Here is a 57,671-nt window from a genome sequence, read left to right as displayed (position 1 = left end):
ACTCTGTTCAAAGAGCAAGACGTTGAAACTGCAGTGAACTGGCTACATAACGCCAGACAGATCATTGCTATCGGCATGGGTGGCGGTTCGACCATTGCTTCTCAAGAACTGCAACATCGACTGTTTCGTTTAGGCTACCCAGTGGTGTCGTACAACGACGGCTTGATGTCACGTATGGTAGCCGCCACGGCAGATGCCAATGATGTGATGGTGATGATTTCAGCGACAGGTTTTACGCCCGTGATCACTGAAACTGCCGAGTTAGCTAAGCAGTATGACCTTAAGATCATCGCGATTACCCCACAAGACACACCGCTGGCAAAAATTGCGGATATCTTGTTGCCAATCAAACATATGGAAACCGACTTCATCTACAAACCATCGGCTTCTCGCTACGCTATGTTGGCGTTAGTGGATGTGCTTTCGATGGGCATGGCGGTCAATCACAAGAACCGTTCGCGCGATAAACTGCGTCGCTTAAAGGTAGCGCTCGATTCTTATCGAGGCGGTGGCGATAGACAGCCTCTCGGTGATTAACGAATCAAGGATAGAATGAGCTTAAATTCACGCGCGCGGCAGTCCTTTACCAGTTCGTATAAGCTCATTTCCAATCCTGTGATTTCGATACCAGCATCCATTAGTCGACAGATTGCTAGATTCTTGTTGAGTGCCGTTCGCGAGCTAACACAGTCGCCAACTACCTGAACCTTGTACCCAAGTTCCAACAACCCCATTGCGGTTTGATAAACACAAATATGAGCCTCAATACCACACACTAACCAAGTCTCTACATCCTTGGCTTGAACCGCCTCAACAAACTTGGGCTCATCACACGCATTGAAAGTGAATTTAGGTATCGGCTTTACATCATTCAACAAGTCATTAAGTTCGTCGACTGTAGCACCTAGCTTCTCTGCATTCTGTTCCAAACGAATAATTGACAGACCCAAAACCTGCGCTCCTTGAGCTAACTTTCCGCAATTAGCAATCAGCGTATCGCTCTCATCAATAAGGCGTGCGAGCTTGCCTTGTACGTCCACAACCACCAAACCTGTGTTTTGTTTCGTTAGCATGTTTATTCCTTGTTTTAAACAGCCTGACTCACTAAGCAACCTGATGTGTATTTTTTCTACTATGTAACGATTCAGCTTACAAAGCCATACAGTAATACATACAAGACTACGGAATAATACTCACCAACGGTCGAAAGGTCGCAAAATAAAAATGATTGATACTGGCATGACATTTAAGAGTGAGTAACAAAGATGAACAAGATAACGAAATCAGCATTAGCACTGGGTTTAATCAGCGCAGTTTCTCTTCCAGCTTTAGCAGCAGGTACTGACGGCGGTGCGTACATTGGTGGCGGACTTAGTGTCTACCAAGATTCTGACACAGACGGTCACGGTAGCTTAGATTCAGATGGCATGGGCTACAACCTATACGGCGGCTACCAATTCAACCGTATCGTAGGTGTTGAACTTGGCTACACAGATTACGCAAACTACAAAAATAGCGCTGAAAAGCTGTCTCCGACGTCTGTTTCTTTGTCAGCAAATCTTGGTTACACATTCGACAACACAATCCGCCCATTCGTATTGGCTGGTTTAAGCTCTGTTGACCTAAACGCAAATAAGAGTGCTGGTTACGCTGATGACAGCGGTACGGGTTTCCACTTTGGTGTAGGTGTTGAATACACGCCAATCGAACACCTAACGCTACGCTTAATCTCGCAAGCGGATGCAGTAAGCGTAGACGACACGGTCCAATTTAGGAACTCTCAGATATCAGCTGGTGACCACACGCTTGCCTTCAACAGCATTAGCTTCGGTGGTTCATACAACTTCTAATGTGATTGAACCACATAGAATAAGCTGAACATACTAATTCACTTTGCTGTTCCACCTTGTCATGAAGGTCACTCAGTAAAGTGAATTTTTTGTATCTACACACCTTAGCGTCATTTCACTTTAACCAGTTTATCGCTCAGCGCCTTCTATTTGAGCTTTATGCATTGATATTAGAGCTTTCTTGGTAGCGAGACTAAAATAAAGGGATAAGTGACAGAGGAAGACAAGACCTATGAATCTACCACGCTTAAACATGTCGATAAACAAACTCCCTTTCGTTTTGGCAGTGTATTACCTGCTTGTCATTAACTTGCCTATCTCACGCGAACTGTTCAATATTCTTAGTGCCTCACAAGCCGAAAGCATTGGGTTTATCATCTCGATCCCATTTTTCTTTCTCGCCGCATTCAACTTTATCTTTCAAGTATTCAACTGGCCGATATTCGCCAAAGCTTTTTTTATCTTGTTACTACTTACTTCCTCTTTAGTCAGCTACAGCATGTTCAACTACGGCATTTTTGTAGACTATGGAATGATAGAAAACGTCTTCGAAACCAACAGCGGAGAGGCTGCTAGCTACCTAAGCAGCTATTCTATTTTATGGTTTGTTCTGATGGGAGGAGTCCCGTCACTGCTGCTTTTATTTACGGATCTTGAAAGAGAATCGTGGAAAGATTTTGCTATTTGGAAGGCGATTGGATTGCTCTCTTCGCTGATTGTCATAGCGATTATTGCTGGACTGTTTTACAAAGATTATGTGTCGATTGGTCGTAATAACTCTCATCTTAAAAAGATGATCATTCCGACCGAATACGTCGCTTCAACCGCAAAATACATCAACAATACTTACATCAAAGAACCGATTCCTTACCAAGAAATCGGCTTAGATGCGCAGCTAAAACCAGAAGCTAAACAAGCTGAAAAACCAACCTTATTGGTGTTTGTTCTTGGTGAAACAGCACGTGTATATAACTACCAATATTATGGCTATGAGAAAGAAACCAATGCTCATACCAAACCCTATAATCCGATCTTTTTCTCTGATGTTCAGTCATGCGGAACCGCCACTGCGGTTTCTGTGCCGTGTATGTTTTCTAACATGAACCGCAGCAACTACGATCGCGACAAAGCCTACAACCAAGATAACGTGGTCGACATTATGAACCGCGCGGGCATTCACTCTATCTGGCGAGAGCATGATGGGGGAGACAAAGCCGTCGCACATCGAATCAAAGAGATGACTCTCGCCGCCAAAGACAGCGACCCTTTATGTAATAACGATTTATGCTACGACACGGCAATGCTAGAGAACTTTGAGCAAGATACTCAAGTTCTTAAGCAAGATAGCATCATTTTCTATCACATTTCGGGGTCTCACGGGCCTACTTACTTTGAACGTTACCCTGACGAACATAAGAAGTTTACGCCAGACTGCGCTCGTGCAGACATTGAAAACTGCACCAAAGAGCAAGTGGTAAACACCTACGACAACACCATCTTGTACACAGATTTCTTTCTCTCACAGGCTATTCAGAAGCTAGAGAAACTCACCGATAAGTACAATGTCGCGCTGATGTACATTTCCGATCACGGAGAATCATTGGGAGAAAATGGCATCTACTTACACGGCATGCCTTATTCATTGGCACCGAAAGAACAAACCCATGTGCCTATGATCCTATGGATGTCTGATGGTTTCGCCGAGCAGAAAGGGATAAACCAGACCTGCTTAAGAAAGGCAGGCAAAGAACAGAGCTTCTCCCAAGATAACCTGTTCGACTCTTTACTCGGCCTAATGGATGTACAAACCAAAGAATATCGAGAGAACCAAGATATTTTTGCTGCGTGTCGGTAGTGCTTTTACTTATGTAAACCATCGGAAAACTCGAGTTGCCTGAACAAGCTCTCCTCAACTTCCCCTAAAAAGAAAAGACCTCGGTCTTTTCTTTTTTTCGTCGCTAACATGGAGCCAGAGTGCTAATTTATAACGACGAAACAATGAGCTACATTTAATAGACACAATAATGGAAGAGTCCGTCGTGCTCCAAAGACCAACCTGTCTTATTAGACTTTATCTCACTCACATCGCTCATTGAACTTACCAAGATTAAGCTCAGTTCAATACGGCACCTGAATGGCGCCACAATATCAATGTTTACGTCATATCATTAAGGACAAATGAATGGACGCTTTCATAATTTCAAGCTGGCAATTTTCTGAGGGTGTGGCACATGAACACACCACCAGCCCAGCCTCATTCGAGCAATCAACTTGGTATCACTGCCAAAGAGATGCTGACGGTTTGAGAGAATGGCTCCACAGTAATACGGTTCCAAATGCCATCATCGATTCATTACTCACCGATGACACCCGTCCTCGGTTCGAACAGTTTGGCCACGACTGTTTTTTGATGATTCTGCGAGGTATTAATCTAAACGAAGGTGCTAACCCTGACGACATGCTTAGCCTACGCATCTTATGGTACAAAGGCACTTTAATATCGACACGCAAAGTTCCTTCAAAAGCGGTCAGTAATCTGATATCTGATCTCAAACAAAACCAAGGCCCGACATCATTACCTGATGTATTACTGGGCATGATACGTGGAATCAACCACAGTATTTCAACCTTCCTAGTACCCGTCGAACTATTAATTGACGAGTTAGAATCTAACTCCAATATCGACATAAGATCCATTAACGCTCTACATTCAAGGCTACTCAGACTAAGGCGTTATTTGAAGCCACAGAAATACGTTTTTGAAGATTTAATGAGTGACCTACCTGCACCATTGAGTAATCACAACAGTCATATAAAGAACAGCCTTGATACCATCCTGAGAATTAACGAGTCTGTTGAGTTTTACATCGAACAAATTAATGTATTTTTAGCGAGCCTAAGTCAGCAACAAGCTGAAAAAATGAATAGAAATACGTACCTATTTTCTATCATTGCAGGTATTTTCCTCCCTGCTGGGTTTTTCACCGGTTTACTGGGTGTCAATATCGCGGGGATACCCGGAACAGATAACCCAATAGCATTCCCACTATTTTGCGTTGGGCTGCTCGTAGTCATAGCGGCAGAGGTCATTATTTTGAAAAAATTGAGGTTTATTTAATGGTTGAGTTTTTGCAATCCAATATGTGGCTTAGACAAGTAGTTTTAGGTTTACTTCTTATCACTGTGTATTGGGTGATCAAACGCTTAGGTAAGAACTGGATAGAAACATTAGCGGAAAATAAGCGTGTCGAATTGAAGCGAAAGCAGTTCGTGATTAAGTGTTTCAATATTGTTCTGTTTCTACTCTTCATCGCTGTGTTTACTATTGTTCTTAACTTGGGTTTTGGTGATATTTCGCTGTTCTTATCATCCATATTTGCGGTGCTGGGTGTCGCTTTATTCGCGCAATGGTCCATTCTAAGTAACCTCACAGCCAGCGTACTAATATTTTTTGTCTTCCCTTATCGCATTGGCGACAGAGTAAGAGTCGCGGAGAAAGACGAAGACATCAGCGGTGTGATCATCGATATCACCATGTTCCACGTTATTCTTCGACACAGTTCGGGTAACATTATCACCTACCCCAACAACCTGATTTTACAAAAAGGCGTGATAAAGGTTTTGGTTGAGCCTGAAGCAAAAAGTGAAGCTTCAATAAGGTAACAGGCCTAACACCGAATACCTATGCCAAACAAGGTGGCTTAACCATAGATGTGTATGGTGGAGTGAGATCGGAATAACTCATTCTTTATCTATAACGCACATTCTTTCTACAGTGAATACTCTGCCTGTTGTGTCCCATTAGCCGCAAGTTTTATTGAGTTTAGATTTGCTACTAAATATACTGGAGACACCATCAAACGGAGGACAAAAATGAATAATAAAAACAAACATATAGTTTTAGTTCATGGTCTATATATGCCTGCGTTGATCATGCAATATCTGGATAGAAACTTCAAAAAACGCGGCTTTACAACGCACAAGTTTGCCTACAACTCGCTGCGTTTCCCTTCTGCAGCCAAACGTCTCAATCGTTTCGTGAATGCTCGTTTTAATGAGTATGATGAGGTCTATTTTTTCGGTCACTCACTGGGTGGCTTGCTGATTCGTCATTACTTTAAATTCTACCAACCACACTTCGCCGACACCTGCATTATTACAGCAGGCACTCCGCACAATGGGGCAACCATCGCCAAAACACTGTCTAATCATGGGCTTGGATTTATATTTGGTTCAAGCAAAATGATCTTAAGCGATGGCTTGGGTGACTACGATATTGATGTGCCGATTGGCGTAATTACGGGTACCTACGACGCCGGAGTAGGACGGATTGTTCTGGGAAGAAACCCAGGGGATGGTACGGTCACTCTCGAAGACGCCAACCTGAGAGGAGCCACTGATACTTACGCCCTCAAACTCAACCACACAGCGCTGGTCTACTCTAAGGAAGTCGTAACACTGTCGGCTCAGTTCATTGAACACAGAGCTTTTAAGGACGCTTCATAGCTTTTGTGTTAGCTGTTTTCCGTTAACTTTTGTGCGCGTTAGCTCGTGTATCTAGCTCTGGTTCTCTTATTGCTGTTTTCTTACTTCTGGTAGACCGATACAAAGATAGATAAAAACAAAAATACCACTCTGCGATAAGAGTGGTATTCGAAGATCCATTACTGGAAATGAGCGCTTGCTATACTTTCTATACTTGCTACAGACGATTCACTCGGGTTGGTAAGAACACCTCGCCCAACATGCATCGCACCGAACCACCGCCGATGTCTTCGATCGTTTTCACGTTAAATGGTAGTAGCTTACCGTGCGTCGAAAGCTGAGCTAACTGAGCTGGAGAAAACGCATCGTAAGCCGATTGAGACATCGCGATCACCTTGTCGCCATTCACAGTTTCAAGCTGAAGGATGTTGCCACAGAAACGATTCATCTGATCGATTGAGATAGAGATAACTTGCTTGTCTTTGGCAAGAGACTTCACAACAAAGCGGCGCTCAAACTCTGGGATCACTTCATCACAGATCACGCAGAAGTTATCACCAATCGCCATCATCACATTGGTATGGTAAATCGGTTGACCAGACGGTAATGCCGTTTGGAACGAGACCACGCGAGAATAGCCAATGCGCTTCGCGTAATCTTCCAATACTTCGCGGTCACAACGTTGTGAAAGCGCAGCATAAATGGTCTTGTTGATATGGTCGATCACCATCACGCCTGTGCTCTCTAGATAAGAACCTTGAGCAACGTACGACTCCATAGACTCACTGTGATTAACAATGCGACCAGACGCTTCCAACGCTTCAATAAGTGCATTCGGCTTAACTTCATTTTGACGGTTTTCACACGCCATAGGGAAAGTGAATAGGCTTCCATCACTACAAGTACTGAACCAGTTATTAGGGAATACCGCATCCGGAGTTTCAACTCCTAATTCTGGGTAATCAAACTCTACAACTTGCACACCTTCTTTACGTAGCGAAACCACCATAGCCTTAAACTCGGCCATCGTTTCTAACTTTACCTCAGCTTCAGTCAGATCGACTCTGTGCTGAAACTCGTTATCACGGGCTGTTTCTTCGTTAAATTTAAATTCTTTTGGCGGCACCATAACAACGCAATTTGCGTTTTGAACATTAGTAATATGCAGTGATTTTTTGTGTAGGTTTAACATTTTAACCGTCCCTATCTTTTATTTACCTCAGAATTGTAAACAACTTGTTACAACAAAATTCACTGAAAATCACAATGATTTGAATATTTATCCCAAGTAATTACTGCGGATTTTAGATTAGTCGGTAATTTTTACTGCAAGATAACAGCACATCAGAAAGAACCAACTGTATGCATATTCGTTAAAGAATTTTCTGGATAAATATTCTCATTTCATTTTTCAGCTCCACACGAGTTTTGATTACAATTTAATCCATTTAACGTTAGGATTATCACCGTTGCATAACCATCAATTACGTTTGAAATAAGCTTAACTTTTCCTGTCTAATTCAATCTAAAATTAGCTTCATGAAAGACACTCTTTGGAAGTGTTCTGTGTCGCTTAAACCAAGTACTTACATAAGAACTAAACAAAAATCTATCGAATGGCTTAATACTTATAAGAACGCGTTGGCACTTATATAATTTCAAACTAAAACTGAAAAATTCAAATCAAGACTATAAAAACAAAGCTGCACATCACGATGCTCTAGCATCAAAGATGCAGTAGCTTATAAAGGGAAAACTATGTACAAGAAATTTGAAGGCTTTACTGAAGCCTTTCCAAAGGGAGAGCCGATACAACCTCCTACTGGAATACTGGCATTCTGCCGCCATTACACACGAGGTTTTGAAAAGCCGTTGATCTTGCTCGGATTGATGAGCATGACCATCGCGATCATCGAAGTTGCGCTGTTCGGTTACATGGGTCAACTGGTTGACTGGCTATCAACCAGCAACCCGGACACTTTCTTGGCAGACAACGAGTCGACACTGATGGGGCTCGGCGTTCTGCTGTTGGTCGTGATGCCAATCTTGATCAGTGTTTATTCGCTATTGCTTCACCAAACTTTGCTAGGCAACTATCCAATGTCGATTCGTTGGTTAGCTCACCGCTACCTTTTGAAGCAAAGTTTGTCGTTCTATCAAGATGACTTTGCCGGGCGTGTCGCGACCAAAGTGATGCAAACCTCGCTCGCGGTACGTGAAACCGTGACCAAAATGGTCGATGTGTTTGTTTACGTGACGGTTTACTTTACAGCGATGCTGTTCATGCTCGCTGAATCGGATTGGCGCTTAATGGCTCCAATGTTGATTTGGTTGTTCATTTACGTTGGCATTCAACTGCACTTCGTACCAAAGCTGAAAGACGTGTCTTCAGAACAAGCGGATGCTCGCTCGTTGATGACGGGTCGCATTGTGGATAGCTACACCAACATCGCTACGGTCAAACTTTTCTCTCATAGTAAAAGAGAAACCGAGTACGCAGAAGAAGGGATGGAAGGCTTCCTAGACACAGTCCATCGCCAAATGCGCTTGGTTACTGGCTTCAACATCTGCGTTGAATTCGCTAACTACTTGTTGGTGTTCAGCATTGCCGGTATCTCTATCTACCTATGGCTAGATAACGCGATCACCGTAGGTGCAATTGCGATTGCGGTCAGCTTAGCTCTGCGTATTAACGGCATGTCGAAATGGATCATGTGGGAAATAGGTGGTCTGTTTGAAAACCTAGGTACCGTGATTGACGGCATTAAAACACTGTCTAAGCCCATTGCTATCGAAGACAAAAAAGATGCGAAACCTTTGGACGTTCCACAAGGCGGTATCAACTTCGACAACGTGAGCTTTAACTACGGTGAGAATAAGGGTGTGATTAACAACCTAAACCTCAACATCAAACCGGGTGAAAAAGTCGGCTTGGTTGGCCGTTCAGGGGCAGGTAAATCGACCCTAGTTAACTTACTGCTGCGTTTCCACGATGTAGAAAGTGGTCGCATCCTGATTGATGACCAAGAGATCTCGAGCGTTACTCAAGATTCTCTGCGTAGCAACATCGGCATGGTGACTCAAGATACCTCACTGCTGCACCGTTCGATCAAAGACAACATTCTTTACGGGAGTCCTGACGCATCAGATGAAGAAGTGTATGCCGCAACCAAACAGGCACACGCTCATGAGTTTATCGAAACGCTAACCGACCCGTTTGGCAACGTTGGCTACGATGCTCAAGTGGGTGAACGTGGCGTTAAGCTTTCTGGTGGGCAGCGTCAACGTGTCGCTATCTCACGTGTACTTCTGAAGAATGCTCCGCTGTTGGTTCTAGATGAAGCCACATCAGCTCTCGATTCTGAGGTTGAAGCTGCGATACAAGAGAGCTTGATTGAACTAATGGAAGGCAAAACGGTTATCGCGATTGCACACCGTTTATCGACGATTGCAGCAATGGACCGTTTGATCGTACTCGACCAAGGTAATATCGTTGAAGAAGGCACGCACCAAGAGCTGATTCACCAAAATGGTATCTATGCTCAATTGTGGAATCACCAGACTGGTGGCTTTATTGGTGATGATCTTGAACAGACAACGAGCGCTTAATCTATATTCCATTTTAAAAGTGCGGCGTAATTCACACCAAAATGTTAATTGGCGGTAAATTACACATGGCAGAATGTTATGTCGTAATCATATAATGACATTAACAGCAATGACGCTTCGCTTGCGCGTTCTGGAATAAGGCTAGACTTCGGGGGGAGGCTAGCCTTTTTTATGCCTGTTATTCTCTGCCCCTTTCTCATCTGTTTTCATTGGTTCTATAAACTTCATCGATCCTTTTGTTTTTTTCTTGGCGTTTTTTTCTTAAAATGCGCGCAGTATTCTTTTTAGAGATCAACCATGAACAAAAGTGTCTTAACTAACGTTATTGCATTAGCACTGCTTGCTGGCGGCTATGCGACAGCAAACCAATACTTGCTTTACGCAGGTTTATTCGCATTTTCTGGTGCTATCACCAACTGGCTTGCGATTCACATGTTGTTCGAGAAAGTACCCGGCCTATATGGTTCTGGCGTTATTCCTGCGCGCTTTGAAGAGTTCAAGGCAGCCATCAAACAACTGATGATGGAACAGTTCTTTACCGAAAGTAACATCGACCGTTTTCTTAGTAGTGAGATGACAGGAAAGTCACTCAACCTAGAGCCTGTGATCAAGAAGATCGACTTTAACCCTGCATTCGAATCGCTGGTGCATGTTATCGAAAACTCACAATTTGGTGGCATGCTAGCGATGGTTGGCGGCACTGAAGCACTACAGCCAATGAAAGCGCCATTCGTGGAGAAGATGCAAGAGTCTGTGATTGAAATCAGCAAGAGCGATTCGGTAAAAAATGCTATCAAGGATGAACTTGAATCGCCTGCAATGATGGATGAAATTAAAGAGAACATTGAGGCGATCATCGATCAGCGCTTGAATGAACTGACTCCAAAACTGGTTAAAGAGATGGTTCAGACCATGATCAAAAAACACCTTGGTTGGTTGGTCGTTTGGGGTGGGGTATTCGGCGGTGTGATTGGTTTAATCTCTGCCGCAATTACGCTGTAAGGCGGAGAAGTTTATCCGATTGCTCTTTATCTGACGTTCAACAAAAAATGGAAGCTTATTGGCTTCCATTTTTTATATCTAAATAACCTTGGTAAGGCGAAGCCGGTCACTATTTTATGGTGGCCAACAGCTCAGGGTTAACACCAAAGCCCTTCTTGTGTTCTTCAATCACCACTTCGCTGCGTGTTTGAATCACACCTGGCAGGGTGCCCAACTTAGTTGCCATAAATGCTTGATACGCCTTCATGTCTTTTACTCGAACCTTGATCATGGTGTCAAAATCCCCCGACAGCGAATAGCACTCTTCTACTTCAGGCATCGTTTCAACCGCTTGGGCAAATTTATCAAAAATTGAAAAGCTGGTTTGATCGAGGCGAATATGGATAAACACTTGAACATCGAGCCCCAACTTTTCTGAACAAAGCTCAGCATGATAGCCTGTGATGTAGCCCACTTTTTCCAATCGCTTCAACCTATCAGAGCAAGGTGAAGTCGTTAGGTTGACCTGTTTCGCTAGTTCAACGACGGGCAAACGGCCTTTCATATGCAGAATTCTTAGTATCTCTTTATCGATACGATCGAGTTGATGCTGAGACATAATATTCCTTAAACATTCTAGATTGCGCTCAGTATATTCCATACTAAGAGCAATCGAAGAAAACCTTGCTCACACATTTAGAAAACTAAATAGACCATTCCTATTCACGTTAAATATAAAACCGAACAGAGCGATAACACCCCTTATAAATCAAACTCCAGTTATTAACAAATTATTATAGAAATGACCCGATTAACAAATAAGTTGAGCCAGAAACGAAAGAAAGGATATAGACCAAAGTGAATAATAGAATTCTCAAAGAGAAAGGATGACTCTATTATGAAAACGCAAGAACTCGCATATAAACCTTACGGAATCGGTTCATGGACACACGTAACGGTATCAAAAGATGTTGCCCAAGCACTCGCAAGTGAATACTCAAACTATGGCTGGGAAGTTAAGATTGATGGCAATGTCGTCGAGGCAGAACCTTCACTAAAAGCGGCATAAAAAACGAAAAAACCTCCATCAGGGAGGTTTTTAAATCTAAGTTAGTAAGCACTTACTACAATCTAAGCCAGACCAACTTGGGGAACTGCAGTTCCTGTTTCACAACGACAGTTACACGTTCGACAGAAGTGTTGAGTTTCCATGTCGTAGTACAGGTTTCCACTAAATAGCTTTGACGTCCATTGCATCATACGGCCAGAGGTTGTCTCAGGCTCAGATTCACAACGTTTCATTATAGACTTATGTAGTGTTGTTTTTTTACATCCTTTGCAATAGAGATCAGGCATACCTTTGTCCTATAGGTCTTTAGTGGTTACTGATAATTGACACATGATGTCCAATTCAGTGTAATAATTCACCGAGCTAATAACAAAAGTGAGCGCCAAGTTCAAAAAATAGCCATTTTATCGGTTATTTTTTGACATCAAGCGCTATGAAAAGCCTTTATCTTCTATTTATTTCCCTTCTATCATTTGGTTTCGATTTACATTGTAAACCTCATAACAGCCGTGCTTCTTCTGTATCCTACTGGTTTTTTATAAGACAAAGGTAGTGCCCACATAAAAAAATAGAGCCACCGAAGTGACTCTATTACTTTTATTTTTCAATTTCTTTTTACAATTGCTTTTTAGCTAATGTTCTTTGCTAATTCACATATGTTTTACAATGTAAATTAGTCTAGCTCAACTAGGTTCTTCTTGAACTCAGCGTGTTGCTTTTTCACTTCGTCTTCTGGCTCACCAGTCATTAGACTCACAATAACGATAGAAAGCGTCGATAGGATGATTCCCGGTACGATTTCGTAAACATCGAACCAACCGCCCGTGAACTGCTTCCAAAGTACAATCGTAACACCACCAACCACGATACCCGCTAGAGCGCCGTTACGGTTCATACGAGACCAGTATAGGCTTAATACGATTGCAGGACCGAATGCAGCACCAAAACCAGCCCATGCGTAAGATACAAGGCCAAGTACTGAGCTGTCTGGTGTCATCGCCAGAACAAGAGCAACAAGAGAAATTAGAATAACCGCGAAACGGCCGACACGAACAATCTCTTCTGACGTTGCGTCTTTCTTCAAAACTTGCTTATACAGGTCTTCTGCCATTGCAGATGAAGAAACAAGAAGTTGTGAATCCGCAGTACTCATGATTGCCGCTAGAATGGCAGCAAGTAGGATGCCGGCGATTACTGGGTGGAACATCGCGTTCACAAGAAGCATGAAGATCTTCTCGCCATCGTCTAGCTTAGGTGCGCCAGAGTTCGTCACATAGATTAGACCAACAAGACCCACAAGCATTGCACCAATCATAGACAGTGCAGTCCAGATAACGGCAATGCGGCGCGCTGTTGTTAGGTCTTTATTACTACGTGTTGCTTTGAAACGCGCAAGGATGTGTGGTTGACCGAAGTAACCCAAACCCCATGCCGCTAGTGAGATGATCGCAATAGCAGACAGTGGCTCACCCTTCGCATCATTCCATAGCGTTAGCAGCTCTGGGTTGATGTTGTGTAGGTCGCTAGAAAGCTGACCTAGGCCACCGTTCATTGCCGCGATTGGTACAATCAATAGCGCTGCAGACATGAGTAGACCTTGAACCAAGTCAGTCCAAGATACCGCTAGGAAACCACCAAACAGAGTGTACGAAACTACACAGACTGTACCGATAATTACCGCTGTTGTGTAATCAAGGCCGAATACCGTTTCAAACAATTTACCACCTGCTACCAAGCCTGAACTTGTGTAGAAAAGGAAGAATAAAAGGATAAAGAAAGCAGAAATTGTTTGGATCAGCTTAGAATTATCATTGAAACGACGAGATAGGAACTCAGGCAGCGTCAGTGATTCAGTCGTAATGCTGTAAGTACGTAGACGTTTTGCACTGATTAACCAGTTTGCCCAAGTACCAACAAGTAGACCACCAGCAAGCCAAAATGCTTCAAAGCCAGCAGCGTAAGCGTAACCTGGCAGGCCAAGTAGCAACCAACCACTCATGTCTGATGCGCCAGCAGAAAGTGCAGCAGGCCATGGGCCTAACGAACGACCACCTAGGAAGTAGTCTGTTGAGTTAGATGTACGTTTGTAAGCAATAACACCGATCGCTAGCATCATAATTAGATACGCAATGAACGTCGTCGTTATTGCAAAACTGTTTTCTATCATTTGATAGTCCTCATTTTGTAGAAAGCCTTCCATGCCTAATTCAATGCAAGACACTCACCGTAAAGGCAAGCGAGTGCATTGAGTTAGGTATTGAGGCTCCAATGCACTATGAATTAAATCCAAAGATGGAGAAAACCCAACAATGGAAAAAACCAAAAGTGCTTAGAGCCAATTTTACTGAAGGTTAGTGAGCTTCGCTTCCAAGTTCGAGCAAGGTCGCGTTACCGCCCACGGCTGTTATATTTATAGTTCGCGTACGCTCGGTAATGAAGCGCAGCGATAGGTGTGGATCATTAGCAACATTCATTGTCGCCAGATCCGTTTCAGCTACTAAACCGACGATTGCACCGTCACGCTTAGCAAGCTGTAAATTGATAGCTTGTGCCGTTTGCGAGTTACCTACGTAACCCACGCTACGTACATCGCAAGACAACAACTGTTGAGCAGCGTCGTACGAGGCAACTTGCACCAAGTTAGTTGGCAAGTTCGCCGACTTAGCTGCGTCTGCAACTAAGGTATTGAACTGCACATCATCACTGCACAATTGAACGCTGTTACCTGCCAATAGCGCAGCAGTAATCAAAGCCATTGCAGTTTGCAGCGCTGGCACTTTCACTTCGCAATCATCAACAATCACCAAAGCCACACCGCGACCTGCGGCATATAGCTCATTGGTTTCGCCCGTAGGACCTGCCATTAGGTGATGTTCAGAAAGCAGTGCTGAGGCTTGCTCTAGATGATAAGTCGCCACCGTCGCCAAAGGCGCAGATTGACTTTCGATCTCTGATTTAAGCGCAAGTACCTGAGCACTCTTGTAATCAAAATCGGTAAGGTTCCATTGTTCCCACGCTAGCAAAGCATCAGAAAAACCTGTCACTTGATGAACCATGATAATGCTCCTTATGCCTTGTCTTGTGATTGAGAGAAATGAACATCAGTAAAGCGGTATAGGTAGTGAGGACCACCCGCTTTAGGGCCAGTACCTGACAAACCTTGACCACCAAATGGTTGAACACCAACAACGGCGCCCACTTGATCACGGTTAATGTAGCAGTTACCCACACGAACGTGTTTTTCGATCCAACGGTAAGTTGTCTCGTTACGGCTGTGGATACCCATGGTTAAGCCAAAGCCCGTTTGGTTGATTTGGTCTACCACTTGCGCTAGCTCACTCGCTTTGAAGCGAACAATGTGTAGCACTGGGCCAAACTGTTCTTCTTTCAAGCAGTTGATGTCATCAATTTCAAAAGCACTTGGTGGAACAAAATCACCATGTTCACAATCACTACCTAGAGAAAGTTGAGCCACCTTCTTCTGGGTATTGGTCATGTTTTCTAAGTGCGCCATTAGCTTCTGTTTTGCGTTTTGGTCGATAACAGGGCCAACATCGGTTTTATGAAGGTGTGGAATGCCAACACTCAGCTCGTCCATTGCACCGTGAATCAATCCAACCACGCGGTCTGCAATGTCTTCTTGGATGTAAAGCACACGTAGTGCAGAACAACGCTGACCTGCTGAAGCGAATGCTGAACGAATCACATCACGAACTACCTGTTCAGGCAGTGCAGTACTGTCGACGATCATCGCATTCTGGCCGCCTGTTTCCGCAATAAACGGAACTGGCTTAGCATTACGAGTGGCTAATGACACATTGATACGCTGTGCCGTTGGTGTAGAACCAGTAAAGGCAACGCCCGCAATCGCATCATGACTGGTGAGCGCACTGCCGATCTCAGCACCGCGACCCAGTAGTAGCTGAATCGTGCCAGCAGGGAAGCCCGCTTCATTCATCAGTTCAACCGCACGAGCAGCAATCAAGCTTGTTTGCTCGGCAGGCTTAGCCACAACCGTATTACCCGCCACTAGTGCTGCAGTAATTTGGCCAAGGAAGATAGCTAGAGGGAAGTTCCAAGGGCTGATACAAACGAACACACCACGACCTTGTCGAGAAGCGATTCGTGTTTGGCCATCAAAACCTTTTAGTTCGAAACCTTGTAGATTGTCAGCTTGTTTTGCGTAGTAACGACAGAAATCGACTGCTTCACGTACTTCATCAACACTATCGTGAATTGTCTTACCCGCTTCTTGATGACAAATCGCCACCAGCTCAGCGAGGTTGTCTTCCATCAGGTCAGCCAACTTATCAAGTGCAGCCGCTTTGGTTTCAACCGAAGTTGCGTTCCAATCAGCGAATGCTGCGTCTGCGCCAGTGATCGCTGCGGAAACATGATCAAGGTTAGCAAAAGCCACCTGACCCACATGAATACGACGATCATAAGGTGCCGTCACTTGCTCAACGTTCTGATCAGCCTTGATCATGCTTTCGGCAAGAGATTCACCGTTGATCACAGGGCCCGCAGTCCATTGGTTGTTTAAGAAGCTTTTTACTTTCTCTTCAAATTGATGCGCTTCGCTTTCAATATCAATGTTCACACCGTAAGAGTTCTTACGCTCAGGGAATACCGCTGGAGGCAGAGGAATCTTAGTGTTGTGCAATGTATCGAATGCCAGAAGCATATCGACAGGATGTTGAGTCAGCTCTGCCACAGGGCAACGCGCATCAACTAGGCGGTGGACAAACGAGCTGTTTGCACCATTTTCTAACAAGCGACGTACTAGGTATGGCAGTAGATCTTTATGGCTACCAACCGGTGCGTAGATACGTACCGACTGTTGGTAAGCTTCCATCGCATGGTTGTACAGAGAATCACCCATGCCGTGTAAGCGTTGGAATTCAAAGTCTTTATGGTCGGTCATGACGGCAATAGCAGAAACCGTATGAGCGTTGTGGCTCGCAAACTGCGGGAAGATATTGCCACGAACGCTTGGGCTCAATAGGTAACGCGCACATGCAAGGTAAGCTACGTCTGTCGCTTCTTTACGTGTGTAAACTGGGTAATCAGTAAAGCCAGCTTGTTGCGACCATTTGATTTCGCTGTCCCAGTACGCGCCTTTCACCAAGCGAAGCGGGATCAAATCACCCTGCTCTTTCGCTAGGCGGTTTAGCCATACTAGAACCGGTAGTGCACGCTTTGAGTAGGCTTGAATAACCAGACCAAATTTACCCCAACCTTTTACAAGATCAGTACGGTACAGTTTTTCGAATAATTTAAGAGAAAGCTCTAGGCGATCCGCTTCTTCCGCATCAATCGTAATCGCAACATCGAGCTCTACTGCACGGCGCAATAGCTGCTCTAGCGTGTCGCAAAGTTCGGTCAGTACGCGCTCTTCGTTCGCCACTTCATAACGTGGGTGAAGCGCAGAAAGCTTGATAGATACCGATGGCGCAGGGCTCGATTTTGAAGAGACCTTCGATTCTGGAGAAACATAGTTGTCTCGACCTACGGCTTCAATCGCCATTAGGTAATCTTTGAAGTATTTGTTTGCGTCTGCAGTGGTCAGTGCCGCTTCACCTAGCATGTCGTATGAGTAGGTAAAACCTTTATCACGCATAGACTTACCGTTCTTCTGCGCTTCAGCAATGCTGCGGCCAAGAACAAATTGGTGACCCATCACCTTCATTGCTTGGTGCATCGCTTTGCGAATTACCGGCTCAGAAAGCTTGTTCACTAAACGGTTAACCGCTTGACCTGCACTCTGCTCTTTAGATGAAAGTCCAACCACCTTGCCTGTTAGCATTAATCCCCAAGTGGATGCGTTAACAAATACTGAGTCTGAATTCTTTAGGTGAGATTTCCAATCCGCAACGCTTAGTTTGTCACGAATCAGAGCATCAGCGGTTGCTGAATCAGGAATACGCATCAAGGCTTCCGCCAGACACATTAGCAAGATGCCCTCTTGAGTATCTAAGCTGTATTCAAGCAACAATGCATCGATCATCTGGATAGAAGTCTTATCCGCACGGATAGCTTCGATCAATGATGTCGTTTTGTCTGTGATCTGCTGCTTTTCTGACTCAGAAGGGGTAGCTAGCGGCAGAAGTTGCTCTAGCCATTGGGTTTCATCCACCATATATAATGGTGAGATAAGCGACCATAGATCAGCAAGCGACTGCTCGTTGAATTCTGGCTTTAACACATCAGTAGCTGTAAACATGCGTTTTCCTTAATCTCACACCCGGAATTAGCCCGGGATCTCTACAATGGCTGCAGTGTATTTAGAGTATATAAGGATTACTTGTCAAAAACTCCGAGTTTTTTGCTAAAAACTCGCTTTATTAACAAAACAAACACATGGTCACATATGAAACTTTAAAATAATATGCCGTTTTGTTTCACTATTTAACAGAAATTTTCTTTTTGTATTGAGATGGTGACATGCCTTGAAGGCGTGAAAAGGTGTGAGTAAAGGAAGATTGACCGGAGAAACCAGCCAGTTCAGCGACCTGACCAAGGCTGAGGTTACCTTGTTCGATTAAACGACGAGATCGGTCGATACGCTTGCCTAACACGTACTGATGCGGGGTAATGCCCATTTGATCTTTGAATAGCATGTGGAACTGGCTTTCACCCAGAAACACACTGCCTGCAAGCTGCGCGACGGAGATCTTATTTGCTAAATGCTGTTCTATGTAGCGATCCAACGCTTCAAGATCAAAGCGTGAATCTTTGATTGAGGTTTCAAATGCCGAGATGTGTCTTTGCATCAGCGCGATCACCGTATCATTACAGGCTCGGCTTAGTAGAAGATCATTAGGACTGGCCTGCATTTCTTGCACCAACATATGGATAAGCTTTTGAATTTGCGCGTCTAATTGGAAGTAGACGTTCGATGATTCTAACTGATTGATCTTCTCTAGCATCAGAGGGTCATCATCCGTTGGCACTGGCATATTGAGTACTAGGATGTCCGACTGGCCAACCACACCACCGAAAGCATGATCAGAGCTCGCCGTTACCACACAACCTTGACCTGGGCCGACAAGATTGCCTTTACCGCTCACTTCAAATTCAGCCTGACCTTTTAAACCAATCACCACCTGCGAATAATGATGATCGTGACAGTCCATATGCGAAGGCAAAGTTATGATTTCCGCGGGTCGGGGGCCAGTAAGCCCTAGCGGAGACAAGTCTAGGTTTGGAAAGGGTAAAGGTTTTGGCATGACAGCAAAGTACTTAGGTCGACATGATAAGAATAATACTCTGAAATCTGCAGAAGATGAATTTGTAAATGATCATGAGAGTTGTTTTCTCTTCTTCAAAGAAAGATCATTATTGATAACCACGTGATCATGTCTCCGGAAGTATGATCAAGTGAGCCCAAACTACGGGCTTTGTAAAGTCAACCTTCCAATATTTAGGCCACTCTTCCTTGTTCCAAGAGCAAATAAATCTGAACACCAAAAGTCAAAGCAAGTCACAAATGGAAACCAAATGACTACACCATAACGACAATATTTTCTTATATAGCTCAATTATTTCGGTGTAAATATGTAAAAAGTGTATCCGAAGTAGCGAAACTTAGCTTTTGAGTAGATTGGAGGGCAATAAAACGGTATAAAGACGGGTACTGTGTTAATTGCTAATAACTAGTGACTGACAACTAGGAAGTAGACACTTTATTAACGAGCCAATTTTAAATATACAAGTTGCAGGGACCTATGACTAACTTTCGAATTTCAGCGCTTTTACTTGCGCTATCCCCACTTTGGGTATCTGCATCGTTATCAGCTGAAGAACTGAATCAAGTCGATCCCGTTTCAGCTATCGATGCAAAGCTAACAGAGAAAAACTCAGATATTGAGCGTATTTCAGCGACCAAAGTATCGGCAACTGAGACCTTAAAACAACTTCAAAACCAGAACAGTAAGTTGTTACGTGAAGGTGAAGAGTTAAAGGCAAAACGTAACCGAGCTAAATCTGTACTCGACAAACAATACAGTCGCTTACTTGACGATCCAGAAACGGATCTGGTTTCTTTTCAGAAAGGATACCAAGATGCTTGGGCTGCGGTTAAAGAGAATCAATCGTCTCAGCTAGATAATCAGCAAGCGATGAATGAGAACGAAATTTACCTTTCTCAAATTAAGCAAAAGCAAGCTCGTTTGAATAATGAGCTGGCTAACTTGAAAGAATCAAAAGTTGAAGCTCGCGTTAAACGTATTGCAACAGAACTTCGTGAAAGTGCCGTTCTTGAAACGAGCTACACCACCACATGTTCATCAACAATGACACTGGGTGAGTGTATTGCTCAAGGTAAACACCTGACGAAGCAGAAAGCAGTACAAAACTTCAAGAGCAAATTACTTGAACAGCTCACAGAAAGCACTCTTGCGAAGCAAAACTTACAAGGTGTTCAATTGAACATTCATGTTCAAGACAGCCAAGCAATCAAGAGCGGTTTCTCTGGAAACAACTCTTACTTTGTGCAGATGCAAGCTCAACTTCAAGCAAAACCGGAAGCGATTGCAGCATGTAACTTATTGAACGTTTCAACTCGCTACTGTTTAACGGACAGCGACGTTAAGGTTACAAAGAAGAGCGACAAGCAGTGGGCAAACGTGATGGTACGTTCTGATCAGTACAATGACTCAGTAACTATCAACGGCATTAAATACGGCAGCACACCCCTAGAGGTTTCGCTACCGAGCGGTCGTCACCAAGTAACCATTTCAAAAGAAGGTTACGAGTCATACAACCGCACAGTGACTATCAACGGCAGCGATACTATTTGGGTGAAACTCCTTCCTAGTAAAGAAAATGAAATCTAAATATATAAAGCTAAGCCTGATATAAATAGCCGTGCCTATTTCACAAAGCTGAATGAATACTCGCCATCTTGTTGTAGTTATAGAAAGTAGCTTCAAACGAAATGGCGTTTTCGTTAGAATATTCAATTAACCTAAATTACGACTGAAGTAGCCCAACATGCGCCAAGGTTTTCCTACTCTATTATTTGCACTTGCTCCATGCTTAATGACGCCTGCTGTTTTCGCTGAAGCGACATCTCCAGCAATCACGTCATCAGTCATCGACATTGAAAGCTCTCTTTTCGAAGAACATGCCAGTTTAACGGCTATCGAGAAGAAGATGGCGGACAAACAAAATCAAGTCGACAACCAAGCAGAGCAAATGGCACGTCAAGCCAAGTTATTAGCTCAATCAGAGCAAAAACTCGCAACGGCGAAAACTAGCCTAGAGCAAGATTACACTCGCATGATTGATGAGCCAGATTTCGATATCTCACCAGCTCAAAACCGCTTTCAAGATGCCTGGAAATCGGTAAAAGAGCACAAGCTTACGATTTCGGATTCAGAGCAAAAGCTTCAAAGCTTAGTGATGGGACTAGAGGCCATCAAAGCCGAAAAATCGGCTGTAGAAATGTCTATCGCCCATTTGAATCAAGACAAACTAAGAGCAAGAGCTGAGAGATTAAGAAGCGAGGTCACTCAAACACAAGAACATACTGTTAGCTTTACCAACCGCTGTAGCAGCGACATGACGTTAGCTCAATGTTCAGACCAAACGGTGGCTTTGACACTTCAAAAAGCAGTAAAACAATTTCAAAATAGCCTTGTATCCAACGCGACAGAATCAAAAATAGTAAAAGAACACCTAGCGTCTGCATCTTTGAATATTCACGTTCTACAACACAGCGTGAAATCATCTGGCTTCTCCGAAGATAACCGTTACCGAGCAGTGGTTGCTGCGAATTTAGAAACTCGTCCAGATAAGAACACTCCTTGCCGCTTACTTGGCATTCAATCCTCAAACTGTTTCGATCAGAGCGATCTGCAAGCCGATGATCAGCAGAAAGAAGTTGCTTGGGTTAACTTGGTGGTTCGCTCAAATCAATATAATGACAAGGTTTCTATCAATGGTGTGAACTATGGCAGCACACCGGTGGAAGTGATGCTACCGACAGGGCAGCACATGGTTACGATCGAGAAAGAAGGTTACCTTTCTTTCCACCAAGAGCTGAAAATAGCCCGAGATCACAACCTAAGAGCAGTATTACAAGCGAAGCAGAACTCACTGAATGTGGGGACTAAGTTTGCTGACCCAATGGGCAATGGTGCTCAAAGTCCAGAAATGATTGTGGTTGGATCTGGGACTTACCTACTCGGTGAAAATAACGCTGAGCAAGTCACGATCAAACAGCCATTTGCATTAGCGGCAACCCCAACTCGTGTTCAAGACTTTAAAGCATTTGTGAAAAATACGGGTTACCAGACCGACGCAGAGCTGATGAACACTTGTGATACCTTCGTGAATGCAGAAATCACGACTGTGTCAGACAATGACTGGAAAGCTCCTGGTTTCAAGCAAGTCGATAACTCACCCGTTGTATGCGTCAGCCAAAGCGATGCGAAAGCGTACACACGTTGGTTATCTAAAAAAACAGGCTTTACTTACCGCCTACCAACACAACAAGAGTGGGAAGCGGCGGCAAGAGCGGGTCAAGATACCAGCTTCTGGTGGGGCAACAAATTCCGTTCAGGTAGAGCTAATACTGGTTGGTCTGGTACACAGTGGTCAAACGTCAGTACTTCTCCTGTAAAATCATTCTTGCCAACGCCAACGGGTTTCTACGACATGGTAGGTAACGTTTGGGAATGGACTGCAACCCAAAAAGGCATCGCTAAGGGGGGCGCGTGGAGCTTCTCTCCTGAAGAGGCAAAAGTGTTTGCTGAACTGTACGTTTCGCCTTCTACTGCCGCTAACTACTTAGGATTCCGAGTATTACGAGAGCTATAAGCTCTTGGTATTACTCAAAGCCCTCAAATATTTACCTTAGATTCTCCTAGTATCAGGTTGAGTCAGTGTTTATAGGGGAATTCCCTCCTTATATTCGATCTCACCTAGGAGTAAATTCGTCGATAGAGTAGTAAGTCACTCTGGGTATCTATCTGATACCTCAGCTTAATTTACATGACCCTCGTAAATTAAGCTGGAAATCTTCTACGTGTCGACAAGGTATATCTTGTCTTTGGCCAGCCCTTCTTCAGGCTGGCTTTTTTTTGCTTTTTTCTCATCCTTTTTGTTTAGCTATTGATCAATAAAGGCACGCTTAAACAACATGCCGTTCAATCATTAATCACACTCCATTTTTGATGCATAACTCGACTTCCAATTGTCATTGCAGCTCTATAAGAAACTGATATCATTGCAATACTCCCTCTTACGAGATAAAACCTTGCCGGATCCCCTCAACTCCATACATCGTTCTTTATTTGAACAACTTCCAGGTTGCTGGGGGTGCAAAGATACTGACTCTGTCTTCGTGTATGCCAACCTTGCTTACAACCAATTAATTGGCTTAAAACCCAACGAAACTTGTACGGGCTTAACCGATTTCGATATGCCTAGTCAAACAACCGAATGCGCGCAGGATTTCAGGGCTCAAGACAAACATGTAATGGATACACGCAGTACTCTTAAAATCCTCGATATTCACCCTTATCCAGACGGACGCTGGCACGCCCATATTTTTACTAAAACCCCTTGGCTTGATGGGAATGGCGAAGTTCAAGGCACCATTTTTTATGGTCAAGAACTCACCGACACCGCCATCTTAGAGGTAGGCCATTGGGTGTGTCAGGCAACTTGCGAAAAAGACAATCAAGTGTCCATTGCAGGATCAAAGCCACGCATATCAAAGCTCAAAAAGCGACTCACTTCGCGAGAATCAGAAGTGCTGTTCTTGCTGCTATTCGGCAAGAAACCACAGTACATCGCGTCTACGTTGAACATTTCAATCAAAACGGTCGAAGGGCATGTCGCTAGGTTGAAACAGAAATTTGATGCGCGCAGTAAAAGCCAGTTGATTGAGTATGCGTTGGACTCGGGGCTAGGCTCTATGATCCCAGAAACCCTGCTTAAAAAGCAGATCTCCGTTGTTCTGCACAGTGATTAGATATTGGTTTGATGAGATGCAGACAAAAAAATACCGTTGATAAGTCTAATCAACGGTATTTTTGGATCAGTTAAGCAGTTAAGAAAATTAAGGTGCTAGGCGGTCGATATCCCAACGGCTATCTTGGCGTGAGAACAAGAAGCGATCATGCAAGCGGTGCTCTCCACCTTGCCAAAACTCAATGCTATCCACACGCACACGGAAGCCACCCCAGAAAGAAGGCACAGGAATCTCTCCTTTCGCGAACTTCTGTTTAAGCTCTAGATATTTGCCTTCTAAAATCCCACGAGCAGAGATACGGCTACTTTGCTTACTTGCAATTGCGGCCAATTGGCTCTCTTTTGGTCGTGACGAGAAGTACTTCATATTTTCCATTGCTGTCAGTTTTTCAGCCGTGCCCGTAATATGAACTTGTCGCTCAAGAGGGTGCCAAGGGAAATGCAAACTGATTTTGCTATTGTGCTCTAGCTGATGCGCTTTACGGCTACCTAAGTTGGTGTAAAAAACGAAGCCGTCTTTATCAACATTCTTTAGCAGAACAATTCGCTGGAATGGCTGACCATTTTCATCAACCGTAGCAACTGTCATGGCAGTAGGGTCCGTCAACTTAGCTTCAATAGCTTGCTCTAGCCATAGATTGAATTGCTCAATCGGGTCTGCGGCTAAGTCTTTACGTCTCAATCCACCCTTAGCGTATTCGCGACGAATATCGGTCAGTTCCATTTGGTTGCTCCTTTCAATTTTTTTTGATTTTGCGCTGTAATCCTTTGAAACACAAGTCTAAGCCATGGTTTTGTCTCACAGAAGGTGCTCTGTGTTAACAAGATCTCGGTACTCTATCCATCATATTGATAATCTTTATACAAACCGATGACATGCTGAGATCCTAGTGACTAAGATACTGCTTAACATAATGACTCCCTTCGTTTTATTCTCATTGTTATTGGGGGCTATTGGGCTGAGCGCGACTCATTTTTTGGCAGTACAATTTCAAGAAAAAGTGGTCACTCAAAAGCTCAACGAAGCAGCCAATAAAGCGAACCTACAAATCGACTCTGAACTGGATAAATTCAAACAGATCCCTGATTTGCTCAGCCATGACCCACGTCTGCTCTCTTATTTTGACTCATCACCACAAACAGACAAGATTTCCGCTGCGCAGCTCAATCAATTGCTATTTGAATGGTCTAATCAAAGCCAAGCTGACACCATCTATATTCATGACCCGAGCGGTACTGTGGTCGCTTCCAGTAATTACCAGAAGCTCGGTACTTTCGTGGGTGAGAACTTCTCGTTTCGTCCTTATTTTGCGTCCGCGATTGAAGGTAACAGCACACACTATGTCGCACTGGGGGCTCGCTCCAACGTACGCGGTTACTTTTTGTCTTCGCCCCTGTATATAGAAAATGACATTGTTGGGGTTATCACCGTTAAAGTGAGCCTAGAGAACCTTGAAAACATCCTAACCAGCGATGATTTTGAGATTGTGGTACTCGACTCTAACCAAGTGGTCTTTCTCTCGAGCCAAACTCAGTGGCTTTATCACTCGTTGTTGCCGTTAAGCCAGAAGCAACAAACCGATATCGCCCTGCAACGCCAATACGGTCAAAGCGAAATTTCGATCATAGAAGCTTTTCGCTCTTCCAACTATCAACCACAAGTTAACGACGCTAATCAGCCCAACAACATTCAACCAAATCGAGTACAAAAAGAACTCACGGCAAACCGATTGTTTAAACTTGGGCCGTTCAATCTTTACCCCGCAACCTTCAGTAACAATCAGTACCAAGTTGTCGCATTAAAAAAGGCCGAAGCAGAGCTTATTAAAGTGCTGCAGATCGATGTCATCTTCGTGGTGATTTACAGCTTGGTGATGCTCATCGCGTGGTCGTGGCGACAGACTTACGTCGCGAAAGTGGCGCTAACCCGGCTCAACCAAAACCTAGAACAAACCGTTGATAAACGTACTCACTATTTGAAGAAATCCAATCAACAACTTCAGCAAACCATTTTTCAATACCAAGCATCGCAGTTAAAGCTGAAGCAGACAGAACAAGAGCTGACCCAAACAGCAAAATTAGCGGTACTCGGAGAGCTGTCAGCCAGCATTAACCACGAAATCAACCAACCGCTTGCAGCGCTTCGAACCTACAGTGAGAACAGCTTAAAGCTGCTAGAAATGGAACGGACAGATTTAGTGAAGAGTAATCTTGAGAAAATGATTGGCCTCAACAACACCATTACCGACATCATAGCGCGACTCAAAGTCTTTACTCGCAAGGTCACTAAACAAGAACATCATGTCGCGAACCTGCACCAAGCGGTCAACAACGCCACCAGTATTCTCAGTGCGCTGATGATCAAGCAAGGCATTACACTAAGACTAAGCACGGTGCCAAATCACATTAATATTGCCATTCATCCAACCGAACTCGAGCAAGTACTGGTGAATCTAATTCACAACGCTACCCAAGCGCTTCAACAACACGTTCTTGAACAGAAAATCTTGCAGGAGCAACAAAACCTGGAAAACGTTGACCAACCGGCCAGTCCACAGATAGGCATCGAATGGCAACTGCATCATAACTCTTGTCAGCTGATCATTTGGGACAACGGAATTGGCATGCCGGACGATAAGCTAGAACAGCTTTTCAACCCGTTTTTTACCACTAAACCGGAAGGCTTAGGGCTAGGGCTTTCAATATCGAAACGGATTATTGAAGCTTATCACGGCACGATCAGCGCCAACCGATTAGAGCCTTCAGGCATGGTATTCTCGCTAAGCATCCCGTTATATAACGATAAGGGCTAACGTGCCGTTGTTATCGTTGATTAGAAAATGAATTTTACATACTGCTAATTTCACACATAGTTAACCTCACATACTGTTAAGGATTCGACTTTTGCACCCTCTGCCTAAACTCTATTTTGTCGATGATGAACCCGCCATTCGAGACTCCGTAGAACAAGCCATGCTCATTGAAGGCATCGATATTGCCTGCTTCCCCAATGCCATTGAGGCACTAAAGAGAATAGATGTGACGCAAGCTGGGATTGTCATTACCGATATTCACATGCCAGTGATGGATGGCATTCAATTGACACAAAAGCTGCTGAATCAAAACCCTCATTTTCAGATCATCGTGCTGACAGGCCATGGGGACGTGCAAACAGCCGTATCCGCAATGAAAGCTGGCGCTTATGATTTTTTGGAAAAACCGTTTGTGGTCGATGCCCTGCTGACCGCAGTAAAAAAAGCATCGGATAAGCTCGCTTTGGTTGAAGAGAATAATCTATTACGTAAAGAGTTGGCGGTACAGAATCAGGTGGGTCCAAAGTTGATTGGTCAATCGCCATCAATGCAGACATTACGCCGAGAACTGATCTCTCTAGATACCAAAACTAACCCACTTCTACTGTTCGTCGGCGATTTAGGAACGGGTAAAAGGGTCACGGCGCAGTACACGCACGATCTTCACAGCCATCCAGCCGCAGAGCTTTGCCCTGTTGCCGCGTTTAATTTACCGCGCAATGATGAAACGACATTTCATCAGTTTGTTTTACAACTGTTCTCGAAGCATCAAGGTGGAACGCTCTATATACACGAGACAGAAGCATTAACTCAGGAACAATGGTGCTGGTTAGTGAACCTGAAACCCACTCTACTTCGTGAAAACTCATGCAAGACAAATGCAACTTGTATCAGCTTAGCAACCACAATACTTCCTACTACAATGGTAAGTGAGTTCCGTCGATTTGATTTGCTACCGCTAGCGCAAAGAACAGAAGATATTGGTTCTTTGTTTAAACATTTTGCTCGTGGTGCGGCAAGTCGATATCAGTTACCCCCTCCGGTGATTACAGAAAAAGAGGTTCAACGATTGATCGCCACTCACTGGAGTGAAAATATTCGACAGCTTCGCCAACATGCAGAGCTCAGAGTGTTGACTAAACCCAAGCTTGCATCGCTTGAACCAGAGCCTAACCATAATCAAGAACAAAGCGATAAGAACCACATAGTTCTAAAGACAGAAGAGCAACAACTGTCATTAAGCCAACGAACCGATAGCTTTGAGCAAATCATCTTGATAGAGGCACTACATCGTCATCAAGGGCGCTTAAAAGAGGTACAGCAAGAGCTGCAAGTATCGCGAAAAACGCTTTATGACAAGCTGAGAAAGCACCAACTTGATAAAACAGATTTCAAAAAACAATAAGAGTTAAAAAATATATAAATTCAAAGATTTAAAGGAGCAAAGCCTTAACATTTATCAAAAGTAAGAATACACTCACAAAGCTTGCACTTTTATTTAGCGAACAAGGACTGTTATGAGTCAGAAAAATTTCAGCAAATTGAACGAGACCGAACTTGAGTATGTCGATGACAAAACAGCGGCACTGCTCCTCAATACGCCCACCAGTGCGCGTATTATGTTGTGGGTTATCGTTCTGTTTTTTGTCGCTGCTATTGGTTGGTCTGCTTGGGCTGAAATCGACAAAGTGACTGTTGGCCAAGGCAAGGTGATCCCTTCCTCTCAGATTCAGGTGGTGCAAAACCTTGAAGGTGGTTTGGTTAAAGAAATTTTAGTCAAAGAAGGGCAACGAGTTCAAAAAGGGCAACAATTACTATTAATAGATGACACTCGATTCCGCTCTGACTTTCGTGAACGTGAGCAACAAGTTGCGAACTTAACGGCTAATGTACTCATGCTGTCCGCCTCACTGACCAGTGTGGTTATCAATGAAGAATTCTCAGTAAAAGAGTGGAAAAAAAGTGTCTTACTCGATTATGGTAAACTCGCCTTCCCACCACTATTCTACGACCTTCACCCCAAATTGGTTAATCGCCAAAAAGCAGAATATCGTCAAGATCTGAATAACCTGAAGAACCAACTTTCCGTTTTTGATCAACAGGTTGGACAGAAGCAACAAGACCTAGTTGAAATAAAAGCGCGTGTTCAGAATTTAAGACAGAGTTACAACTTTGCCCGCCAAGAGCTGGATATTACCAAGCCTCTTGCTGATGAAGGGGTGGTGCCAAAAATTGAACTGCTCAAGCTGCAAAGACAAGTTAACGACACTCGTCGAGAAATGACCTCTAGCGAACTCAAAATCCCTCTTCTACGTTCAGCAATCAAAGAAGCAATGCTCAGTCGTATCGATGCTGCATTGAACTTCCGATCAGAACAACAAGAGAAGCTAAACCAAGCACAAGATAAGCTCTCTGCAATGACGGAATCAGCGGTTGGCCTTGAAGACAGAGTTAATCGTACTGTAGTAGTTTCTCCAGTAACAGGAACCGTCAAAACGCTTGGTATTAATACCGTAGGCGGTGTTATCCAACCGGGTATGGACATTGTTGAGATTGTACCAACTGAAGATTCCCTATTAGTTGAGGCGAAAATTGCTCCACAAGATATCGCATTCCTCCGTCCAGAATTGAGCGCTGTGGTTAAATTCAGTGCCTATGACTTTACTAAATACGGTGGTTTAGTAGGTGTGTTAGAACACATCAGTGCTGACACCACTCAAGATGAAGAAGGTAACAGTTTTTACATCGTGCGTGTTCGTACCGAGAAGTACAGTTTTGGGGCTAATGAAGAGCTGCCTATCATTCCCGGTATGACCGCTTCTGTCGATATCATTACGGGTAAAAGAACCGTGCTTGAATATATGTTGAAGCCAATTTTGAGTGCTCAAAACAACGCACTAAAAGAGTAAGGACGGTTAATGCTTGAGAACGTCTTCCTACATGCAGTGAAAAAACAAGAGCAGCGGCAATGAAATCTCGGTTTTCGTTATTGCTACTGTTCCTTACCTCTTTTACTTCCGGAGCACTGAACAAGAGTGACCAAAGGTGGATAGACGCAGTCTCTGTAACCTACGGAGAAAGAGCAGGGAAACGAGTATCGACATGGCGCTCGAATATGACGTCGTACGCAGGGTTAAGTGAAAAAGAAAAACTCGATTCGGTAAACCGGTTCTTCAACCAAATGTACTTTGTCGATGACAGTATACTTTGGGGAAAGAATGACTACTGGGCGACACCGCTGGAATTTTTGGGCAGTAACGCGGGTGACTGTGAAGATTTCACTATCGCAAAATACTTCTCTTTACTTGAACTCGGCGTCCCAGATAAGAAATTACGATTAGTGTATGTAAAAGCACTTGAGTTAAACCAATTCCATATGGTGTTGGCTTACTACTCTACACCCAGTGCAGAACCACTAATTTTAGACAACTTAAACCCTGAAATAAAACGCGGCTCCAAGCGCAGAGATCTACGACCGATATACAGCTTCAATGGTAAAAACCTATGGTTAATCAAGTCGGCGGCAGGCAGCGGCAAGTTATCAGGAAAATCTTCAAGATTGAGCTTATGGAACGACTTACGTTCGCGTGAGCGCTCTCTAAAATTAAACAAACCCATTATCAATTACGATGAGTAGGTACAATGACTTTATATAAACAGCTTGTGGTCGGAATGGTTGCGGTTTTCATATTACTGATGACCTCAGTTTTTATGATCGAATTCAATACCACCCGTGACTACTTAGAAGAGCAGCAACGCTCTGAAGTAAATAATACCATTAATACTGTTGGACTGGCGCTCGCCCCTTACCTCGAAGAAAAGGATCAAGTGGCTGTAGAGTCTGTTATCAACGCACTGTTTGATGGTAGTTCTTACTCTGTCGTACGATTGATTTTTTTAGACACAGGAGATGATATTCTTCGTTCATACCCTGTGAAACCAAGTGGTGTCCCACAATGGTTTACCAACCTGAATTTGTTTAAACCGATTCATGATCGCCGCGTGATTACTAGTGGTTGGATGCAACTTGCTGAAGTTGAGATAGTGAGCCACCCAGGCCCAGCCTATACTCAGCTTTGGGAGGCATTTACACGGCTAGTGACCTTCTTTGGAGCGATTTTCTTACTGGGTTTGATCTCGATTTCATGGATACTCCAACGAGCACTACGTCCGCTGTCATTAATCATAAAAAAAATGGATCAAATCGCCAAAAATCAGTTCGGTGAGCCTCTGGTTCGCCCTAAAACAAAAGACCTCATCTTAGTCGTCGACGGTATTAACCACATGTCGACTCAAGTTGAACTTGCATTTAAGAGCCAAGCACAAGAAGCGCAACGACTTCGTGAACGCGCGTATATCGATCCTGTATCTCAGTTAGGTAACCGTGCTTACTACATGTCTCAACTAACTCAGTGGTTAGAAGAGTCTAGTTTAGGTGGTCTGGCGGTGCTAAAAGCCGAATTTATTAGTGAAGAATATGATGACAAAGGCTATCAAGAAGGCGATGCCTTAGTTCACCAATTAGCTGAACAGCTACAGGCTTCTATTTCATCTCCAGATATTACTATCGCTCGTATTTCTAGTGATGAGTTTGGCTTCATTATGCCGAACATTGATGAAAATGAACTGAAACTCGTCGCGAGCAGCATCGTAAACTGCATTCAAAATCTAGGTTCAGATCCAACAGGTATGGCAAATCCACACATAGCTCTCGGTGTGACATACAGCAAGAAACGTAAAACCAGTACTGAAATCATGTCTTTGGTCGATAACGCACTGTCTAGCGCGAAAGCTAACCGTGAGCTCGCTTACGGTTACGTAACTGCTGACGACCATGGCGCTGTAATGGGTAAACAGCAATGGCGCATGTTGGTCGAAGAAGCAATCATCAATGACCTAGTAACTTTCCGCTTCCAAGCTGCAAATAATAGTTTTGGCAAAACCTATCACCAAGAAGTGTTCTCTGCGATTGAGAAAGAGGGGGTTCGTTACGGTGCCAACCAATACTTATACGCATTAGAACAGCTTGAAATGAGCCACATCCTCGATCAATACGTTATCGAGAAGATGATTGATAAACTGAATGCAAAAGAGCTTACTAGCCCCGTTGCTATCAATATCTCGCCAAGCAGTATTTCTCAGCCAAGCTTCATCCGTTGGATCGGAAAGTCTCTTGAGAAAAATGCGTCAATCGCTCATCTGTTGCATTTTGAAATTCCAGAAAACTGTTTCGTCAATGTTCCTCACTACACAGCACTATTGTGTAACACCATTCGCAACGCTGATGCGGTGTTTGGTGTTGATAACTATGGACGCAACTTCCAATCGCTCGATTATATCAACGAGTACCGCCCTAGCTATGTGAAGCTGGATTACCTATTTACTCATAACCTTGATGACGAAAAACAGAAATTTACGTTAACGTCTATCTCAAGAACGGCTCATAACCTTGGTGTGACGACTATTGCGTCACGAATTGAAACTCAGACTCAGTTAGATATTTTGTCTGATAACTACGTAGAAGTGTTCCAAGGCTTCATTGTTGATAAATAGTTGTAAGGTTATATCGCATGCAAGATCCACTATTAAACTCACTGATCTACGTTAGTCGGTATTACGGGTTAGCTAACTCGCCCGAAGCGTTGATCAATGGGCTACCACTCTCAGATGGAAAGCTAACCCCTTTCCTTTTCCCTCGCTCTGCAGAGCGTGCGGGGTTAGTGGCCAAAGAAAACCGTTCCGATCTAGAAAACATCCCTCACTTAATTCTGCCAGCCGTATTGTTACTCAAGCAAGGTGAGGCTTGCGTTCTTAATAGTATCGATATTGAGAAGCAAGAAGCCGAAATCATCACAACGGAAAGTGGGATGATGCCAATCGTCATCCCAATAGAAGAGTTAAAAGAGCAATTCATCGGCCGTTACTTCTTAGTAAAAAAACAATTCCGTTATGATGAACGCTCGCCAGAAATTTTAAAAACGCGCGAAGGTCACTGGTTTTGGAGCACAATTTGGCAATCTAAAAAAATCTATCGAGATGTGCTGATCGCATCAATTCTAATCAACCTTTTCGCTATTGCAGCTCCAATGTTTACTCGTTTGGTGTACGACAAAGTGGTACCAAACCTTGCGTTTGAGACGCTATGGGTACTCGCGAGTGGTATTTTTGTCGTCTTCCTCTTTGACTTGCTTTTAAAGTTAATGCGAAGCTACTTTATTGACGTTGCGGGTAAGAAATCCGATATCCTGATTTCATCTAAGTTGTTCAGTAAGGTGCTCGGGATTCGCATGGAAGCGAAGCCTGCTTCTGTCGGTGCTTTTGCTAAAAATCTGCAAGAATTCGAGTCAATCCGTGAGTTCTTTACTTCGGCAACAATAGGCTCATTAATCGATTTGCCATTCGCTCTTATGTTCCTGGCGTTAATTTGGTTAATGGCTGGCAACCTTGTGTTTGTTCCTGTCGTTGGCGTGGTAATACTGATCATCTATGCGTTGTTAATACAAGGCCCGCTGCGTCGTACCATTGAAGAAGGCTCTCGCCTTGCTTCTCAGAAGTACGCAAACTTAATTGAGAGTTTAGCGGGGCTAGAAACCGTTAAGCTATTCAGCGCTCAAAGCCAGTTCCAATTCCGCTGGGAAGAAGCTGTTGCGCACATGGCGAACTGGAATATCAAGAGTCGTCGTATTACCGATAGCATCCAAAATACTGCTGGCTTTGTTCAACAAAGTACCAATGTGGGAATGATTATTTTTGGTGTGTACCTAATGGCAGAAGGCACTCTTACAATGGGTGGCTTGATTGCCGCTACTATGTTGAGTGGTAGAGCAATTGGTCCTCTTGTCCAGTTATCATTGCTTTCTACGCGTTATAACCAAGCGAAGTCATCAATGACCTTGATTGAACAAGTCATGTCGATGCCCAGTGAACAAGAGGAAGGTAAGCGATACATCCACCGTCCGATTATTCAAGGGCATATCGCGCTTGATAAAGTAACATTCCATTACCCTGATTCGCCAATCGCGTCTATAAGAGACCTGACTCTTAATATTAGTCCAGGTGAAAAGGTCGCGATTATTGGGCGAATTGGTTCAGGTAAAAGCACACTTGAACGCCTGATTATGGGCCTGTATAAGCCCACAGAAGGTCATGTACGCATTGATGACACCGATATGGAACAACTTCACCATGTCGACGTACGACGCAATATAGGCTGTGTGCCGCAGGACAGTAATCTATTCTATGGCACGGTAAGAGACAACATTACCTTGGGACGCCCGTTGGTTGACGATCGTGATGTCATGGATGCAGCCAACCGTGCAGGTGTTACCGCTTTTACTCAGCAAGATCCCGCAGGCTTAGAACGCCAAGTCGGTGAAGGTGGTGGTTTACTCTCAGGAGGTCAACGTCAGTCGATAGCCATAGCTAGAGCCTTCCTAGGGCGCCCTCCTGTATTGTTGATGGACGAACCTACCAGTGCTATGGATAACCGTTCAGAGATGCACATTAAGCATCAGCTGAGCCAGCTGTTACCTAGTGAGACTTTGATTCTTATCACCCACAAAACGTCGATGTTGGATATCGTGGATAGAGTGATTGTGATGGAGAAAGGCAGCATTATTGCCGACGGACCAAAATCACAAGTTCTGTCAGACTTGAAGCAAGGAAAGGTAAAAGCGGCAAGTTAAAGCGCTCATGTGACTTAAAGAATCGAACTAAGTCAATATCAGCAAAAGCAAAGGGGGAGCATCAGCTCCCCCTTTCTTATTTGGTCTAATGAGCAGAAAACTGCTCGAACCGCTCTATTTAGTATTGGGCAATTTCAGAGTCGCTCAATTACAATGAGATATCTTCTTTCTCCATTTTGAAAGAACATTGAATTTCATATTGATTGAACGAGAAAACACTGCCGCCGTGCGTTCGCTTAGTCGTCACCATCTCATCACCAAACAAAACAGATACACGGGTGTACACTTTCTCGTGCGCCTCTACTGTGCACTCGGCAAGGTTTGTCTCAAATTCAGCTTCGAGTGTATCCAACTGCGATTTAGTCTTCTCTATCGCTTGATTGTTTTTTTCTCGTTGCTGCTCAATCTCCAACGCTTGCTCTTCGCTTCTTTCCGCTTTTGGTCGCTTCTTAAATTCGAGTTCTTGACGGATGACGTCCATGGTTTGTTCTTGAGCGTGCTTATAAATCTCCTTCAATTGAGCTATCTTTTTTTGATATCCCTCGAAGCGAGCAAAGCCATGAACCTTAGTTGCTGTATCCCCTTCAACGCCTAAGAAAACACATTCCACTTTACCGCCGACTTTAGCTTCACCGCCACTAAGTGTGCCATGCTTCTTAAAGGTATCCATCACAATGAGGTTGTTGCCACAACGAATGTCGTTACTCATGCTATGTAGATTGAGTAGAATGTCATTGCCGGTTTGCAGTTCAGTATTCTGTGCGTAGCTTGCTGTGATAGAGCCTTTGCTAAGTACCTTACAGCTTTTTGGCTCATCCTCTTTGGTCGTATGACCAATAATTCCTTTCGCGACTTTTATATCCCCCTGAGCCTGAACTTCTGCAGATTCAATAAAGCCACCAACAGTAATGCTTCCGGTCGCCTTCACTATCATTCCAGGTTCTATATTCCCAGAGACAAACACATTACCTTTGAATTTAACGTGCCCAGTAGATACGTCGACATTGCTAACACATAAGGCGTCATCCACTTCGATACTTCGCTCTTTAATAATGGGCAGACCAGAGGATGAAGAAAGTAATAAATTAGGGTCGTCAGGGGAAATGTGGGTTCCTTTTCCTGGCTTAATCAAACTGTCTTGGCCCGGAAGGGGTGGGATAATTCGACCTTGGACGGTAAAGCCCGCAATACCCTTGGTGGCAGGAGTTCGTTTCATTAGCGGGTCATTCTGACCAACGGTAATGGTTTCGCCGAGATCTCGCATATCGATCTTACCGGCGTCTTTACTGCGAGGCTTTAATACTTGATGAGTAATATCTTCAACCAATGCTGAAAACTTAGCATCTTTACCCTTCACAGCTGGAGAACCTTTGGCAACGGGCTGAGTAAATTTTTCACCCGGCTTTAGCTTGCTGCTCATCATCAATACTTTTCTAAGTGCTAGCTTATTAATTCCTTTCGTTATGTGAGCCTGAGCCAAGCAATGAATGATATCGCTGCCACGTAATGCCTGCCCATTATATGCCCCAGTTACAACAAGACTTGCGAGCATCTCATCATCAGACAGTTCAACCGTAACACTGGAATTACGAACTTCAGCAATCAATATTCCTTGATAAGCTTCTCCCTTACCTTCTTTAGCAAGAGTGACAAAACGCAGTATCTCTTCTTCGAAAATAAAATAGTTTGATGCGTTCAAAGCTTCTAAGGTTGTTGGTAATGTCTTATTGTCAAAGCTTGCGTTGACCACAAACCCAGACGGCAGACATGCCATCACTTGCTTCCTATCTTCCGACAATGTAACGATGCTATCCCACATTCGAATTGTGTACCCTTAATAACTCTGTTGTTATGCAGTCTATATAATTCGCTCAGTGCTTAGAATCACTACAGTAGAATAATCAGCGTCACATCACTTACTTTCGATGTTGCAAAGGGACTCATAAATAAGACTGACCGATTCTAATCTCTTCTTCACCTTTACAAAAAAGATTCTTTCACGATTTTTCAAACTATGAATATTGGGTACGAGCATAAGATCGCAATACAGCGACGGATCTTCATCACCAAACGATTCGGGGTGAATTGATGTGATAATATGAAATTATACCTTCCAAACAACGGCGATGATTAGATCGGTAGAATTGAGATAGGAAATGAGCGCCATGATGGACATGTTCAACAAATTGAGAAATTGCATAAAGATTGGATAATTGAAATCACATAGGTCATTACATACCGCGGTTCAGTTTACAGTGTAAATCCGGCCTTCTAATTTACACTGTAAATCTAATTAACAGCTCGACATATGCTCTGTCGTTCCAAATTTAGTGACGATCGTTGACCTACTTATTTACAGTGTAAATTTAATAGTAGAGTACCGACATCTTTCCTAAACTGTAGCTCAGCTTGTTTTCGTCCGACTAGATTAAACTGTTCGACACAAGTCCCCCACTCTTTCTGCTGCACGACTTTCGCGATAAGTAAGTCTGGAACAACGAAACCTGTATCGATTATAGCGTCAGATTCAGTTATGTGCGCTTGATGACCATTACTTTGGAGAATCAAATTCAGGACACTGAAACCAATGCTGTCGTAACTATTACCACCATCGACATAATTCCTGAGGAGTTGGATTTCAGACTCTGCCATAGATTCCGCTTGCCTTGGTAATAATGCGCGCACCATATCAACCTCGAGAGAAGCCAAAGAACCAGAAGTGAGAAAACAGAAACTACGTTCAAAGTGACTTATCAGATTGTAGACCCAATTCTGTGCGCTTTTATTAAGTGGCTTAACCATCAATACCGAGTGACAGCCGCTTGCTTGATCGCGCTGGTGGCCAATGTGCACAGGTACAAAATCGTTATCGCGCCAGAATGAAATCAATTCACTGGTCGCGCCAAAGCTCGTTGCTAAGTAATCCGCCTGATTAGTTTGCTTTGACAACTGCCCCAACATCCAGCGACCAATCCCCGAACCTTGATGACGTGTTGAAACGGCAATACGCATAACTCGAAGGCAACGACTGAGCGCCGCTTGCGTACAACCCAGTTGGTTTGCGAGTAACACTGGAGCTAGGTGACCTTGAGGTCTTCGTTTTCCAAGTTGAATCTGAGCAATCAGATCGCTATCCAACCGACCTTCTTCAGTTACCAACATACAACCTAAACATTCGTTTTTCTGCCAAGCAGCGTACAAACGGATTGCTGGATTGTTGAGAAACTGCATTAGATCGTTTGGTGACGTTTGATAATGAGCGCCAACAAGAAGAGAAAAGCATTGCTGTAGCGGCTCCGGGTTCGCCAAGCATTCTGCCTTTGATAACTCGACCAAGCTCAGTTGGTTGATTGCCAGATCAGAAAAGCTATCTAACTCATGAATCACCGAGTCACTTAGCGACGCGTCGTTACCAAGCAAGAAGCAATCAAACAACCAACGCTCTAGTGGATCATTGCGATTCCAACGAATGGGCTGATCGAGCTTAAAACCTTTCCACCCCGGGCGATGCTCTGAAAGCCAAGACTCGAACTTAAGTCCAAACCCTCTCCCACTCCCCTCGTATCCGTGAACGGTGGTTGAAAAAACCATACGATGATAAATGCCAACCATAGATTTGAGCATCGGGATTGGAATTGCAGCCGCTTCATCGACTAATAGCAAATCACAATCAGGCTTAGACTTAAGTAATTCATCTGGTGCTACGAATCTTAAACTTCCGCTTTGATAGCAAATGTAAGTAGCGTTGACCACTTCACAGTCTTCTAGGCGTTGACTCGCGTGGGAAAATACAGGCTCGATTGCTTTCACTGAAGGCGCTGTCACGATGATATTTAATCCATGACGCTCAACTAAAAGCTGAGCAGCGGCAATACCCAATGTAGAGCTTTTACCACGCCCTCTATCTGCCGTGAGAACTAAAGGACGTTTACGATGCCCAGACACCACTTTTTTAACCAACTCAACGGCCAGATTTTGCTGTTCAAATTTGTCCAAACTGTTTTCAAAGTCTTGCTTCAGAGGAAGTGCTTTAGTCGCTTGAACAACATCGTCTGTTTCGTTATGTTGTGAAACCGAAATGAGCTTATTGAAATTCCTCTTTAACCAACGTTGGCCAAAGCTCTCATTTTCTTCAGAGTCATCAACTTTTGGCGGCAACACCAACAACAGCCCACCACCGATTAACGAACCTAGTGCAGCGCTAAAACCATTCGCATCAAACTGATCTCTAAAATCACAAACAAGAACTTGGCACTCACGACCAAGCAATTGTTGGCCTTTTTTGACTGGAGCATAAATCACACCTTCAAACGGAGTTCCACCAATCTGGAAAATGCTCGGAGTGTACGAATTTTCAAGGAAGGTTAAAACAGCAGAGTTTTGCCAATCAAAGTCGCCATCAAAGACCACACCGTAACGGTGACCATTGTGTTGGGCAATATTAGAAAGTGTATGCAGAAAAGTATTGGTTGGGTTTGTCATAGTTAGCGTCCAGATTCATCTAAACACAGTTTATCACAGCCAAATAAAAAGCCGCATAAAGCGGCTTTAGAGGAGTAATGAAAGTCGTGACTTAGTCTAACTTAGATTGTACGAATGCTAGGATTTCTTCCATTGTTGTATCATCAACTTTCTTAAGATTTAACGCCAAGTTTGAACCCTTACGGCTATATGACGCTCGACCTTTAATAAGTTCAACTTTTGGAGAAGCTTTCTTCGCGGGTGCTGGTGCTAGTTCGAGCACCCAACCTTCTAAAGTCTCTGTCACGTCTTTTGTTAAACGAGTTACGCCTTGAGCTTCGCTGCGCTGCCACACAAAACCTTCAGAAGCACCACACTTGGTCAGTAATGTTTGTTGCTGCTCACTAGTAAGACCGCTAAATTGTTTGTGTAACTTAACAATAGTCGGACGGCCAAGATCGCTCACATTTGGGTAAGCTTGTAATAATTCAAGTGGTAAAGCGGCCGCTTTCAACGCGCCACTCACCAAAGCTTCACTGCACTGGAACATTTTAGCGAGTGCTTTCTGGTCTTCAGCTTCGCCTTTATCAAGCTTCGCTTGCATCTCCTTCCCCTTCTCATAGAGAGAAAGTGGTTTATGAGCGTTAGCTACATCTGATAAAAACTTAGCATGTTCGCCGTTAATGTTTTCAGCGACATAGATCAAGAACTCTTTGTCAGCCAAAATACATGACATACGACGACGGCTACCATCAAGAACTTCAATCTTGCCGTCTTTGTTCTTACGGCCAACCGCTGGATATTGCTGGCCGCGCTCTTTAAGCGTAGTTAGTACGTCAGAAAGCGCGTGCTCATTCAAGAAAGACTGCTCACGAGCATTCTCTTCAAAAACAACCGTTCGTGTTGCTACATCAGCGGCTGGAATTCGAACCAATTCAAATGAAACTAAATCTTCACCCGCAACAGAAAGCTCAATCACTTGAGCTTGCTCTTTTACCGCAGTTTGAGCTTCTTGTGGCGTAGCTACGCGACGTTTGTTTGCTTTACCAAATAGCTTTGCATTTAAGTCAGATGTTTTAATTGCCATTCTTGTTATCCCTGATTAAGTGAAGGCCAGTTGCTATGTAATACACGCTCTAATTCTAGAGCACTTTTTTGTACTGCGTCTTGAGCCACAGCCAGAGTTTTCTTACCGCCCTCAAAGTCGCTTACCGTCAGATCGAAAACCGTGCTGTAAGTGTCAGCACAAGTTTCAAAGGCGCGGCTTCTTGGAATCGTGGCCATCATTACTTGGTCATTCAACAGGTAGTTCATCTCAGTCAGAACTGATACCTGTTTTTTATTGTCGTCTTCAAACATCGTTGGCATTAGACGAACGAACTCAAGCCCTTTCCAATCGTCCGGGAACATTTCATAAACCGTTGGCAAGTGCTGGAAGAAGTTAACCGTTGAAGCCCAGTCCAAACGCTTGGCTGCACATGGTATTAAAAGTGCGTTCGACGCGTACATTGCATTCCACACTAACGGGTCCACGTGTGGTCCAGTATCAATCATGATCACATCAAAATCATCGGCGATTTTGTCGATAAGCTTTTCTTTCAAAAGACGAACAATATCAAGTGACTGATCTCTAGACAGACTTTGCCATGCTTCAGCGTTAAACATCGCATCTTCTGGGAAGGCTGAAATAGTCTTCAAATTAGGATACTGAGTTGGCAACAGCACGTTCTTACGCAAGAATTCTAGGTCAACATCCTGCTCTTCTGGCACATTATCCAACATGATATCAACTGCAGAATAAATGCTGTCATGCTCTGCACCACTAATTTGTGGGTTTAAGAACAGACGCAAAGAGCCTTGTGGATCCAAGTCAATCAGACAAATACGGTAGCGCTTATCCAAATTTAGAGATAAGCACGCAGCTAAGTGAACTGCCGTCATTGATTTACCCGTACCACCCTTTTGGTTTTGTACGTTGATAATCCATGGTTTGTTGTCAGCATGCTGCTTACGTTGATGGAACTTTGGCACTTCTGCCGCGTCCATCAACATGTGAGCTTCTGTCAATGAAATCGAGTAGTGATTGGCGTTGTTCTTTGTAAACTGATGGCCATCAGCTTCAAGTTTAGTGATCGCTTCATCGAGTTTACGACGCGTTAAACCAGAACGAGTCTCCATCATAGCTTTAGACATTGGAGGGAAATGTTCATCACTTCGCTCTTCCAAAATAATCTCAATTCGGTCAGCCTGAACTTGTTGAGTTTGTTCGGCTAGCTGATAGAGCTTATCAATCGTTTGTTCTCTTTTCATTGCCAGTTTCCGTAATGATTAACTAAGTACAAATTGTACAGCGATTAACAACAAACACAACAAAAACATGAACATGCATTTATGAGTAAACTCACATAAAATAGACAGTGTTTTTACAATTTGATGAAACTTCGTCTCAGAGTAATACTAAAAGTCATCATTTTCATCATGCACAACCATGTTATTTCTAGCTCACATTTAAAATGTTACAGCATCACATATTTACAATGTAAATGATATTATCGCTAAAAATCTGCGGAACGATTGAAACACAACCATAGATTACGGTTGGTGTGATTTGCATTCGAATTTATAGATTTTCAATTCAATAAAAATTAAAAAACGCTCAATGGACAAAAAATTCAAAACAGAAGAGAAGAGGAGGTGCAAAAAAACAACAGAGGATTCTAACCTGAGCGGAAGAATGATCATGGTACATATCCAGTGTAAGATAATTAATAACACCCAATTATGAAGCATGATCAAGGCGTAAACTTAGCAATATTGATCCGAACAACTGCACATTACAAATGATCAAATTACGGAAAAATGATCAAGTAAATATCGTTCCGGAAGCATGTAATTTAAGAGCTAAGTTACGGACAAATGCTTTTGCAATGGGGATTCAACGCCTATAAGGGCTCAATGATTGAAAATTCAATCTACACTGACCGAGAATACGCAAACATGACAATTTCATGATCATGCTTCCAAGTTAACTCCCACCTGCGCTAAATACATCAAAGCTATCCATTTTCAACAGATACAGATTAAATTTTATCCTCAATAGGGCGGGAAGGATAAAAAAGTACCATCACTTGATCATTGTTCCGATAGATTGGCCATCATAAATATCCACATTGATGTGTATGAAGTGACTTAGAAGATGATGTTGACTTCCGAACTGTGGATAAGCTGTATAAGTATAATGATCATGCTTTCAAGCCAATAATGATCATGCTTACAATAACTTAATGATCATACTTCTGAAGTTCTGTGATCATGCTTTCTTTGATTTAATGATCATAGTTTCGGGGTTTTTATGATCATGCTTTCCAAGGGGTTTTATTTTAAACGTTTAAATTCAGCAACTTAAAGGCAAAGAAACAGCCAGATCATTAGATCACTTAATCATTTAAGATCATATTAATCAAAAAGATCAGTTATTTAAAAGCCAATAAATTCTCTTTATTTATGATCATTCTTTCTTTATCATTCAGGAACTATAGTGAAATTACGGTTAGTGTGATACGGATCAAAAATGAAACCAGAAGAGAAATTGTTAATTAAGGCACGAAGCCACAAAGATGGTCATTTATTTGAGGTATCTGAAACAGCCGTTGAATGGATAGAACAATATCAACACTTCAAAGGTGTCACCAAAAGCATTGTTGAGCTTCTTAACCTAATTTCACTTCGTGGGTTTAGCAGCAAAGACGGTTACGTTTCCACTACCGAGATTATTGAATCAACCGATGGCCAAGTTACTCGTGCAGCCTTACAGCAAAGGTTAAGAGCTGCGGTTAGTATCGGTCTTTTCAGACAAATTCCGGTTCGCTTTGAAGAAGGTCTTGCTGGCAAAACTATGCTGCATCGCTTTGTGAACCCAAACCAATTGATATCGGTACTGGGTGCTACTAGCTTAGTGACAGAAAGCGTGAAGCAAAATGAGAAGCAAAAGCGATCTAAAGCTCTAGCTCAAACCAAAGTCAACAAGCGCTTATTGAATGAACACGGACTCAATACCCCACCAACGATGAAAGACGAAGCCGATCAATTTATTGTGTCGCCAACTAATTGGGCGGGTATTATTGATCAAGCCTTAGCGCCCCCTAGAACGCGCAAGAGCTACCAAAAATCAATGGTTTCGATCTCTGGAACTCGAGCGGTGATCGAGACACGATCTTCAAAAAACATTATGACGGTTGATGATCTGATGACGCTATTCGCGTTATTCACGCTTACTGTTCAATATCATGATCATCACCAAGATGATTACCATCTAGACGCGAAACACACACCGAACAAAACACCACTTTACATCACGGATATTTTGTCCTTGCGTGGCAAGAAAGACAGCGGGCCGGCACGTGATTCGATCCGTGACAGTATTGATCGTATCGAATTTACCGACTTCCAATTGCATGAGCTCACAGGCCGTTGGCTTAGCGAGAACATGCCAGAAGGCTTTAAGAGTGATCGTTTCCGATTCCTAGCTAGAACCATTACCGCATCGGAAGAAGCGCCTACAGAAGGCTCTGACGGCGAAATTCGCATTAAACCGAACCTGTACATCCTGGTTTGGGAACCGTCGTTCTACGAAGAGCTGCTCACTCGTGATTATTTCTTCCTATTTCCGCCAGAAATCCTGAAGCAACATACCTTGGTCTTCCAAATGTATTCGTACTTTAGAAGCCGTATGGCACGCCGCCATACAGATTGCATGTTGCTCAGCGAGCTGAATCAGAAATTGGCGCGTAACATCGATTGGCGTCGTTTTTCGATGGATCTGATCCGCGAGCTCAGAAAGTTAGGTGAAGTAGGGGATCAAGAAGATACCTTCCTGGTTAACCTTTGGGGTTATCACTTAACGATCACCGCGTTGATCGAAAAAGGAAAAACGACTGATTATCAGGTTGATATCAAATGTAATGTGGAAGAAGTCTTACGTTACTCAAGAGCACGCACCACCAATGCAGGCAAGCGTAATATGGCACCAACGTTACCGAACCCACTGCGTAATGAAATGGTGTCTAAGCAGAAATTGGAAGAGTTGTCTGAGATTATCGATGGTGAGTTTGAGCCAATTCAGCGCAAAGCACCGTCGCCAAGAGGCAAATTGGGACGTCGAGTTAAGCAGCGTAAACACTCTGTTGAGATCAACGCTGACGAGATCATGATTACTCTCTCTAAATATACCTCTGCAGAGGCTCTAGAACGCAGCATAACGGCTTTATCTGCTATGACAGGGCATTCACATGCTTCAATCAAAGAAGAGTGTTCTGAGCTCATTGAGAAGCTTGATTGGTTGAGGGTAGGGGAGGACGTTATCCCATACGAAACACTGAGTCGCTTGATTGAGCTTTACAACGACCGTGACAGCACCAGCAATCGACACTTGTCTATTGAGCGTTTGATCTCTGGTTTAGCTGTGCGTCGTAAAGTGTGTAAACAAGTTCACGAAGGTCATTTAGACGAAAACGTGTTCTTAGCGCTCGACGAAATGGCGATTGGCCACTAGTCACTAACCACTAACCACCAATCACTGTCACTGCTCAGTTGTAAGAAGCCCGTATTTACGGTCGACGAATGGATAGTTTGAACACATTAGGTGCTGATTAAAACCGCACCTAACGCTGACAAATTGATGACAATGTAGCGCATCCAGTTGATTATTATTTATCCCGAATAGACAACCTTTTGTCCTTTCTTATGATTAATAGATTGGCTCATATTTTGTTACATCATACTGAATAGATTTTTGCGAGTTCCTAAGGGACTCGCTTTTTTTTGCCTGTAATTCGGCTAATCATTAACATTCAAAAGCTTACCATTTAAATTCTACAGCTTATGGAGTCCGTTCCTGAAGCATGATCAAGGTGAGATCATGCTTTCTACGGTGCTTATTTTTGATGGGGTTCAGCTTTGATGCTTGATCGAACAGGGGTTGAACAAGGAGTGGATCAGTGTAGTTGACGTAGAGCTATACCTTGATCATCGTTCTGGTGTTGACTTGCCATAAAGCGTACATGCGATTCGATCAATTTTTCTGATTCTTCTTTCCAGCGCGGTTCTTGTTGTTGGTTGGTAAACTCCAAAGCCAATACACACAAGTGCTGTAGCCGCTGTGTACACCACTCTTGTAAGTCAGGTTCTGATTTTGGATTACAAGACACAGCTTGAAGCTTACTATAGGCAAACATCAGGTATTGGAAAGCTTTTTCCTGATGGTGCGAGCCACAAAGTTCGTTTGAGATAGATGGTGGGCTTGGTGGTGGAAGCTTTGTCGATGCCGTCAGAATTTCATCTTTATATCGATAAAACGTAAAGATTCTCAAGCATCCGTCTAACCAGCATGCGATGCCTTTGCTCTGTTCATCCGTGATCAAAGGCCCCCAGAGTGCATCTGGAGGCGTTAAGATCAAAGGCTCTAACTTCTCCACTTGATCATGCTTTCGGTCTTTGTACCAATTTCCGATCCGCTCTAACCAAGTGTCTAGTTCACTCATGCAACGTTATCCCACTGTTTAACATAGTGATTATCTGAAACTTGCTTGATCTCATGCTGTATTTCACTGCTTTGTTCACGAAGACGATCTGCGTCTATTGAATAGTTTGGCTCATTTTTCACGAGTTCGCCAAATGGTAGATCAGGATCGGGCACTGCAGAGATCAATAACTTAGTGTATGGGTGTTGTGGGTTGGTTAAGATCGACTGGGTTGATCCCCACTCAACGATCTGTCCCTTGTACATCACAGCCGTCTCTTCTGCGATGTAGTGTGCTGTTGCGAGATCATGCGTAATGTACAAAAAACCTATCCCTAACTCTTTCTTCATCCTCTGCATTAGGTTCAAAACACCGAGTCGTATTGAAACATCCAACATCGAGGTGGGTTCATCGGCAAGGATAACCTCAGCACCGACTGCAAGTGCTCTTGCTAAGTTTATGCGCTGTCTTTGGCCTCCACTGAGCTCATGAGGGTATTTGGTGAGAGTTTCGATGGGCAACTCCACCAGCGTTAACAACTCTTTGAGACGCTCTGTGAGAGCTTGTTTCGTAGCAACTTGCTTGTGGATCTTAAGGGGCCGCGTTAAGTGGTGTTCAATAGTGTGGGTTGGATTGAGTGAGCCAAATGGGTCTTGAAATATCATTTGCACGCGGCTTCGGTAATCCAAGATATCTTTACGACTTTTTAAGGTAGAAATATCTCTGCCATTGAACAGTATTTCTCCCTCTGTTGGCGGATACACTTTGGTCATCAGTCGAGCGCAGGTGCTTTTCCCGCAGCCTGATTCGCCAACCAGTGCCAATGTTTTACCTGCATGTAAATCAAAACTCACCCCATGCAGTGCTCTAAAGATCTCTTCTTTGCCAAATCCACCACCAACAGTGAATTCTTTAACGAGGTTTTTTACTTGAAAAATAGGTTGTGACATGGAGCTCTCCTAGCACGCAGTTGCGTGAGCGTGTTCGTGAATATTGGGGAAGGAACTCCATAGCTTTTGGGTGTAGGAGTGCTGAGGGTTATTGCGAATCTCATGGGCTTGGTTGACTTCAACTATCTGTCCATGACGCATGATGGCAATTCGATCGCACAGTTGGCTCATTAGTGCGAGGTCGTGGGTGATAAACAATATTGAGAAACCAAACTCTTCTCTGAGTTGGTGTATTTGCTGCAGAATTTCACGCTGTACAACCACATCCAGTGCCGTGGTCGGTTCATCCATGATAATCAACTTAGGGTTGAGCGCGAGAGCTATAGCAATCACCAAACGTTGACGCATCCCACCGCTAAACTGGTGCGGGTACTCGGTTAGACGGTGGCGAGGGATATTGACTAGGTCGAGTAACTTTTCGGCGCGATCTTTTGCTTGCTCGTTGTTCATGCCCTTGTGGTGGCGCAATACATCGGCAAACTGTTCTTCAATGGTCAGTACAGGGTTAAGCGAGTTCATCGCGCTCTGGAACACCATTGCGATCTCACTCCAACGTAAGGTGTTCAAGTGGCTGTCCGATAAGCTCAGCAGATCTTGCCCGCCAAACAGTATTTGCCCGCCAGAGATGAAAGCCGGTGGCTTATGCAGGCGGTTAATGGCAAATGCGATGGTACTTTTGCCACACCCGGATTCTCCCGCTAAACCAAAAATCTCGCCTTGACCTATATTAAAGCTTACGGATTTTACGGCATTAAAATCGCCGTCATCGGTAATGTAATCGACACATAGATTCTTCACTTCGAGAAGAGGTGTCTCTGAATTTTCCCTAGACATGATAAACACTCAGTTATGATATTGATAACTATTATCATTAACATGTGTTGAATTTAGTGGAAGAGAAGAGCACAAAAAGAATGAAGTGACTCGAATTATTTTTTGATTATTTCATGAAGTTTCAGCGGGAAATAGGAAATGAGAACGAGGAAAATGAGAGGTGGATCAAACCACATTTCTTATGGGGAATCTTTTAAATGTAATGGCAGAAAATGGCTTTGGCAAAGTTTAAATGAGGCATTTATTAATTAGCTTTGTGAAGCGTCGGAATCATCACATTTCAGTACAGAATTGCTTAACAAGCGAAATAGCATTTGCTACAGATTACCTGTCCATTACATGGTGCTTTTCGGAGGAAAACATGTCCATTAATTCTATCAACCATGATGAAATGACAAATATTGCAAATAAGTGGGATGCTGAAGAAGAAGTATCTTTCAAACCAGAAAAGAAAATGAAATCTGCTGAAGCTCGTCGTCGTATTGAAGCTCTAAGAGAAATTAGAGAAAGCGGTTTTAGCCTGGAAGAAGCGAGGGAGCTAGGTCTAATTCATTAACAATCCCCATTGCATTTAGAAGGGTGGCGCACCGCCACCCTTTGATTTATATGACTTTTTTAAAGAAGTTTGTGCTTTTTATAAGTAAACCATGCTCCTTGCCTCTCACCATTTAAATCCATTGTCCTTCCTCTACATTATTTGTTCTCGACTAAAAACATGCCCTTGGCATACTCTTTAACTAAGTTGTTTGACAGTTATATGCAACGCCACTAATTTTAAAGTTAAAGCAAAAATATGCGATGTTGTTGGTAAGGAGAAGGCTATGTCTAATTCGGTGGCTAAAGCCAAAGAAGTGCTGTTCTATGAACCTGAAGATCCAAACGGGTACCTGTCAAATTTTGCCGCTTGTCCTATCAAAATCGACGATCAAGTTTGGGCAACCAGCGAGCATTATTATCAAGCGATGAAGTTTGCCTCTCAAGCGCTGCGTAACACCATTCTCGAAGCCTCGACTCCTGCTGAAGCATTCTCTTTAAGCCGTGATTATGAAGACCAAGTTCGGGAAGATTGGTATGACATTCGTGTTGAAGTGATGCAGTTCATTGTCACAGAGAAGTTCAGGCAGAACCCACAGTTTGCGTTGTTTCTTACTAATACCGGAGATTCGGTGATAAAAGAACATTCGCACAAAGACCACTTCTGGGGGGATGGTGGCGATGGAACCGGCGAGAACCATTTAGGCAAGATTCTGATGGCAGTACGACAAGAGCTTCGTACTCAGCAACTGCATTTGATTGCTGCACACTAATCCATTTACCTCCGTGGTTCCAAATTAAGTAGGTCGATTACAGGTAAACTCTTTTAGCCCTTAAAGATGAATTAAAAAAGGCCGCCCTACTTAGCTTCTGTGCTAATCAGGGCAGCCTTTTAGGCTTAAGAGCGAGTTAGTCATCGAAGAGAGCTAAATTACGATACCTAAGCTATACCTTTATGCGAAGGTTACAACTGATGCTGTTGCTATAAGTAACTCTGTACGATGTCGTTGAGCTGACCATCGTCTTTCATTTGGTCGAGGCGCTGGTCGATGAAGCTTTGCAGTTTAGGATCCATCTCTGGGTCAAATGCTAAATGGATGGGGTAGTTATTAATCACAGAGCCAAACTCTTGCATCTGGTAGTCATCAATACTGAGTTTCTGCTCATTTAGGTTGTATTTGATTCGAGATTCCATTTCAACAAAAACGGTATCACCCGGAGTTCGGTTTAATACACGAAAAGCCGCGCTGTAATCTTTAACTCGAATCTCGTTAAGCTTACCTTGTTGGATATAAGGCTCTAGATTTGGATATTCAAACCCCACCAGCAATACAACCGCTTTTCCGTTTAAATCATCGATAGTGTTGAACTCAAATGGCTTCTTGCCGCTGCTAAGTAACACATGTTTTACATTGTAAATCGGATCTTTAGACAGGTTTACAGATTGGATATTTCCCCAACTTGGGCTGCCATAGGTGACCCAGTTTGGATTCTCTCTAGCGTCGAGCTTATCGATCATTCGGTTGAAAGGGTAGGTGTGGTAATCGATCTCGTATTGGCTGTCGTCAAATACGGCTTCAACAATATCCGAAACCATTCCTCTGTGAGATGACCCGTCAGTTTCGATCTGAAAAGGTTGCGCTTGGCTTGCAATAATGTAGTAGTGAACAGGTTCGCTTGCAAAAGCATAACTGCTTGAAAACAAACTGACTATGGATGCAACTATTAGATGTTTTTTCATAACCTTCCCTAGTTATTTGATGAATGACTACTATTATACTAGTTGAGTAATTGTAGTTTGCTAGGATAACAATAATGGTAATTTTTGTATGGTGAATAAAGGAAAACGCTATATTGGACTCTCCCGACAGTTGATCGGGGTAATCATCGCAATCAGTACCTTATTCACAGTCATAGTGACAGGTCTAGGTTTGTATGTGGAGTACCAAAATCGAGTTTCTTTTATCAGTTCTCAGATCGAACAAGTTAAGGATGGTTATCTTTCTGGCTTAACCGCCAGTTTGTGGGTTGAAGACCGAGAGCAACTGTTTGTGCAAGCTGAAGGTATCTCCCGCTTACCCTCGGTCAGTTATCTGTTAATAGAAAGCCCCGATGAAAAAATTTTAGAATTAGGTCAACAGACGTCCGGTCAGTCTTATTCTCAATCTTGGGATATGGTGCATCAGATGGGAGGCTCAGAGTTCCAACTGGCGACGCTCACGGTGCAGTCTGATCTAAGTATGATTCTCAACGACTTTGAAGACCGGGTGTTATTATTGCTCGCCTTCGAAGCAGTTAAAATCTTCTTATTGTCTCTGGTATGTTTAACCATCGTCTACCGCCTTGTAGTTAAGCGCTTAATGACCATGTCTTCTCAGATCAACCATCAACAGGTTGAAGACAACAAACCGCGATTTCTAACACCCACTAACTCTACATACAGTGATGAGATCTCTACACTAGAGAGTAGCTACAATCAGTCGATTGAACGTATTCGTCAACAATACCAAGAATTGGAAAAAGCCAAAGATACTGCAGAGGTAGCGAACCGCAACAAGAGTGAATTTCTTGCCAACATGAGCCACGAAATCCGCACTCCAATGAACGGGATTATCGGGCTTTCATCACTGCTTTCTGAAATGGATATGCCGAAAGAGCAAAAAGAGTATGTCGACATGCTCAACACCTCTTCGCTTACTCTACTCGATTTAATCAATGACATTCTCGACTACTCGAAGATTGAAGCGGGTCGTTTAGAGCTTCAGCAAGAACCGATGAAAATGATGGGTATTGCTGCCGACGTAGAGTCGACCTTCAGAGTTAAAGCCGAGCAAAAAGGGCTCAAATTCCAACTGGCGATTGATCCTAAGATCCCAACCATGGTGATTGGCGATGGCACTCAGTTAAGACAAGTACTGAATAACCTAGTTGGCAATGCCATCAAATTTACCGAACATGGTCATGTCATGCTCTCACTTCGTTTAGAAGAAGTCATAGAGCCGGAACAAAAGCTCAGAGTGAAATTTGAGGTGACCGATAGTGGTATTGGTATCGCAGAAGACAAGCAACAATCGGTATTCGATAAGTTTCAACAAGCCGACGGTAGCACCACCCGCATCTACGGAGGCACGGGGCTTGGTCTTACGATATGCGATAAGATCGTGACCTTAATGGGCAGTAAGCTTGAGCTAACCAGTGTCGTAGGTAAGGGAAGTACATTCTACTTTACCGCTGACTTTGACCCGAGCTTAGACGTTGACGAGAGCAACATCGATTTTAATAAAGTCTCGGTACTTTTGGTTGATGACAGCCAGTTGAACATGCGTATTACCTCAACACAACTTCAATCATTCGGCGTTAAGTCTGAGTGCTGTGAAACCGCCACTCAAGCGTTAGAGCTTGTTTCAGAGTCTGTGGCGAAGTCGTTGCCTTATGATCTGGTGCTGATTGATAAAGTGATGCCGTCTATTGATGGATTCCAATTAGCAAGAAGTTTGATTGAGCGTTTTGACAAAGCTTGTCCGAAGCTAGTGATGATTTCTGCCGATCCTCGAAAACAGGATGAAGCACGCGCCAAACAAGTGGGTTTTGTTGCCTACATTGCTCGCCCTTATCAAGATAATCAGCTTAAATGGACGCTGAGTGAAGTCCTGGCGAGATCGGCTGATACCTCAATCTTTACCTATCCAAATCGAGGTGAGGTAGCGTTTAAAGATAATCAACCCGTGCCATTAACCAAACCATCGGGTTCTGTTGAAGCTACGACATCTGCTTCTGTTAGAACGACACAAATAGACAAACAAGCTCCAATCAAAGAAGAGCCAAAACCAGTGGCTGCTCCGTTTAGTGGTAAGGTTTTGGTCGTTGAAGATTCTAGAGTGAATCAACAAGTCGCCAAAATGATGCTTAAGAAGCTGGGGTTTGAGGTGGATATTGCAGACAACGGTGAAATTGGTGTCGAGAAATTCCAGGCCAACGAATACGAGATGATTTTTATGGATTGCCAGATGCCAGTTCTTGATGGTTTCGAAGCGACCAAGCAGATCCGAGCGCTCGAAGAAGGAACCTCTAAACACATTCCGATCGTTGCGCTGACGGCCAACGTCGTGCAACGAGATAAGCATTTGTGCTTCGATGTGGGTATGGATGAATTTTTACCAAAACCCGTCAATCAAGGGAAACTGAGAGAGATCGTTGCCAGTTTCTTGTCGAAAGGAACTGAGTCGAGCAAGGAACATGAGCAGAAAATCGTTTAAGTTCAATTAGCTGATGTCTCGCTAAAGCATATCCAACTCTATAAGAAACTCCGACAGAATCAGTCGGAGTTTCTTTTTTTTGCTAATGAGCACTTGGTTAGCTAATACACATAGTTAGTTAAATACATATAGTTAAATACGTCGCGTATCAATACTGATTGAATCCATAAGCTGTTGTATTTAAAAACAAGCATGTGTTGATTGTCATAGCCGTGAAATACAACTGCCACTAAAATATGCTCTTAATGTCACAATCCCGTTATAGCATGCAGCCAACTAGAACTCCTTTTTAACCTTAACGAAACTCAACCTGTGAGAGCCTAAGATGTTCAAACCTTTGTATGTATTTGATATGGATGAAACGCTGATCAATGCCGATGCAGCGATGCTTTGGAATGAGTTCTTGGTTGAAAAGGGCATTGCCACTGCGCCCAACTTTATTGATGAAGATAAGCGTTTAATGGGCCTGTATTCGGAAGGCAAATTGAACATGGAAGATTACCTAACATTTTCCATGCAGCCACTCGCGAACATGCCAACAGAGCAAGTTACTACTTTGGTGGAAGAGTGTGTCGAGAAGCATATTTTACCTAAGCAATTCAAGCAGTCGAAACCTTTGATTGAGCAGCTTGAGAATGATGATATCGACATGTTGATCATCTCTGCCAGCGTCACTTTCCTAGTAGAAGCGGTCGGTCGTAAGATTGGTATTGAGAATGCACTCGGTATCGACTTGATTGAAAACCAAGGCCGTTTTACTTCTCAAATATCAGGTGTGCCAAGCTACCGTGAAGGTAAAGTCACCCGTTTAAAAGAGTGGTTAGACAATCAAGAAACTAACTACTCAGACATTCACTTTTATACCGATTCAATCAACGACTTACCTTTGTGTGAACACGCTGATTTTGCCTATTTGGTAAACCCATGCCCGCGTTTGAAAGCACTGGCTGATCAACCGAATTGGTCGATCCTCGACTGGGATTAAACAGAATCTTACCTTCGAATTAGGTTCGCTCTAGAACTCATCAAGCCGCTGACTACAGCGGCTTTTTTGCATCATCAGTCTAATGTTCAATTTATTACCTTAGCTGACAAAAGGATGTGTGTAACAATTCAATAACATCTCTTACTCTGCTGTAAATCAAACCACCATCTTTCAATCCCTTGATAGCACTCACTTTCTTGTCTTGATGGTTTATGTGTAACAAATATTTTACAATTTGACGGGCTTTTAGCGTTATTGTCCATTTCCTTCCATCCATTCCAATCTGTCGGCTTGTGAGCCAAATTTAATTAAGGACAAAAAATACACAACACAACACAACACAAAACCAATAGGTACAAGGAGAAAGTTCATGGTGGATACATACAACCCGCTTGGCACGGATGGATTCGAGTTTGTTGAATACACGGCCGTTGACCACAAGGGAATTGAGCAACTTAAAGCGCTGTTTGTGTCACTTGGTTTTGCTGAGATCGCCAAGCACCGCTCAAAAGAGGCTTGGCTGTATCGACAAGGTGACATCAACTTTATCGTCAATGAACAGCCTCACAGCCAAGCGGAAGCGTTCGCTAAAGTGCATGGGCCATCGGTGTGCGGTATGGCTTTTCGTGTCAATGAAGCAACCGCTGCAATGGAGCAAGCGTTTAAGGGCGGCGGTGAAGAGTACAAAACGGAAATAGGGCCGATGGAACTGAGCATTCCTGCCATTTACGGCATCGGTGAAAGCCTGCTCTATTTTGTGGATCGTTATGGCAAGCAGAGCATCTACGACGTCGACTTCCGGTTCTATGACGATGCGGAACAGCGCATGGCCGAAGCCAATGTTGGCTTGTATGAAATCGACCACCTCACGCACAACGTGAAGCAAGGCAATATGGACGTATGGTCTGGGTTCTATGAGCGTCTTGGTAACTTCCGTGAGATTCGCTACTTCGACATTGAAGGCAAGCTGACAGGCCTTGTGAGCCGCGCCATGACCTCACCATGTGGCAAAATCCGTATCCCTATCAATGAGTCTTCCGACGACAAATCACAAATCGAAGAGTTTATTCGCGAATACAACGGCGAAGGTATCCAACACATCGCACTCGCAACGGATGACATCTACAAAACCGTGAAGACTCTGCGTGATCGCGGTATGGACTTTATGCCAACCCCTGATACCTACTATGAGAAAGTTGACGATCGTGTGAAAGGCCACGGGGAAGACACTGATTTGCTGCGCGACCTGCGTGTTCTGATTGATGGCGCGCCGACCAAAGACGGCATCTTGCTGCAAATTTTCACACAGACGGTAATTGGGCCTGTGTTCTTTGAAATCATTCAGCGCAAAGGCAACGAAGGCTTTGGTGAAGGTAACTTCAAGGCGCTGTTTGAATCGATTGAAGAGGACCAGATTCGTCGAGGAGTATTAGACGATGCATAAATGGATCTCGTTTCCTCATCGGGAGGGGGTGTGCTCTAAACAAGCGCACGCCGACTTCCCCGAAGAGGCAATTTATGAGCGAGAAGCGGGCCGAAGTGGATTCTTTGGCCCTGCCGCTCACTTTCATCACCAGCATGCCCCAACAGGTTGGTCGGAGTGGGAGGGGGATTTACGCCCTCGCGCTTTTGATTTTACGCTGGTGGAAAAAGCCAGCCAGATAACCCCTTGGGCGGTGCCTCATCTTTTGCACAATGCGGACTGCAAAATCCGCGTATGGCGCATGGATGAGAAGATGGATTTCTTAGTGCGTAACTCTGACGGCGATGAGCTGTTGTTCATTCACCAAGGCAGCGCCGATCTCTATTGTGACTATGGTCATCTAGCAGTGAGTGAAGGGGACTACGTGATGATCCCGCGCTCGACCAACTGGCGTTTAGAGCCAAGCGAGCCGATGTTTATCTTGATGATTGAGAATACAGACGCGGCTTACTCCCTGCCAGAGAAAGGCATGGTCGGCAATCATGCGGTGTTTGATCCGGCGGCACTCGATATCCCTTCAATCAACGATCAATTCCGCGCTCAGTATTCAGAAGATCAAACCCAAGTTCAGGTGAAGCGCCACGATAAAGTCAGCGTGATCACCTATCCGTTCAATCCATTGGATGCAATTGGCTGGCATGGCGACTTAGCGGTGGTGAAAGTGAATTGGCGCGATATCAGACCGCTGATGTCACATCGCTACCACTTGCCACCATCTGCGCATACGACGTTTGTTGGCGCAGGCTTTGTAGTGTGCACCTTTGTACCACGCCCGATTGAGAGCGATCCAGGTGCATTGAAAGTGCCGTTCTACCACAACAATGACGACTACGACGAAGTACTCTTCTATCACGCTGGTGACTTTTTTAGCCGTGACAATATTGAAGCGGGCATGGTGACTTTCCATCCAGCAGGCTTCACGCATGGACCTCACCCTAAAGCCTTTAAGGCAGGTCAGGCGCATAAGAAGAAGTTTACCGACGAAGTGGCGGTGATGATCGATACTCGCCACGCGCTGCAGTTCTCTGATGAACTCGATAGCGTTGAGAACAAAGAATATGTCTACAGTTGGCAAGACACGGGTTTGCAAGAGACAGGTTCTCAAACCATGGCTGACGATAAGAAGTAAGGGACAAGGATGAAATTAGCAACCAAGAAAAATGGCACTCGCGACGGTCTATTGATGGTCGTAAGTAAAGATCTTAAACAATGTGTAGCTGCCACCGAAATTTTCCATGCGATGCATCTAGCGCCAACCATGCAGGTAGCATTGGATAACTGGGACAGCGTGGCTTCTCAGTTAGAAGAGTTATACACCTCGTTAAACAACGGACATGTCACAGGCAGTGAAGTGTTTGCACCTCAGTATTGTGAATCACCTCTGCCCCGTGCTTATCAATGGGCTGATGGCAGCGCGTATGTAAACCACGTTGAATTGGTGCGTAAAGCACGTGGTGCTGAAATGCCAGAAAGCTTCTGGGTCGATCCATTAATGTATCAAGGCGGCTCAGACGCGTTTATCGGCCCTCGTGACAATATCGAATTTGCCAGCGACGAATGGGGCATCGATTTCGAAGGTGAGGTCGCGATTGTGACCGGTGACGTGCCAATGGGTGCAAGTGCTAAACAGGCGCACGAGTCGATTCGATTACTGATGTTGGTGAACGATGTGTCGCTGCGCGGCTTGATTCCGGCTGAGCTCGCGAAAGGCTTTGGCTTCTTCCAGTCTAAACCGTCTTCGGCGTTTTCTCCGGTTGCGGTAACACCTGATGAGCTTGGCGAGCAATGGAGAGGCAGCAAGGTGCATCTGCCACTGACTTCAACCTACAACGACGCACCTTTTGGATGCCCGAATGCAGGTGTGGATATGACCTTCAACTTTGCAGAATTAGTTGTTCACGCTGCGAAAACTCGCCCACTATCGGCCGGTGCAATCATTGGCTCGGGCACGGTTTCCAATAAGCAAGGCACTGACCATGGCACCTCAATTGCCGAGGGCGGTGTGGGTTATTCATGCATAGCTGAAGTTCGTATGATTGAGACCATCCGCGATGGTAAACCTTCGACTCAATTTATGTCGTTTGGCGATTCGATCAAGCTTGAGATGTTTGATGCGGCAGGTGATTCTATTTTTGGCGCGATAGACCAAAAAGTGAGCCAGTATCGAGGGCTATAATCCACGTAATAGGGTTTCAGTATGAGCGAGAGCATCGTGAACAAGAACATTATACTTTACGGTTACTGGCGCTCGTCCGCAGCCTATCGAGTGCGTATTGGATTGAACCTAAAGCAACTCAACTATGAGTCGAAATCGGTGCATTTGGTGCGTAATGGCGGCGAGCAACATGACCCACAATATCGCGATCTCAATGCCAGTGAACTAGTGCCTGTGCTGGTGGATGGTGACGTTCAACTCAATCAGTCACTGGCTATTCTTCAATATCTTGATGAGCACTATTTTTGTGAGAGCAGCCCAGACACCTCGCTGATTCCTGAGCAAACACCACTGCGCTATCAAGCACTGGCGATGGCTCAGGATATTGCGATGGAAATTCATCCTCTTAATAACCTGCGCGTGTTGCAATATTTGGAGAGAGAATTATCTTGCGAACAAGAGGTGAAAATGGATTGGCTTCACTATTGGATGAGCCAAGGTTTCCGTGCACTAGAAGAGAAGTTAGCGAAGCACAGGAAAGCACATGGCGACTCGGTGTATAGCTTCTCGGGTTCTCCCTGTATTGTCGATATCTGCTTGGTGCCGCAGGTGTATAACGCGCTGCGCTTTGGCGTTGATATGTCACCTTATCCGCTGATTAACTCGATAGTCGAAGCGTGTAACCAGTTGCCCGCTTTTATTGAGGCGATGCCAGAGAACCAAGCGGATGCGAATGCACCGATGTGAACGTATTGAATTGTTTTGTTATGAACTGAAAACATTATTTGGATGAAGTCTCGTTATAATTACGCTTTGGTATATTTAAAAATATTATGTATTCATTCTTTTTAGGTTTAATTTCCAATTTTATGAATATTTATCTCATCTAGAATTAAACGGTCCTAATAAAATAAGCCTCATTATAATTAAATAAGAGGCTTGTAATATAATCTATATTAGTGGTGTCCCCCTCTGGCAGGATAGTTGTCACTGTTAAAATTTAACCAGTTTGGGCGATAAA

45 protein-coding genes and 1 pseudogene (1 of these 46 running past the window's edge) are annotated in these 57,671 nt (G+C 43.8%); 28 read left to right on the top strand and 18 right to left on the bottom strand.

The window, feature by feature from the left end; all coding sequences use genetic code 11:
* Nucleotides 1–537: the 3' portion of a MurR/RpiR family transcriptional regulator gene (locus tag ACED28_RS13105; protein ID WP_371710014.1), read on the top strand. Its footprint begins 327 nt before the window's first position; the window shows 537 of its 864 coding nt (coding positions 328–864); the start codon falls outside the window, past its left edge; its stop codon occupies nt 535–537.
* Here ACED28_RS13105 and ACED28_RS13100 read toward each other — a convergent pair.
* The gene (locus tag ACED28_RS13100) at nt 534–1,073 is read right to left on the bottom strand and encodes an isochorismatase family protein (RefSeq protein WP_371710013.1); all 540 of its coding nucleotides are present in this window, start codon (nt 1,071–1,073) and stop codon (nt 534–536) included. The two genes, ACED28_RS13105 and ACED28_RS13100, sit on opposite strands and share 4 nt — an antisense overlap.
* A 192-nt stretch (nt 1,074–1,265) precedes the next feature.
* Here ACED28_RS13100 and ACED28_RS13095 point away from each other — a divergent pair, with 192 nt between their 5' ends.
* From ACED28_RS13095 to ACED28_RS13070, 6 genes and pseudogenes are all read left to right on the top strand, one after another.
* Entirely contained in the window at nt 1,266–1,850 is a 585-nt protein-coding gene (locus tag ACED28_RS13095; protein WP_371708116.1) for a porin family protein, read from the top strand.
* A gap of 232 nt (nt 1,851–2,082) precedes the next feature.
* Nucleotides 2,083–3,705 carry a phosphoethanolamine transferase gene (locus tag ACED28_RS13090; protein ID WP_371710012.1) on the top strand — a complete coding sequence of 541 codons (1,623 nt, stop codon included), beginning with the start codon at nt 2,083–2,085 and terminating at the stop codon, nt 3,703–3,705.
* Nucleotides 3,706–4,032: 327 nt separating this feature from the next.
* Nucleotides 4,033–4,968 (top strand): CorA family divalent cation transporter, encoded by a 936-nt coding sequence (locus ACED28_RS13085; protein ID WP_371710011.1) that lies wholly within the window; start codon nt 4,033–4,035, stop codon nt 4,966–4,968.
* Entirely contained in the window at nt 4,968–5,513 is a 546-nt protein-coding gene (locus ACED28_RS13080; RefSeq protein WP_009845990.1) for a mechanosensitive ion channel family protein, read from the top strand. Before ACED28_RS13085 ends, ACED28_RS13080 begins: the two co-directional genes overlap by 1 nt.
* Nucleotides 5,507–5,590: pseudogene (locus ACED28_RS13075) on the top strand (AraC family transcriptional regulator); the annotation flags it as partial. The gene ACED28_RS13080 and the pseudogene ACED28_RS13075, both read left to right, overlap by 7 nt.
* 133 nt (nt 5,591–5,723) lie before the next feature.
* Nucleotides 5,724–6,356: an esterase/lipase family protein gene (locus ACED28_RS13070; RefSeq protein ID WP_371710010.1), complete on the top strand. Its 633-nt coding sequence runs from the start codon at nt 5,724–5,726 to the stop codon at nt 6,354–6,356.
* A gap of 196 nt (nt 6,357–6,552) precedes the next feature.
* On the opposite strand, the gene ACED28_RS13065 is transcribed toward ACED28_RS13070, so the two are convergent.
* A complete protein-coding gene (locus ACED28_RS13065) occupies nt 6,553–7,527 on the bottom strand; it encodes an arginine deiminase-related protein (RefSeq protein WP_009845992.1) in 975 nt (324 codons plus the stop codon).
* 566 nt (nt 7,528–8,093) lie between these two features.
* Between ACED28_RS13065 and ACED28_RS13060 the strand changes: the two genes are divergently transcribed.
* Nucleotides 8,094–9,944: an ABC transporter ATP-binding protein gene (locus tag ACED28_RS13060; protein WP_371710009.1), complete on the top strand. Its 1,851-nt coding sequence runs from the start codon at nt 8,094–8,096 to the stop codon at nt 9,942–9,944.
* Between the two features lie 297 nt (nt 9,945–10,241).
* A complete protein-coding gene (locus ACED28_RS13055) occupies nt 10,242–10,946 on the top strand; it encodes a DUF445 family protein (RefSeq protein WP_009845994.1) in 705 nt (234 codons plus the stop codon).
* 109 nt (nt 10,947–11,055) lie between these two features.
* On the opposite strand, the gene ACED28_RS13050 is transcribed toward ACED28_RS13055, so the two are convergent.
* Nucleotides 11,056–11,544: an Lrp/AsnC family transcriptional regulator gene (locus tag ACED28_RS13050; RefSeq protein ID WP_009845995.1), complete on the bottom strand. Its 489-nt coding sequence runs from the start codon at nt 11,542–11,544 to the stop codon at nt 11,056–11,058.
* 279 nt (nt 11,545–11,823) lie between these two features.
* Here ACED28_RS13050 and ACED28_RS13045 point away from each other — a divergent pair, with 279 nt between their 5' ends.
* On the top strand, nt 11,824–11,994 hold the full coding sequence (locus tag ACED28_RS13045) for a hypothetical protein (RefSeq protein ID WP_009845996.1): 171 nt from the start codon (nt 11,824–11,826) through the stop codon (nt 11,992–11,994).
* A gap of 62 nt (nt 11,995–12,056) precedes the next feature.
* On the opposite strand, the gene ACED28_RS13040 is transcribed toward ACED28_RS13045, so the two are convergent.
* The 5 genes from ACED28_RS13040 to ACED28_RS13020 form a co-directional block, all read right to left on the bottom strand.
* On the bottom strand, nt 12,057–12,227 hold the full coding sequence (locus ACED28_RS13040) for a hypothetical protein (protein WP_017097212.1): 171 nt from the start codon (nt 12,225–12,227) through the stop codon (nt 12,057–12,059).
* A gap of 440 nt (nt 12,228–12,667) precedes the next feature.
* The gene (putP, locus tag ACED28_RS13035) at nt 12,668–14,158 is read right to left on the bottom strand and encodes a sodium/proline symporter PutP (protein ID WP_029222791.1); all 1,491 of its coding nucleotides are present in this window, start codon (nt 14,156–14,158) and stop codon (nt 12,668–12,670) included.
* 187 nt (nt 14,159–14,345) lie between these two features.
* Nucleotides 14,346–15,050, bottom strand: a complete 705-nt coding sequence (locus tag ACED28_RS13030; protein ID WP_102248749.1) for a 1-pyrroline-5-carboxylate dehydrogenase — start codon at nt 15,048–15,050, stop codon at nt 14,346–14,348.
* An 11-nt stretch (nt 15,051–15,061) separates the two neighbouring features.
* Nucleotides 15,062–18,217: a bifunctional proline dehydrogenase/L-glutamate gamma-semialdehyde dehydrogenase PutA gene (gene putA, locus ACED28_RS13025; protein WP_371710008.1), complete on the bottom strand. Its 3,156-nt coding sequence runs from the start codon at nt 18,215–18,217 to the stop codon at nt 15,062–15,064.
* 181 nt (nt 18,218–18,398) lie between these two features.
* Nucleotides 18,399–19,223, bottom strand: a complete 825-nt coding sequence (locus tag ACED28_RS13020) for an AraC family transcriptional regulator (protein ID WP_012600035.1) — start codon at nt 19,221–19,223, stop codon at nt 18,399–18,401.
* 498 nt (nt 19,224–19,721) lie between these two features.
* Between ACED28_RS13020 and ACED28_RS13015 the strand changes: the two genes are divergently transcribed.
* The 3 genes from ACED28_RS13015 to ACED28_RS13005 all read left to right on the top strand — a co-directional run bounded on the left by ACED28_RS13015 (nt 19,722) and on the right by ACED28_RS13005 (nt 23,977).
* The gene (locus ACED28_RS13015; protein ID WP_009846003.1) at nt 19,722–20,831 is read left to right on the top strand and encodes a PEGA domain-containing protein; all 1,110 of its coding nucleotides are present in this window, start codon (nt 19,722–19,724) and stop codon (nt 20,829–20,831) included.
* Nucleotides 20,832–20,988: 157 nt separating this feature from the next.
* Nucleotides 20,989–22,818, top strand: coding sequence for an SUMF1/EgtB/PvdO family nonheme iron enzyme (locus ACED28_RS13010; RefSeq protein WP_371710007.1), 1,830 nt, complete (start codon nt 20,989–20,991; stop codon nt 22,816–22,818).
* Between the two features lie 376 nt (nt 22,819–23,194).
* Nucleotides 23,195–23,977, top strand: a complete 783-nt coding sequence (locus tag ACED28_RS13005) for a helix-turn-helix transcriptional regulator (protein WP_012600031.1) — start codon at nt 23,195–23,197, stop codon at nt 23,975–23,977.
* A gap of 87 nt (nt 23,978–24,064) precedes the next feature.
* Here ACED28_RS13005 and pdxH read toward each other — a convergent pair whose 3' ends face one another.
* Nucleotides 24,065–24,700 (bottom strand): pyridoxamine 5'-phosphate oxidase, encoded by a 636-nt coding sequence (gene pdxH, locus ACED28_RS13000; protein ID WP_009846006.1) that lies wholly within the window; start codon nt 24,698–24,700, stop codon nt 24,065–24,067.
* A 190-nt stretch (nt 24,701–24,890) separates the two neighbouring features.
* Between pdxH and ACED28_RS12995 the strand changes: the two genes are divergently transcribed.
* The 6 genes from ACED28_RS12995 (at nt 24,891) to ACED28_RS12970 (ending at nt 34,474) form a co-directional block, all read left to right on the top strand.
* Complete coding sequence (locus ACED28_RS12995; protein ID WP_371701283.1) at nt 24,891–26,789, top strand: ATP-binding protein; 1,899 nt, start codon at nt 24,891–24,893, stop codon at nt 26,787–26,789.
* Between the two features lie 100 nt (nt 26,790–26,889).
* Complete coding sequence (locus tag ACED28_RS12990) at nt 26,890–28,194, top strand: sigma-54-dependent transcriptional regulator (protein ID WP_371710022.1); 1,305 nt, start codon at nt 26,890–26,892, stop codon at nt 28,192–28,194.
* Between the two features lie 112 nt (nt 28,195–28,306).
* A complete protein-coding gene (locus ACED28_RS12985) occupies nt 28,307–29,698 on the top strand; it encodes an HlyD family type I secretion periplasmic adaptor subunit (protein ID WP_009846009.1) in 1,392 nt (463 codons plus the stop codon).
* Nucleotides 29,699–29,757: 59 nt separating this feature from the next.
* Nucleotides 29,758–30,426 (top strand): transglutaminase-like cysteine peptidase, encoded by a 669-nt coding sequence (locus ACED28_RS12980; protein WP_012600028.1) that lies wholly within the window; start codon nt 29,758–29,760, stop codon nt 30,424–30,426.
* A 5-nt stretch (nt 30,427–30,431) separates the two neighbouring features.
* Nucleotides 30,432–32,342 carry a LapD/MoxY N-terminal periplasmic domain-containing protein gene (locus ACED28_RS12975; protein ID WP_009846011.1) on the top strand — a complete coding sequence of 637 codons (1,911 nt, stop codon included), beginning with the start codon at nt 30,432–30,434 and terminating at the stop codon, nt 32,340–32,342.
* Nucleotides 32,343–32,359: 17 nt separating this feature from the next.
* Complete coding sequence (locus tag ACED28_RS12970; protein WP_009846012.1) at nt 32,360–34,474, top strand: type I secretion system permease/ATPase; 2,115 nt, start codon at nt 32,360–32,362, stop codon at nt 34,472–34,474.
* A gap of 148 nt (nt 34,475–34,622) precedes the next feature.
* Here ACED28_RS12970 and ACED28_RS12965 read toward each other — a convergent pair whose 3' ends face one another.
* The 4 genes from ACED28_RS12965 to ACED28_RS12950 all read right to left on the bottom strand — a co-directional run bounded on the left by ACED28_RS12965 (nt 34,623) and on the right by ACED28_RS12950 (nt 41,245).
* On the bottom strand, nt 34,623–36,293 hold the full coding sequence (locus ACED28_RS12965; RefSeq protein WP_017102241.1) for a FapA family protein: 1,671 nt from the start codon (nt 36,291–36,293) through the stop codon (nt 34,623–34,625).
* A 530-nt stretch (nt 36,294–36,823) separates the two neighbouring features.
* Nucleotides 36,824–38,956, bottom strand: a complete 2,133-nt coding sequence (locus tag ACED28_RS12960; RefSeq protein WP_371710006.1) for a GNAT family N-acetyltransferase — start codon at nt 38,954–38,956, stop codon at nt 36,824–36,826.
* A 91-nt stretch (nt 38,957–39,047) separates the two neighbouring features.
* Complete coding sequence (locus ACED28_RS12955) at nt 39,048–40,022, bottom strand: ParB/RepB/Spo0J family partition protein (protein ID WP_009846015.1); 975 nt, start codon at nt 40,020–40,022, stop codon at nt 39,048–39,050.
* Nucleotides 40,023–40,027: 5 nt separating this feature from the next.
* Nucleotides 40,028–41,245 carry a ParA family protein gene (locus ACED28_RS12950; protein ID WP_009846016.1) on the bottom strand — a complete coding sequence of 406 codons (1,218 nt, stop codon included), beginning with the start codon at nt 41,243–41,245 and terminating at the stop codon, nt 40,028–40,030.
* A gap of 1,261 nt (nt 41,246–42,506) precedes the next feature.
* Here ACED28_RS12950 and ACED28_RS12945 point away from each other — a divergent pair.
* Complete coding sequence (locus ACED28_RS12945; protein ID WP_017100481.1) at nt 42,507–44,486, top strand: replication initiator protein RctB domain-containing protein; 1,980 nt, start codon at nt 42,507–42,509, stop codon at nt 44,484–44,486.
* Nucleotides 44,487–44,928: 442 nt separating this feature from the next.
* Here ACED28_RS12945 and ACED28_RS12940 read toward each other — a convergent pair whose 3' ends face one another.
* From ACED28_RS12940 to ACED28_RS12930, 3 genes are read right to left on the bottom strand one after another with little or no spacing between them, the layout of a single operon-like run.
* A complete protein-coding gene (locus ACED28_RS12940) occupies nt 44,929–45,474 on the bottom strand; it encodes a transcriptional regulator (protein WP_371710005.1) in 546 nt (181 codons plus the stop codon).
* Nucleotides 45,471–46,403: an ATP-binding cassette domain-containing protein gene (locus ACED28_RS12935; RefSeq protein WP_371710003.1), complete on the bottom strand. Its 933-nt coding sequence runs from the start codon at nt 46,401–46,403 to the stop codon at nt 45,471–45,473. Before ACED28_RS12935 ends, ACED28_RS12940 begins: the two co-directional genes overlap by 4 nt.
* 9 nt (nt 46,404–46,412) lie before the next feature.
* Nucleotides 46,413–47,237, bottom strand: a complete 825-nt coding sequence (locus ACED28_RS12930) for an ABC transporter ATP-binding protein (protein ID WP_009846021.1) — start codon at nt 47,235–47,237, stop codon at nt 46,413–46,415.
* A 361-nt stretch (nt 47,238–47,598) separates the two neighbouring features.
* On the opposite strand from ACED28_RS12930, the gene ACED28_RS12925 reads away from it, so the two are divergent.
* Together ACED28_RS12925 and ACED28_RS12920 are read left to right on the top strand one after the other, a co-directional pair.
* Entirely contained in the window at nt 47,599–47,793 is a 195-nt protein-coding gene (locus tag ACED28_RS12925) for a PA3496 family putative envelope integrity protein (RefSeq protein ID WP_004732575.1), read from the top strand.
* A 190-nt stretch (nt 47,794–47,983) separates the two neighbouring features.
* Nucleotides 47,984–48,544: an NADAR family protein gene (locus tag ACED28_RS12920; RefSeq protein WP_012601297.1), complete on the top strand. Its 561-nt coding sequence runs from the start codon at nt 47,984–47,986 to the stop codon at nt 48,542–48,544.
* Nucleotides 48,545–48,753: 209 nt separating this feature from the next.
* On the opposite strand, the gene ACED28_RS12915 is transcribed toward ACED28_RS12920, so the two are convergent.
* Nucleotides 48,754–49,512: an ABC transporter substrate-binding protein gene (locus ACED28_RS12915; protein WP_012601296.1), complete on the bottom strand. Its 759-nt coding sequence runs from the start codon at nt 49,510–49,512 to the stop codon at nt 48,754–48,756.
* A gap of 88 nt (nt 49,513–49,600) precedes the next feature.
* Here ACED28_RS12915 and ACED28_RS12910 point away from each other — a divergent pair, with 88 nt between their 5' ends.
* Together ACED28_RS12910 and ACED28_RS12905 are read left to right on the top strand one after the other, a co-directional pair.
* Complete coding sequence (locus tag ACED28_RS12910; protein WP_135442229.1) at nt 49,601–52,027, top strand: response regulator; 2,427 nt, start codon at nt 49,601–49,603, stop codon at nt 52,025–52,027.
* Between the two features lie 325 nt (nt 52,028–52,352).
* Complete coding sequence (locus tag ACED28_RS12905) at nt 52,353–53,012, top strand: HAD family hydrolase (protein ID WP_371710002.1); 660 nt, start codon at nt 52,353–52,355, stop codon at nt 53,010–53,012.
* Between the two features lie 94 nt (nt 53,013–53,106).
* Here ACED28_RS12905 and ACED28_RS12900 read toward each other — a convergent pair whose 3' ends face one another.
* The gene (locus ACED28_RS12900; RefSeq protein WP_371710001.1) at nt 53,107–53,289 is read right to left on the bottom strand and encodes a hypothetical protein; all 183 of its coding nucleotides are present in this window, start codon (nt 53,287–53,289) and stop codon (nt 53,107–53,109) included.
* A gap of 93 nt (nt 53,290–53,382) precedes the next feature.
* Between ACED28_RS12900 and hppD the strand changes: the two genes are divergently transcribed.
* The 4 genes from hppD to maiA are packed head-to-tail and all read left to right on the top strand — an operon-like array spanning nt 53,383 to nt 57,397.
* Complete coding sequence (gene hppD / locus ACED28_RS12895) at nt 53,383–54,456, top strand: 4-hydroxyphenylpyruvate dioxygenase (RefSeq protein ID WP_017100488.1); 1,074 nt, start codon at nt 53,383–53,385, stop codon at nt 54,454–54,456.
* Entirely contained in the window at nt 54,449–55,624 is a 1,176-nt protein-coding gene (locus tag ACED28_RS12890) for a homogentisate 1,2-dioxygenase (protein WP_371710000.1), read from the top strand. The genes hppD and ACED28_RS12890 overlap by 8 nt, the downstream gene beginning before the upstream one ends.
* Nucleotides 55,625–55,633: 9 nt before the next feature.
* Complete coding sequence (locus tag ACED28_RS12885) at nt 55,634–56,671, top strand: fumarylacetoacetate hydrolase family protein (protein ID WP_135383522.1); 1,038 nt, start codon at nt 55,634–55,636, stop codon at nt 56,669–56,671.
* Nucleotides 56,672–56,692: 21 nt separating this feature from the next.
* Nucleotides 56,693–57,397 carry a maleylacetoacetate isomerase gene (gene maiA / locus ACED28_RS12880; protein WP_371709999.1) on the top strand — a complete coding sequence of 235 codons (705 nt, stop codon included), beginning with the start codon at nt 56,693–56,695 and terminating at the stop codon, nt 57,395–57,397.
* The last annotated feature ends 274 nt before the right edge of the window (nt 57,398–57,671 follow it).

Source organism: Vibrio sp. 1F253 (genome assembly GCF_041439295.1).
GTDB classification, from domain to species: Bacteria; Pseudomonadota; Gammaproteobacteria; order Enterobacterales; family Vibrionaceae; genus Vibrio; species Vibrio tasmaniensis_A.
The sequence above is the reverse complement of the archived record's forward strand: the minus strand, read 5'-3'. Positions and strand labels throughout refer to the sequence as shown.

What these genes read in the sequence shown, in the direction of transcription:
- ACED28_RS13100 (WP_371710013.1), bottom strand. Translation starts at nt 1,073, where the DNA reads ATGCTAACGAAACAAAACACAGGTTTGGTGGTTGTGGACGTACAAGGC.
- ACED28_RS13095 (WP_371708116.1), top strand. Translation starts at nt 1,266, where the DNA reads ATGAACAAGATAACGAAATCAGCATTAGCACTGGGTTTAATCAGCGCA.
- ACED28_RS13090 (WP_371710012.1), top strand. Translation starts at nt 2,083, where the DNA reads ATGAATCTACCACGCTTAAACATGTCGATAAACAAACTCCCTTTCGTT.
- ACED28_RS13085 (WP_371710011.1), top strand. Translation starts at nt 4,033, where the DNA reads ATGGACGCTTTCATAATTTCAAGCTGGCAATTTTCTGAGGGTGTGGCA.
- ACED28_RS13080 (WP_009845990.1), top strand. Translation starts at nt 4,968, where the DNA reads ATGGTTGAGTTTTTGCAATCCAATATGTGGCTTAGACAAGTAGTTTTA.
- ACED28_RS13070 (WP_371710010.1), top strand. Translation starts at nt 5,724, where the DNA reads ATGAATAATAAAAACAAACATATAGTTTTAGTTCATGGTCTATATATG.
- ACED28_RS13065 (WP_009845992.1), bottom strand. Translation starts at nt 7,527, where the DNA reads ATGTTAAACCTACACAAAAAATCACTGCATATTACTAATGTTCAAAAC.
- ACED28_RS13060 (WP_371710009.1), top strand. Translation starts at nt 8,094, where the DNA reads ATGTACAAGAAATTTGAAGGCTTTACTGAAGCCTTTCCAAAGGGAGAG.
- ACED28_RS13055 (WP_009845994.1), top strand. Translation starts at nt 10,242, where the DNA reads ATGAACAAAAGTGTCTTAACTAACGTTATTGCATTAGCACTGCTTGCT.
- ACED28_RS13050 (WP_009845995.1), bottom strand. Translation starts at nt 11,544, where the DNA reads ATGTCTCAGCATCAACTCGATCGTATCGATAAAGAGATACTAAGAATT.
- ACED28_RS13045 (WP_009845996.1), top strand. Translation starts at nt 11,824, where the DNA reads ATGAAAACGCAAGAACTCGCATATAAACCTTACGGAATCGGTTCATGG.
- ACED28_RS13040 (WP_017097212.1), bottom strand. Translation starts at nt 12,227, where the DNA reads ATGAAACGTTGTGAATCTGAGCCTGAGACAACCTCTGGCCGTATGATG.
- ACED28_RS13030 (WP_102248749.1), bottom strand. Translation starts at nt 15,050, where the DNA reads ATGGTTCATCAAGTGACAGGTTTTTCTGATGCTTTGCTAGCGTGGGAA.
- putA (WP_371710008.1), bottom strand. Translation starts at nt 18,217, where the DNA reads ATGTTTACAGCTACTGATGTGTTAAAGCCAGAATTCAACGAGCAGTCG.
- ACED28_RS13020 (WP_012600035.1), bottom strand. Translation starts at nt 19,223, where the DNA reads ATGCCAAAACCTTTACCCTTTCCAAACCTAGACTTGTCTCCGCTAGGG.
- ACED28_RS13015 (WP_009846003.1), top strand. Translation starts at nt 19,722, where the DNA reads ATGACTAACTTTCGAATTTCAGCGCTTTTACTTGCGCTATCCCCACTT.
- ACED28_RS13010 (WP_371710007.1), top strand. Translation starts at nt 20,989, where the DNA reads ATGCGCCAAGGTTTTCCTACTCTATTATTTGCACTTGCTCCATGCTTA.
- pdxH (WP_009846006.1), bottom strand. Translation starts at nt 24,700, where the DNA reads ATGGAACTGACCGATATTCGTCGCGAATACGCTAAGGGTGGATTGAGA.
- ACED28_RS12995 (WP_371701283.1), top strand. Translation starts at nt 24,891, where the DNA reads ATGACTCCCTTCGTTTTATTCTCATTGTTATTGGGGGCTATTGGGCTG.
- ACED28_RS12985 (WP_009846009.1), top strand. Translation starts at nt 28,307, where the DNA reads ATGAGTCAGAAAAATTTCAGCAAATTGAACGAGACCGAACTTGAGTAT.
- ACED28_RS12980 (WP_012600028.1), top strand. Translation starts at nt 29,758, where the DNA reads ATGAAATCTCGGTTTTCGTTATTGCTACTGTTCCTTACCTCTTTTACT.
- ACED28_RS12975 (WP_009846011.1), top strand. Translation starts at nt 30,432, where the DNA reads ATGACTTTATATAAACAGCTTGTGGTCGGAATGGTTGCGGTTTTCATA.
- ACED28_RS12970 (WP_009846012.1), top strand. Translation starts at nt 32,360, where the DNA reads ATGCAAGATCCACTATTAAACTCACTGATCTACGTTAGTCGGTATTAC.
- ACED28_RS12965 (WP_017102241.1), bottom strand. Translation starts at nt 36,293, where the DNA reads ATGTGGGATAGCATCGTTACATTGTCGGAAGATAGGAAGCAAGTGATG.
- ACED28_RS12960 (WP_371710006.1), bottom strand. Translation starts at nt 38,956, where the DNA reads ATGACAAACCCAACCAATACTTTTCTGCATACACTTTCTAATATTGCC.
- ACED28_RS12955 (WP_009846015.1), bottom strand. Translation starts at nt 40,022, where the DNA reads ATGGCAATTAAAACATCTGACTTAAATGCAAAGCTATTTGGTAAAGCA.
- ACED28_RS12950 (WP_009846016.1), bottom strand. Translation starts at nt 41,245, where the DNA reads ATGAAAAGAGAACAAACGATTGATAAGCTCTATCAGCTAGCCGAACAA.
- ACED28_RS12945 (WP_017100481.1), top strand. Translation starts at nt 42,507, where the DNA reads ATGAAACCAGAAGAGAAATTGTTAATTAAGGCACGAAGCCACAAAGAT.
- ACED28_RS12940 (WP_371710005.1), bottom strand. Translation starts at nt 45,474, where the DNA reads ATGAGTGAACTAGACACTTGGTTAGAGCGGATCGGAAATTGGTACAAA.
- ACED28_RS12935 (WP_371710003.1), bottom strand. Translation starts at nt 46,403, where the DNA reads ATGTCACAACCTATTTTTCAAGTAAAAAACCTCGTTAAAGAATTCACT.
- ACED28_RS12930 (WP_009846021.1), bottom strand. Translation starts at nt 47,237, where the DNA reads ATGTCTAGGGAAAATTCAGAGACACCTCTTCTCGAAGTGAAGAATCTA.
- ACED28_RS12925 (WP_004732575.1), top strand. Translation starts at nt 47,599, where the DNA reads ATGTCCATTAATTCTATCAACCATGATGAAATGACAAATATTGCAAAT.
- ACED28_RS12915 (WP_012601296.1), bottom strand. Translation starts at nt 49,512, where the DNA reads ATGAAAAAACATCTAATAGTTGCATCCATAGTCAGTTTGTTTTCAAGC.
- ACED28_RS12910 (WP_135442229.1), top strand. Translation starts at nt 49,601, where the DNA reads ATGGTGAATAAAGGAAAACGCTATATTGGACTCTCCCGACAGTTGATC.
- ACED28_RS12905 (WP_371710002.1), top strand. Translation starts at nt 52,353, where the DNA reads ATGTTCAAACCTTTGTATGTATTTGATATGGATGAAACGCTGATCAAT.
- ACED28_RS12900 (WP_371710001.1), bottom strand. Translation starts at nt 53,289, where the DNA reads ATGGATGGAAGGAAATGGACAATAACGCTAAAAGCCCGTCAAATTGTA.
- hppD (WP_017100488.1), top strand. Translation starts at nt 53,383, where the DNA reads ATGGTGGATACATACAACCCGCTTGGCACGGATGGATTCGAGTTTGTT.
- ACED28_RS12890 (WP_371710000.1), top strand. Translation starts at nt 54,449, where the DNA reads ATGCATAAATGGATCTCGTTTCCTCATCGGGAGGGGGTGTGCTCTAAA.
- ACED28_RS12885 (WP_135383522.1), top strand. Translation starts at nt 55,634, where the DNA reads ATGAAATTAGCAACCAAGAAAAATGGCACTCGCGACGGTCTATTGATG.
- maiA (WP_371709999.1), top strand. Translation starts at nt 56,693, where the DNA reads ATGAGCGAGAGCATCGTGAACAAGAACATTATACTTTACGGTTACTGG.